Source organism: Roseivirga thermotolerans (assembly GCF_014653175.1).
GTDB lineage: Bacteria > Bacteroidota > Bacteroidia > Cytophagales > Cyclobacteriaceae > Roseivirga > Roseivirga thermotolerans.
Genome location: NZ_BNAG01000001.1, coordinates 1153432 through 1211102 on the forward strand (window position 1 = coordinate 1153432; position 57671 = coordinate 1211102).

Below are 57671 nucleotides of genomic sequence, written 5' to 3' on the forward strand. Positions count from 1 at the left end.
AACATTGTGGAAAGTGGGCCTCAGCTGATTTTTGTGATAGAAAATGAGGAAGGAGTAGAAATACTACTGCCCTATCAAAAGCAATTACTAATTCGTATAGATCGGGAGAACAAGGAAATTCACCTGACCGTACCGGAAGGACTGGTAGAGGTATACACCAACCCAACTGATGAGAATTGATATTATCACCTGCTTGCCAAGACTGTTAGACAGTCCTTTTTCGCACTCTATCTTACAGCGTGCTCAGGAAAAGGGCTTGGTAGAAGTGGTGGTTCATGACTTACGCCAATGGGCTACCAATAAGCAAAAGCAGCTCGATGACTACGCCTATGGTGGAGGTGCAGGCATGGTGATGATGATAGAGCCCATTGACCGCTGTATCTCTCAACTGAAGAGCGAAAGGGCCTACGATGAGATTATTTATATGACCCCGGATGGTGCCAGATTAAATCAAGGCATGGCCAACCAGCTTTCACTAAAAAAGAACCTTATTATACTTTGTGGGCATTATAAGGGGGTAGACGAGCGGGTTAGAGAGGCTTTTATTACGCGAGAAGTTAGTATTGGAGACTACGTGTTGTCTGGTGGTGAGTTGGCTGCTGCAGTATTGTCTGATGCCATTATTCGCCTAATACCGGGGGTGTTGTCAGATGAGACCTCCGCTTTAACGGATTCGTTTCAGGATAATCTACTGGCTCCACCTGTATATACCAGGCCGGCAGAGTATAAGGGTATGAAGGTTCCCGAGGTATTACTTAGCGGCCATCAACAAAAAATTGAAGATTGGAGGGCTCAAAAAGCCCTAGAAAGAACCCAGGCAAGAAGGCCTGATTTATTGAATGAATAAATTTTCCCGTAAAAGGCAGATTATCAAAAACTAATCTCTATATTTGCAGTCCGTTTTGCGGGAAGAGCTTTTAGACGAAGAAATCATGAGCGATCTTATCAAACTTATAGAGGAAGAAAACAACGAGAGAAGAGCTGAATTCCCTTCTTTCGATGCTGGTGATACTATCAATGTACACGTTAAAATTAAAGAAGGAAACAAGGAGAGAATCCAGCAGTTCCAAGGTACTGTTATACAAAGAAAGAATCCCGGAACCAACGGTGAGACTTTCACTGTAAGAAAGGTATCTGGAGGTGTAGGTGTTGAGCGAATCTTCCCTATCCTTTCTCCAAACATCGACAAAATCGAAGTATTGAGAAGAGGTAAAGTAAGAAGAGCGAGATTGTTCTACTTAAGAGGACGTCAGGGTAAAGCAGCAAGAATTAAAGAAAAGCTGTAAATCACCATTAAAGAATATAGAGAAGCCCCTTTTAGGGGCTTTTTTTATGCCCTTTTAAGTAGGTCTTTGCAATTGAGAGCGTCATTTTGTCACTATTCCAAAAAAGGCTCGTTAATTGCAGAATAGTGCGAAATCTTCAATAATGGCATTGATTGAATTTTATAAATACCAGGGTACAGGCAACGATTTTGTTATGATTGATAATCGGAAGCTGACCTTCGACAAGCAAAACCTTAAAACCGTAGCTAAACTGTGCGACAGGCGCTTTGGAATTGGAGCCGATGGATTGATTCTTATTGAAACATCTACATCAGCAGACTTTGAGATGGTCTATTTTAACTCCGATGGAAGTCAGTCGCTCTGTGGAAATGGGAGTCGTTGTGCGGTAATGTTTGCCAGGTTTCTGGGTATTATCAATAATGAAACCACCTTTTTAGCCATAGATGGAGAGCACTATGCCAAAATTGAAGATCAAATAGTGCACCTTAAGATGCACGATGTGTCAGACTACGAATTAATCGGAACCGATTACCTGATAGACACCGGCTCGCCACATTACATACGTTTTGTAGAAGATACAGACCGCATAGACCCTGTGGTGGAAGGTAGGAAAGTTCGTTATTCCGATCGCTTTTCAGAAAAAGGAGTGAACGTTAACTTCCTGCAACAGGTGAATAACAACACACTGAAAATACGAACCTATGAGCGGGGAGTGGAAAACGAAACCTTGAGCTGTGGGACCGGCTGTACCGCGGCTGCCTTGTCACTGGCGCTTAAACAACCGGTAAACTCAGTGAATTTGCTGGCCATGGGAGGGCAACTCAATGTTTCGTTCAACCGGCATGACAGTGGTTTTACCGATATCTTTTTAAGTGGTCCGGCACAACATGTTTTCAGAGGTCAAATTCAGGTCTAAAGAAATAAATCAGACCTTCATAATTTATGCGCAAGCAACTAACTTTAGCAGATAATTTTAAGATATGAGTATTCTTACAAAAGGGTTAGCCAAGCTTTTCGGAAGCAAGTCAGATAGGGATATAAAGGAAGTGACCCCTTATGTTGAAGAAATCAACAAAATATATACTTCACTCGCAGGTTTATCGGACGATGAGCTAAGAGGAAAAACGGAAGAACTTAAAACACGAATCGCCACCGACCTGAAGTCTATAGATGACCAGATTGCTGAGCTGCATGACAAAATTCAGAATCAACCAGATCTGGATATTCAGGAAAAGGAAGCCACCTTCGAAGCCATCGATAAACTGGAAGAAGATCGCAATGAGGCTCTGGAGAAAACCCTCATGACTATTTTGCCTGAGGCCTTTGCCATAGTTAAAGAAACAGCCAGAAGGTTCAAAGAAAACGGACAGCTACAGGTAACCGCTACTTTGTGGGACAGGCAACTTGCCGCAAAGGGTGATCATATTGTCATTGATGGTGATAAGGCCACCTGGAAGAACGAATGGATGGCAGCAGGTAGCCGTGTGAAATGGGAAATGCTTCATTATGATGTGCAGCTAATTGGAGGAATAGTATTGCATCAGGGTAAAATTGCCGAAATGGCTACAGGTGAGGGTAAAACCCTGGTAGCAACACTGCCTGCCTACCTGAATGCTTTGGCTGGTCGTGGAGTTCATGTAGTAACCGTAAACGATTACCTGGCCAAGCGAGACTCAGAGTGGATGGCTCCTCTCTTTCAGTTCCATGGCCTGAGCATAGACTGTATAGACAAACACCAGCCTAATTCACAGGAGAGAAGAGAGGCTTATCGATGCGACATTACCTACGGAACCAACAATGAATTTGGCTTCGATTACTTGCGCGATAACATGGCCAGAGAGTCTACTGAACTGGTTCAACGCAAGCATCATTTTGCTATGGTCGATGAGGTTGATTCCGTTTTGATAGATGAAGCCCGTACACCACTTATTATTTCAGGCCCCGTTCCAAGAGGTGATGAGCACGAATTTTATGATTTAAAACCTCGTATTCAGAAGCTGGTAGATGCCCAGAGAAAACTATGTAGTCAATACCTCAACGATGCCAAGAAGCTCATAGGAGAGGGTAGTGAACAAGAAGGTGGACTGGCACTATTCAGGGCCTATAGAGGACTGCCTAAATACAAGCCGCTAATCAAGTACTTGAGTGAAACCGGGGTAAAGGCCATTTTGCAGAAGACAGAAAACTTTTATCTGCAAGACAACCAGAAGAACATGCCTCAGGCCGATGAGCCTCTATTCTTTACCATCGATGAGAAGAGCAATGCAGTAAATCTCACCGAAAGAGGAACAGAATTGATTACCGGAGAAGGTGAAGATCCAAACTTCTTCATACTCACCGATATTGGTGATGTAGTGGCTCAGTTGGAGAAAAGTGAAGGTCTGACTGATGAAGAAAAGCTCAAAAAGAAAGATGAGGCCATAAAAGACTATAGTGTAAAAGCGCAGCGTATACATACTGTAAACCAGTTGCTCAAGGCCTATACCATGTTTGAACGCGATACCGAGTACATTGTGGTAGACAACAAGGTAAAAATTGTTGACGAGCAAACCGGTAGGGTAATGGAAGGCCGAAGATACTCCGATGGTCTTCACCAGGCCATAGAGGCTAAAGAGAATGTAAAGGTTGAAGATGCCACGCAAACCTACGCAACCATTACACTCCAGAACTACTTCCGTATGTACCACAAATTGGCTGGTATGACGGGTACTGCCGAAACAGAAGCCGGTGAGTTTTGGGAAATATACAAGCTCGATACGGTGGTAATTCCAACCAACCGGCCCATACAAAGAGACGATAGACAAGACAAAGTATACAAGACCGTACGCGAAAAATTCAATGCAGTAGTCGATGAAATTGTGGAGCTTACCGAACAAGGCAGGCCTGTGTTGGTCGGTACAACTTCGGTAGAAATTTCGGAGATACTGAGCCGAATGCTCAATCTCAAGAAAATTCAGCATCAGGTGCTCAATGCTAAGCAACACGCGCGCGAAGCCGATATTGTTGCCGAGGCAGGTAAACCAGGTACTGTAACAATAGCCACCAACATGGCGGGTAGAGGTACCGACATTAAGTTGCATCCAGACTCTAAGGCCGCGGGAGGTTTGGCCATTATTGGTACCGAACGCCATGAATCGCGAAGGGTAGACCGACAGCTTCGGGGTAGAGCCGGTAGACAAGGAGACCCCGGGTCTTCACAGTTCTTTGTCTCGCTCGAAGACAACCTGATGAGACTCTTTGGTTCAGACCGGGTGGCAAAGCTAATGGACCGTATGGGGCTCAAAGAGGGTGAAATGATTCAACACTCTATGATTACCAAGTCTATTGAAAGAGCTCAAAAGAAGGTTGAAGAAAACAACTTTGGTATTCGAAAAAGACTGCTGGAGTATGACGATGTAATGAATCAGCAACGCACGGTAATCTACGACAGACGTAGAAATGCCCTGCAAGGTGAGAGGCTTCAGCTCGACATCATGAACATGATGTATGATACCTGCGAGGAAATTGTAAATAACAGTAAGCCCGCCTCAGATTACGATGCCTTTAAGCTCAACTGCATTAGCATTTTGGGGCTAGACACAAAAATTTCTGAAGATCAGTTTACAACCACCGGCCAAAACAATCTGGTGAATGACCTTTATGAAGAAGCTTTTTCGGCCTATCAGGCTAAGAATAAGCTAATAGCTGAGCGAACACTGCCGTTGATGAAACACATTCAAAAGGAGCGCGGTGCAACCGTAACCAACATTCTCTTACCGTTTACTGACGGAAAGAGACAAATTGGTGTGGCTGTCAATCTGGAGAAGACCATTGAATCGAATAATGCAGAGCTCATTAGAGCCATGGAAAAATCCATTACCCTTGGTGTAATCGACCTTACCTGGAAGGAACACTTAAGGGATATGGACGACCTGAAGCAATCGGTACAAAATGCAGTGTACGAGCAAAAAGATCCACTGTTAATCTATAAGTTCGAAGCCTTTGAGATGTTCAAAGCCTTCCTGACCAAAGTGAACGAAGAGACTATATCATTCCTTACCAAGTCTTTCATTCCGAGCGAAGACCCCAATAGGGTTCAAGAGGCTCGTTCGTCCAGAAGAGAAAACTACAACGAATCCAAAGAAGAGTCGAAAAGTGCGCTGGCCGGAAGACAAGATACGCGCAACCGACCTCCCGCTGAAAAAGTGGCGCCTATAAAGTCTGAAAAGATTTATGGAAGAAACGACAGGGTTTCGGTGCAGTACGCAGACGGTACTGTAAAAAAAGACGTTAAATTCAAGGTAGTAGAGGAAGATATTAAGAACAATAAATGTGTTGTGCTCGATGAATAAGCCATTAAAGAACCTTGCGCTGTGCCTGACTTTGGGCTGGGTGTGTTGGGCTTGTAGCCCACAAACAGTACCACAACAAACCAGCGTAATTGACTATTCGTACGAAGACGACATCACCAAGTATCGGCCTTTGTTTGAGCCGGAACAAACAAAGGAGAAGGTGAGCAATGAGGTTCAGTCTAATAGCCCCATGCGTGTTTCTTTCGATGTTTCAGACAAATTGAATGCAGTTATCGACAGCATGGTGGCCAGGAATGACAGCCTTGGAGTAATTAGTGGCTATACTGTGCTGGTTTATTCAGGTAACGATGAACTACAGGCAGGTCGAATAAGAAACCGCTTGTTCGATTTGGTGCCGGAACACGAAGCCAGGTTTAGCTACAAGCTTCCCACCTACTTTGTCAAGGTAGGACAGTTCTATCAGCAAATAGAAGCTCAGGCTCTCTACAGAAAGATTAGAAGCTACTATCCTACGGCCTCTATAGTACCCGATAAATTCCCAATAAAGAATGATTGATCAGCAAAAGGTAAAAGCGCTGGCGCAAGCCTTTGCTGCCGAAACGATTGATATTAGGAGACATATTCATGCCAATCCGGAGTTGTCGTACGAAGAATTCGAAACCGCTAAGTATGTAACCTCGCGCCTTCAAGAATGGGGTATAGCCTATAAAGAAGGTGTGGCAGGTACCGGAGTAGTTGGGCTTATCTATGGTAAAAATCCGGAAAAGTGTACAGTGGCCCTTAGAGGCGATATGGATGCATTGCCAATCACAGAGACTAATGAGGTATTCTATAAATCTAAGAATGAGGGAATAATGCATGCCTGTGGGCACGATGTCCATACCGCCTGCTTACTTGGGGCTGCCAGAATACTTCAGGAGTTGCGCCATAGCTTTGAAGGTACAGTTAAGCTTGTTTTTCAGCCGGGAGAAGAGAAAAACCCTGGTGGCGCTTCTTTAATGATCAAAGAAGGAGTGTTAGAAAACCCAAACCCTCAGGCCATGTTTGGCCAGCACGTGATGCCATTTATACCTACAGGTAAAGTGGGTTTCAGAGAAGGAAAGTACATGGCCAGTGCCGATGAGATTTACCTGACCGTGAAAGGAAAAGGAGGGCACGCGGCTCTTCCGGAGCGTTCAGTAGACCCTATTGTTATTGCTGCACAGATAATTACCGCAATGCAACAAGTGGTTAGCCGAAGTGCAGACCCCAAAACACCCACAGTGCTCACTTTCGGAACCATACATGGAGGCCATGCTCAAAATATTATTCCTGATGAGGTGAAATTATCAGGCACTTTTAGAGCCCTTGATGAGGAATGGAGGTTTAAAGCGCATGAGCTTATTACCAACATTGCTCAGGGTATAGCCACTGGTCTTGGCGGAAGTTGCGATGTTCACATTGATGTAGGCTATCCGTATCTCTGCAACGATGAAGCTACCACTCAACTGGCTCGAAGAGCAGCTGAAGATTATCTGGGAGAAGAAAATGTGGTCGACCTGGATTTATGGCTTGGAGCCGAAGATTTTGCTTATTATAGTCACCAGGTACCATCTTGCTTTTACCGGCTGGGTACGGGCAATGAAGACAAAGGAACTACCAAGGGTGTTCATACCCCCAACTTTAATATCGATGAAGATGCCATTGAAGTTGGAATAGGTCTTATGGCCTGGATTGCCCTTAATCGGTTAAACACCAACGGTTAAGAATCTGAGCAAGAAAACCAAACCAACACTTACTGCCAGACCAAAGAATACTTTGCCTAGGTCTTTGCCCAAATCTTTGAGAGTATCGTTAGAAACGGCTCCATAAGCAAAATACTTGATACCTATTTCTCTACCTGCCAATAGGCCTAAGAATACCCAGGTGGTACTCATTGGAATGTTGTTCAGCTCTTTAAAAAACAGGAGTATCAGCGCATACGAAAAGTCTATGATGGTGGCCGATCTGATATCCATTGTGTTGGTTTTTGACTTCACAATGCGTTGTATGGCGCCACCTTTGGAATAGAATATATAGGCCAGTAGTACCAGAAAAATACCCAGAGAGAAAATGAGATTGGCCGAAGATACCTGCCGTGGCAGGTACACATATATATTGGCGAAGTCTTGAATAAGCCATTGCGACCACAAAAATCCGGTAGAAAGCCATTGAAGAACCGTCCAAAGTTTAATCTGCTTCTTTGAAGCCGGGTTTTCTATAAAGTGCTTTTCCAGCCTTTTAGCAATGGCCAGGTAAATAAGTATTGCCACGCCAAAAGCTACTAAATAGCCCGACATGGATTTGTATACCATGTCTTCCAGATTCTTAGGGTTAAAGAAGGTAAGAATTAGAAAAGAAGTACTAACCGGTATACCATATCGAGTAATAATGAGCAGTACAATTGGTGGCAAAAGATAAGGCCATCCGAAGTTGACAATATCGGCCGGATTTTTATATACCGGATTACTAAAACTGTGACTATCGGGATCTCCTATTAGACGGCCGTAACTCACATCGCCACCATTAATAAACCAGCCGTAGACCAAAACCACACCTAGAATGGAAGCTGCGAAAATCCATAAAACCCACCACTTTCTGTGTTCATTAGAAGAAAGAAAAGTACCGAGTGTTTGAATTACGTCATTGCCGATTACAGAGTATGCTGACAATACAAAACCAACATACATTACTATTTCGAGCTGGGACATTGTGGAGGGACTTCTGAATTAAATGTTGTTAAGCATTCAAATGAAGCACAAAGCTAAAACTTCTTTTTACATAATCGGAAAACCGAGCCATGTACTATTGGTTGACTGTCAAGGAATTATGACATAATATTTTCATAAGTTCCACAAAATCAATTAGATACACTATTAACAATTTTTTCACTATTCTGCGAATTGTTAACATAGCCTTTACATGACGGGGTCGTTAACCGAGGGCGATTGATCTATTTTTGCAGGATATTTTAGGACAGGTATACGCAGACCAGCCTCAATGAGCCAGGATTTAGAAAAAAATAGCATCAACAAACCCATAGAGTGGGCAAAAACGAGCTTGTTGTTCGTTTTGGCCATTTTATTGTTTTTGCTGGCCATCGATATGGTAGGCGAGTCTGTGACTATGCTAGGTCAGGAAACAGCAAAATCCATTCTTTTAGCAACATCCAACCCGTTTATTGGTCTCTTCATTGGCCTGTTGGCTACTGCACTCATTCAAAGTAGTTCAACAGTTACATCAATGACAGTGGCCGTAGTGGCTTCGGGCTATTTAACTCTCGGTAATGCCATACCCGTGGTTATGGGAGCCAATGTAGGTACCACCTTAACTAGTACCTTGGTTTCTCTGGGGTTCATTACCAAAAGAAATCAGTTTAGGAAGGCCATTTCGGCAGGAACTATTCACGACTTCTTCAATATCATAACCGTGCTGATAGTATTCCCCCTGGAGTACTACTATGGTACACTTAGTTATCTGGCCCAACAGTTAACTGCGTTGGTAGATGAGTCTACTATGGGCTTCGATCTGTTTCAGGGTAGCAAGGGCTTAGGTTTGTCCAGAATAAGCCAGTGGTTGGTAGAAGCACTGCCTCAAAATTTTATTACCCTATTGTTGGCGCTGGCCCTTCTTTTCGCATCCATAAAGTTTCTTTCTACCATTATTTACAAAAGGCTTATTGGTAGCTCCAAAGACCGGATGAGGAAGTACGTTTTCGCCAATCCCTATAAGTCTTTTGGTTGGGGGGTGCTCATTACAGGAGGAGTTCAGTCAAGCTCCATTACCACCTCTTTGATGGTGCCTATGGTGGCCTCGGGAAAAGTGATGCTTCACAATGCTTTTCCCTTTATAATGGGAGCAAATATTGGTACAACTATTACCGCACTTTTGGCGGCATTTAATAAATCGGATGCCGCCATTAGCCTGGCTTTCGTTCATATTTTGTTCAACCTTATAGGTGTGTTGGTGTTTTTGCCATTTCCTGCACTTAGGAATATACCCGTTATGTTGGCCAGCCGCTTTGGTGCTCTAACCCTTGATTCCAGGATTATCGGTTTCTCTTATATTCTCTTTACCTTTTTCCTAATGCCTTTTACCCTTATTTACTTAAACAAAGGGCATGTGACCGAGCGTACCTATTTGTTTGAGAACCTTACGGCCCACGGAGAAAGTAGTCTTACCACCATTAAAGTTCGAAGAGAGGTTGCCGAAAATAAGCTGGACTATTATATATATAAAGGTACCCTGCCGGATGATGGTGTTTTGCCCGATACCATATTTATGATTAGAGAGCGGCACAATAGGTTTGCCACGGTAGATCAGGTATGTACCTATAAAAATACTACCCTTCAGTTTAATAAGGATCATAAGATTATAAGCCTCAATGATACCTCCACTTATAGGACTGAGAGCCTGAAGCTTGAACATCTCAATTATATTAAAGTACAATTAGGAGATGGGCTAATCGGACATTATTGGTTCGATTTAGATCAGAAGATTGCCGTGAAATCTGAGGTGGTAAAGTCCAATGGTGAGTTGCTGAAATCGTCAAAGTTAATTTCGATACAATAATTAGCCTGCTTCTTTTTATCTTGCCATAAACAAACTAGGCTTGAAAATCTTTGATTTTAATAGACTGTCCGAAACTCTGGGGGCGTATGTTGAAACGCGCATTGAGTTGCTCAAGCTCGATATGAAGGAAGAGTTGGGCAAAGGTATAGCCAAAACTCTTACCTGGGCTTTTGTTCTGCTCTGTGTGCTGGCAGCCATATTCTTTGGCTCCTTTGGCCTTTCTGTATGGATCAACCAGCTTTTAGAAAGTAGTTACACCGGCTTCTTGTTGGTTGGCGCATTCTATACAATTTTGGCTTTAACGACTTATACATTACGGGCCAAAATTGAACATAGATTTCTAAGTAAATTCAAGGAAGTTGAAGAGATAGACTCACCAGACGAAAATGAGCAATAAACAAGAGTTAACAGCAAGAAGTAAGGAGTTGAAAGATGCTATCGATGAGCAAATTAACACCTTTAAAGATCGTGTTGAAAAATACGGTAAGGTTGGTCTGTGGATAGGCGGAGGCTTGGTGGCCGTTTATTTATTGTCTAAAATTTTCGATTCGGAAGATGAACAGGAAGAGGCAGAAGTGGAGCCTGAAAGCAGAGAGGTGCTACTGGTAGAGAAGGTACCAAAGTCCAAAGTGTTGGTACCTGAATCAAAGTCTAATTTTCTTTCTGACACCATAAAGGAACAAGCCATTATTTTTTTATTGGGCTTGGCTGCAGAACAACTTAGATCGTTTTTGAAAAACATTAATGCGAAAGATGCAGAAGAAGATTTTGAATGATATTACCCAGCGTAAAAGCAAGTCTTCTAAAGCATTGGCCGTACTCATAGATCCAGATGATGTAGTAGAGGAGTCGGCTTTGATACAATGCCTTAATCGCTGTATAGAAAACGCTGTAGACTATATATTCGTAGGAGGTAGTCTGGTAAACTCCAACGATATTCATGAGGTAGTCGGCTTTATTAAGTCTTATACCCAAATTCCATGTGTATTATTTCCGGGTAACGCCATTCAAATTGCGCCAGAGGCCGATGCAATTCTTTTTTTGTCTCTTATTTCAGGAAGAAACCCCGAGCTGCTAATAGGTCAGCATGTAGTGGCGGCACCCGTACTAAAACGCAGCAATCTCGAAATTATACCAACAGGCTATATGCTCGTTAATTCTGGCAAAGCCACCAGTGCCTCTTACATGAGTAACTCTCAGCCCCTACCGAATGATAAGCCGGGATTGGCGGCCAGTACAGCTCTGGCTGGTGAAATGCTGGGGATGAAGCTTATGTACCTCGATGCCGGAAGCGGAGCAGATGAGCCAATCGATCAAAAAATAATAAGAGCCGTTCGCAACAACGTGTCAGTTCCCGTGATTGTTGGAGGTGGTCTTAACTCAAGGCAAAAGATTAAAAGAGCTTTTGAAGCCGGGGCCGATTTGGTGGTTATAGGCAATGGAGTACAAAAAAACCTCGATCTGATGACCGAGGCTTGTGAAGTTGTTCAGATGTTTAACGAGGCCTTAAACGTTAATTAGGCTCTCTCTTCTACGCATTTTACCTGCAGGTATTCCAAACATCATTTTAAATCTTCTACAGAAATAAGCGGTGTCTTTATAACCAACTTCTTTACCAATATCTCGAATGCTCTTCTTGGTAGTCCGCAATAGATCTACGGCAGCTTCCATACGTTGGTACTCAATGTAATCTTGAGGGTTAATGCCCGTAAGCATTTTAAAGTACTGACCTACATAGTCTTCCGACACATTGGCAACACGCGCTAAAACTTTATTTGAAAGATCGCCTCCAAGGTTTTCTTTAATGTAGCTGAATATATCGATGAGCCTAGGATCTTTGAAGTACGTACTATTGGTTACCAATTGCTCAACAAATAAGCGATTGTCTAGTATGTAGCGAATAATTTCTACCACCAAGTATTCCGTATTAACCTTAATGATACGGTTTTTACCGGGTTTCACCGAGTTGTCCTCATTAATGATCAAGCGAATAAGGTCAGCGATAAGGCTTGAGTTCTTGATAGCAAAAGGAGTGATGTTCAGTGAAGAAAAGAAGTTCACCGAGTCAAAAACTTTTGCCTCAAACATCACCTGGCTAAATCCATCAACATCGTAGTCGTTGATGTCTGACTCGGAAGCATTCTGCAAATACTTCTTTTTGTTAGAAATAAATTCGTCATTGTTGATGGCGGGAGCAGTTGAAGAACCAAACGAAATGTTTAGCGATTTGCCTCCCGGAATAAATAGCATGTCTCCTTCAGACACCTTTTCCTGATCTGGTCCAAAGTAGATATCGCCATTGTTCACAACGATAATTGTGTTTTCTACATCGTAGAAATTGTTAATGGTAACAGCCTTAGCAATTTTGATGTTTCGACTTTTAATGTAACGAACACCCAGCGATTCAATAATCTTGTTGTAGTCTTCCATGGTCTCTTAGTATGAATTAAAAAGCTATAGATTGAGTCTGCTATAAAAATAGGCTGTTATTGAACAATTTCAAAAAAAAATGACCATTGGAAAGAATCGCTATTCCAATGGTCATATTAGTTGAATAATTTCAATTATTTAAGTAATTCTCTTGAGATTACGATTTTCTGAATTTCTGAAGTGCCTTCGTATATCTGTGTGATTTTCGCATCTCTCATCAAACGCTCCACATGATATTCCTTTACATAGCCATAACCACCGTGTACCTGAACAGCTTCTACTGTCACATCCATAGCTACTTTAGAAGCATATAACTTGGCCATGGCACTTGCCTTGGCAAAGTCTTTTTTCTGATCTTTGAGATGGGCTGCTTTTAAGCAAAGCAAACGTGCGGCCTCAATTTCAGTGGCCATGTCGGCCAGCTTAAACTGAATGGCCTGGTGTTGACTAATGGGTTTGCCAAAAGCTTTGCGTTCTTTCGAGTAGGCCAGGGCTAATTCATAAGCACCGGAAGCAATACCAAGGGCTTGTGAGGCAATGCCTATTCTACCTCCATTGAGTGTAGACATGGCAAACTTAAACCCAAAGCCATCTTCTCCAATTCTGTTTTCCTTGGGTACTTTTACATCTGTAAACATAAGTGAGTGCGTGTCAGACCCTCTAATGCCCAGTTTGTCCTCTTTTTTGCCGACCACGAAACCTTCCATTCCTTTTTCAACGATTAAGCAGTTGATTCCTTTGTGGCCCTTTTCTCTATCTGTTTGAGCAATTACAAGGTAGATAGAAGCAGAGTTTCCATTGGTAATCCAGTTTTTGGTACCATTCAGCAGGTAGTAATCTCCTTTATCTTCTGCGGTAGTTCTCTGAGAGGTTGCGTCTGAGCCGGCTTCGGGTTCGGAAAGACAGAAGGCACCAATCTTTTCTCCGGAAGCTAAGGGCTTCAGATACTTTTGTTTTTGTTCTTCTGTACCAAACTTTTCTAAACCCCAACAAACAAGGCTGTTGTTTACAGACATGCAAACGCTGGCAGAGGCATCTATTTTTGAAATTTCTTCCATGGCAAGCACGTAAGAAATGGTGTCCATGCCACCCCCGCCATATTTTGGGTCAACCATCATTCCCATAAAGCCGAGCTCGCCCATTTTCTTTACTTGCTCGGCTGGGAATTGTTGTTTTTCATCTCGTTCGATTACCCCAGGAAGTAACTCATTCTGAGCAAATTCTCTGGCGGCATCTCTTACTGCTAAGTGTTCTTCTGTTAATTCGAAATTCATAGGTAATGCCTTAACTAACGTTTGTTAGGCAAAGTTATATAAATGTCTAATATATGCTAGTCTCTACCCAAGAATAGGCTTACGTAGTAAAGCAACATAGCCAGGGAGCTCAGCGCGGCTACCATGTAGGTTCTGGCTGCTGCATTGAGCGCGTCTTCAGCCATGCCGTGTTCCTGGCCGGTAGTAATATTCCGCTCTTCTACCCAGGCCAAGGCCCTTTTTGTGGCATCATATTCTACAGGTAAGGTAATGAAGGCGAAAAGCGTAAAGATGGTATATGCCCCAATAATGATAGGCAAAGCAGCATCAAACGTAATAATATTAGGTAGCATGAACGAACCGAATATGAGAGCAAAGAAAAGAAAGTTTATTACCCTACCACTTGCGTTTTGAAGCGGAACAAGAGCAGATCTCATTTCTAATGGTCTGTAAGCGGTTGCATGCTGAATGGCATGACCACACTCGTGAGCTGCTACTGCTGCGGCCATAACGGAGCGGCCACTATACACTTCAGGGCTTAGGTTTACGGTTTTGTCTACCGGGTTGTAATGGTCTGTAAGCTTTCCTTGTACAGAAACTACGCTCACATCGTGAATATTATTATCTCGTAGCATCAGTTCGGCTACTTCTTTACCAGAAAGGCCAATTTGAAGACCAACCTTGGAATACTTGTTAAACTTTCGCTTAAGAGATTGCTGAACCACCAGGCTCACAATCATAATTGCAATAATCAGGATCCAATAAAGTGCCATATTATTTGTCTTTTATTTTTTCAATAATGTTAGTGGTAGAATAGCCGCTGACCAAATCGATGGTTTCAACTTTTCCACCATGCTTTAAAACGATATCTGCGCCTACAATAGTTTCAATAGAGTAGTCGCTTCCTTTCACTAATATATCTGGTATCAGTTGCTCAATCAGTTGTTTTGGTGTGTCTTCTGAGAAAACCGTTACGCCATCGACAAACGACAGGGCTGCCAACATGCGTGAGCGTGCATTTTCCGGGTTAACAGGTCTGTTTTCGCCCTTGAGTTTTCTCACTGAGTTGTCTGCATTCAGGCCTACGACCAACCGATCGCCCAATTGCCTGGCTTTTTCAAGATAGTCGATATGGCCGAGGTGCAGAATATCAAAGCAGCCATTGGTAAAAACTACCTTCAGGCCTTGGTTTTGCCATTCTAAAACCTGAGCCTTCATTGCATCCTGCGATCTAATTTTCTCAGAGGTACTCACTTTACTTGATGTTTTTTACTCCTCACATTTACCAATATAAGGCTTGCTGAACCCACCACTAGAACGGTTAGAAGCTGCGAGGTATGCATGATAGTGGCAAATATTATTCCGTCCTTCTGCTCTATGCCATAAAGTACCAATACGCCTGCCACAAACGAATGAAATGCGCCAATTCCGTTAGGAGCAGGCGATGCCATGCCAAAACTACCCATAACAAGTATGGAAAGACCTGCCAAAATGCCAAGTTCTTTGGTGAGTGGCGACCCAAAAGTAATTACATAGAGCATTAAAAAATAGAGCACCCATATTCCAATGGTGGCCAACCAAAAGTTTAGTGGATTTTTAAGGTGTTTGAGACTTAAGATACCCTCCCAAAGCCCTTTAATAAAAGCTTTAACCTTGATCATCAGAGCTAGTTTTTCGCCCCAACGGCTGTAAAAAAGTATATACAGAGAAGAAATTCCGCCTAAACACAGGAGAGCAAGTATCCACCAGTTGGCTGTCAGGCTCAGCTTCAGGCTATTCAGTCCTTCATGGAAATAGTTTTCCAGCAAGTTGTATTGAAAAAGAAAAGTAAAGAGGGTTAATATCAGTAACATGAACAGGTCTATTACCCGTTCGGTAACTACCGTGCCCAATGCGGTGGACACCGGCACGCGGTCGGTACGATGAAGAACACCACAGCGGGTAACCTCTCCGAGTCGGGGGAAAACGGAGTTGGCCAGGTAGCCAATCATAACCGCAAAATAACTGTTAATGAGACTTGTAGGGTGTTCTGTGCTATCGAGCATTCCTTTCCAGCGCCAAGCCCTTAAAAAATGACTGACAACAGATAGCAAGATACTTAGGCCAATCCACCAGAAATTGAATTCCTGAAGGGCTAGTTTAAAGTCGGTAAGGTTTATTTGGCGAAAAAGATACCAAAAGATTACCCCTGTGAGGAGTAGAATGATAACATACCTAACCAGCTCTTTTGAACTTACTTTCAACCGTATTAATTAAGGCTATTGTTTTGGTCTGGAAATATAACTGTTGGCCGGTGATTTTTGGCTTCTTCTTTATCCATTATTCCGTATGAGATAATAATGATTATATCTCCTACCTGCACTTTTCGGGCTGCGGGGCCATTTAAGCATACGGTTCCGCTGTTTCTTTCCCCTTTAATCACATAGGTTTCAAATCGCTCACCGTTATTAACATTTACAATCTGAACCTTTTCATTTTCAATAAGGTCGGCAGCTTCCATTAGGGCTTCGTCCAACGTTATGCTACCCACATAGTGCAACTCTGCCTGAGTAACTTTTGCCCGATGTATTTTAGATTTAAAAACTTCTATCTGCATTTCTTCTCCCCCAAAGCGAGCGCAAAGCTAAGAAATTAACAGTAAGTTGTCTATTAGTCTAACTCCTCCAATTTCTGCAGCAATGCACAGCGCGGTGCTTTGTTTATTTTCTACCTTTTTTAAAGGTTTAAAATCAGCGGTGCTAACCACTTCAAAATACTCGAGTTGTAAACGCCCGGAACTTGCAATTAGTTCTTTGACCTCTTTTTTGGCTTGTTCAATACTATGTTCCTGGAGTAGTAACTGTTGAGCCTTTTGCAGGGCCTGATACAACAGACAGGCTTCTTGCCGGTCTGAACTTGCAAGACGCTCGTTTCTGGATGACATGGCCAACCCTCCCGGCTCTCTTTTGGTGGGTACCATAAACAGATGAATTGGAAAATTAAATTCGCTGATCAGTTTTTGAATAACGAAGTACTGTTGGAGGTCTTTTTGACCAAAAAATGCCTTTTGAGGCTGAACAATGTTAAAAAGCTTGGAAACCACCAGTCCTACACCATCAAAGTGGCCGGGTCTGAACTTGCCTTCTAACTCATTGGCAATGCTGCCAAGCTTAAGGGTCACCTCTGAGCTTTGCGGATACATCTCGTCAGTAGAAGGTGTAAATACGTAGTCACATCCGGCTTCCTCTAACTTGCGAAGGTCGGCTTCCAGAGTTCTTGGGTAGAGGGCCAGGTCTTCGCGGTTGTTAAATTGAGTGGGGTTCACAAATATGGAGGCAACAGTGATGTCTGTTGCCGACTTTGCTTGCTCTAAGAGGCTCATGTGGCCGGCATGTAAGGCCCCCATTGTAGGTACAAATCCAATGCTGAATTTGCCTCTTAGAGGTTCAAGAGATTTTCGCAGACTTTTTACGGTAGAACAAACTTTCATGAGCGATTAACCAATATTAACGCGACTTTCAATCATGATTCAAAGCCTTTTTCGTTGATTTGAAGGAATTTTGACTAAAAATCCGTACTTTTGTGCTTCTTTTTAGCAAAGAGGTTTCATTAAATTTCCATTAAATATGTCAAAATTAAGGATTCTTTACGTAGCGAGTGAGATCAACCCTTTTCTCCAAACTTCGGCTGTTGCAGACTTTGTGCGCAAATTACCACAGGCCATGCAAGAGCGAGGTATGGAAATCAGGATTTTGGTTCCGCGCTTCGGTCTCATAAATGAGAGAAAGAACAGACTCCATGAAGTGGTTAGGTTGTCTGGCATTAACATTGCCGTTGGTGATGAGGAGAAGCCCCTGGTAATAAAGGTTGCTTCAATTCCTAATGCGAAACTTCAGGTTTACTTTATTGACAACGAAGATTATTTCCATAGAAAGTCTGTCTTCTTCGATAAGAACGACAACTTCTACAAGGATAATGACGAGAGAGCGATTTTCTTCTGTAAAGGAGTGCTTGAGACAGTAAAAAAACTGGGTTGGACCCCTGACATTGTGCATTGCAATGATTGGATGACCAGCCTAATTCCGCTGTACTTAAAAACTACTTACAAGAACGATCCGCTCTTCCAGGATACGAAAACGGTATTTACCATTTACAATAATTCTTTTGCTCATCAGTTTGACGAAGACTTGTTGGATAAGGTGAAGATGATGGACATCTCCGACAGTATGCTCGAAAACCTAAAGTCGGCCGACTTTGCAGGCTTTATTAAAACCGGGGCACAATATGCCGATGCGGTTATTAAAGCAGAAGAAGAGGTGAGCGAAAGTCTTAATCAACTGCTCGAGGAGATCGAAAAACAGAAAACAGTTAACACCATAGAGAAGGACGATAACTTCTTAGATTCGTACTACAACTTATATAATGAACTTGTTGGCTAAGATTAAAAGTTGCGGGGCTCTGCTTTTGGGCCTCGCAATTTTATATTCTTGTGAGGAGAAGGGAGATTTTGGATTAGCAACAGACGATGTTGCCCCGGTAGAATTTAATACTACCAATGTGGCTATCGAAAGTTCGCTGGTTCAGCTGGACTCAGTAATAACGGCATATCAGGGCCGTTTTTTAGTAGGTAGCCTAAACAACACCTTGTTGGGCAACTATACGGCTACAGGATTTTTGGCCATTAATGGCAGAACAGGGAATATTCCCAGTTTTGACGATGATGCCAAGTACGATTCTGTAAGAATTGAGTTCAAGATCAACTACATGCACGATACCTCATCGACCAACAGAGATCTAGATCTTGAGCTTTTCGACATTACAGAAGAGTTTGAAGACACACTTTACATAGCCTCTAATAGCTTGGAGTATAGTAACCGATTGTTGGCATTGGGTAGTTTTGTTATTGAGGACACTGACTCGGTCTATGCCATGTTGGGTGACGATGCTTGGGGTAATGAACTTTTTAATGGCTTAAAGAACGGAAGCTCAAATTTTGAGAATCAGGAGAACTTTAGCCAGTATTTGCCCGGTATAGCGTTTAGAACTGCGGCAGACCAAGGCAATGTATTTGGTTTCACGCCAGGGGTAGACTTTAGAATTAGAGTTTATTATAACGAGCCTAATGCTGACAACACAGATGTGGTGAGCAGGTACTTCGAAATGAACGGCTTTAATATGCCCTACTTTTTTAACGTGGCTTACGATAGAAGCGCTACGGAATTTGGTGTGGTGGATCAGACCAATACAGAGTACTCGGGTACAAATAGCCTTGCGGTCCATTCAGGCTCCGGACTGGTTACAAAACTTAATTTGAATCAATTGGTGTCTTTTAGCGAAACGGTTCAAGGAGCCATAATTAACTCGGCTCACATAGAAATTGGACCTATAGAAGAACCCTCCAACTTGCAAACACTGCCCAATTCGCTATTACTCTATTTAACCGATGAGCGTAATACCAGGATTAGAGACGGGTCATCCTACCGCTCTATCCAGCAAGATGGTTCGAGTCAGCTCATTAGTAATTTCCCTGTGTTGCTTCGATACAATAAGGAAACAAAAAAGTACTCTGCCTCGATTACATCGTTTGTTAAAGTCTATTATCAAGACGACTACCGAAGGGATGAATACTTCCTTTACCCTTCAGACATGAACTCTACACTGAGGGGTTTTACTTTTAACAAGGACAACCTGAGCATCAAGATTTTCTATTCTGAGTTGAGGTAAGCCCTCGATTTTTATTACTTTTCAAAAAAAAATCTCATGTGCGGAATTGTTGGATATATAGGTCATAGAGAAGCCTATCCTGTTATTATTAAGGGGCTTCAGAGATTAGAATACAGAGGATATGACAGTGCAGGGGTTGCCCTTTTAGATGGCGACCTTAATGTATATAAGAAACAAGGTAAAGTAGCTACTCTACATGATTTTGCTAAGGATAAGCCTCTTGGGGCTAAAGTAGGTATTGGGCATACACGATGGGCTACTCATGGGGCTCCGAGCGATCATAATGCACACCCACATGTTTCTAATAGTGGAAAGCTGGTGATGATTCATAACGGTATTATTGAAAACTATGCCGCAATCAAAACTGAACTTACTCAAAAAGGCTACACTTTTAAAAGTGAAACCGACTCCGAAGTTTTTGTAAACTTTATAGAAGACATCTATCAAAATACACTGGTAGATTTGGCCGAAGCGGTGAGACTCGCTTTGACTAAAGTAATTGGTGCCTACGCTATTGTAATACTTTCTACAGAAAATCCTGACTTGGTGATAGCCGCCAGAAAGGGGAGCCCGTTGGTGGTAGGTTTAGGTAAAAATGAATTCTTCCTTGCTTCTGATGCAACGCCTATAATTGAATACACAAATGAAGTAGTTTATCTGGATGATCAGGAAATAGCCATTATTGAAAACAACAACCTTACTATAAAAAACATTGAGGATGTTGAAATGAAGCCCTATATCCAAAAAATAGATATGGAGCTTGAGGCTATAGAGAAAGGCGGATATGAACACTTCATGATAAAAGAAATTTTTGAACAGCCTAGATCTATTGGTGACTGTTTAAGGGGAAGACTAAATGCCAACGAAGGTCATCTTCACCTGGGAGGTATTCAAGATTATATCAATAAAATCACTAATGCCGATCGCATTCTGATTATTGCTTGTGGTACCTCTTGGCATGCCGGTTTGGTGGCCGAGTATATTTTCGAGGAATTTTGTAGAATACCTGTGGAGGTAGAATATGCCTCAGAGTTTAGGTATAGAAATCCTGTGGTGGGTGAAAAAGATGTGGTTATTGCTATATCTCAGTCTGGTGAAACTGCCGACACTTTGGCGGCAATTGAACTGGCCAAGAGTAAAGGAGCTACCATTCTGGGAGTTTGCAATGTTGTTGGAAGTTCAATTCCAAGAGCTACACATGCCGGAAGTTATACACATGCGGGTCCGGAAATAGGTGTAGCAAGTACCAAAGCATTTACGGCCCAAATCTCTGTGCTTGCCATGATGGCTTTAATGATTGCGCACAAAAAAGGGGCTATTAAAGAAAGCGTTTACAGAAACTTATTGCTGGAGCTCGATGCTATACCTGATAAGGTAGCGAAATGCCTTGATCTTAACCCGCAGATTGAAATAATTTCAGAGAAATTTAAGAACGCCACCAACTTCTTATACTTGGGTAGAGGCTATAATTTCCCGGTGGCTCTGGAAGGGGCGTTGAAACTCAAAGAAATTTCATACATACACGCAGAAGGGTACCCGGCAGCTGAGATGAAACACGGACCTATTGCGCTTATTGATGAAAATATGCCGGTGGTGTTTATTGCGACCAAAGATGGCTCATACGAAAAAATTGTTTCTAACATTCAGGAAGTAAAAGCCAGAAAGGGGCAGGTTATTGCTGTGGTTACCGAAGGAGATACAGAGATAGGATCAATGGCCGATCACATCATTGAGGTGCCGGCTGCTCATGAAGCGCTTATGCCTCTAATTTCTGTAGTGCCACTGCAGCTGCTAAGCTATCACATAGCTGTAATGAGAGGCTGTAATGTAGACCAACCCAGAAATCTGGCCAAGTCGGTAACAGTAGAATGACTAACTTAAGAGATATTCACGTTTGAGGAGAGGGCATATTTTGTACCTCTCTTCTTTTGTGTCTTCATAAATAGCTTCCAGCACCTCATACACATGGTTTATACCCATGCGTTTCACCCATTCAAAGGGGCCATAAGGGTAGTTTGTTCCGAGCTTCATCCCTTGGTCTATATCTTCTCTAGAGGCAGTCCCTTCCTGCACGGTATAAAAAGCTTCGTTTATGATCATACAGACTACCCTTGGGGTAACCATCCCTACCCTATCTTCTACTATCTCATAGTCGGTATGTAAGGCTTCGCACAGTTCCTCTAACTTTGGACGATTATCAAGAAACGAAACCTCTAAAATCGATCGGTTAATAAAGGTTGGAAGCCCATTGAAACCAAAAAGATTGCATTTTACTTCTTCTTGAAAATAGGCCATTTCAGCAAGGCTAATCTTAGGACTATTCACAAACAAATTGAGTCCCTCCATGCCAGCATATACTTCAAAGTTCTCCGGTTCCTGATCCAGTGAAAAATCGAATATTATGTCCGAGGCACTGATTAATTCATGCGATGGTAGTGTTTCGCTCAGGGTTATTTGGTGTTCATTGCCAAACTTTTCATTGAACTCGGCAAATTCAGAGGGTTGGCCTACGACAAGAAGTTTCATAAATAACTAATTTGGCACAAAACTATTGATTCTCTAAAACTAAACGAATATGTCTAAAAAGATCATTATTAGCGATCAGGCTCCTGCACCAATTGGCCCTTATAGTCAGGCTGTAAAAGCAGGTAACATGCTTTTTGTTTCAGGTCAAATTCCTTTCGATCAGGTAACCGGAGAAATGATAAACGAAAACATTACCGAAGAAACCCATCAGGTGATGAAAAATATTGAAGCCATTCTTTCACAAGCAGGCATGACATTTAAAAACGTTGTAAAGTGCAGCATCTTCATTAAAGATATGAACCAGTTTGCGACTATAAACGAAGCTTACGGGCAGTATTTTAAGGCCGATCCTCCAGCACGCGAAACTGTAGAAGTGGCCAGGTTGCCTAAAGATGTTAATGTAGAAATCTCCTGCATTGCCGTAGACCTTTAGGCTTTAAAAGGTTGTTGGCCAAAGACTTTATATATTTGCGGCCTAATTGAAGAATAGATCATGAGTGTAAGAGTACGTTTTGCCCCTAGTCCAACCGGGGCACTACATATTGGTGGAGTAAGGACAGCTTTGTACAATTACCTTTTTGCTAAAAAGCATAAAGGAACTTTTATTCTGAGAATAGAAGATACTGACCAAACCCGCTTTGTACCGGGAGCAGAGGCCTACATCGAAGAATCGCTGAAGTGGGCCGGTATTGTGCCCGATGAAGGTGTAAACTATGGTGGTAGTTTTGGCCCCTACCGTCAGTCGGAGCGAAAAGAGACCTATCTAAGTTTTGCTCAGAGACTGGTGCAAGAAGGTAAAGCCTACTATGCCTTTGATACACCAGAGGAGTTGGATGCTATGCGCGAACGCCTAAAAGAAGCTCGCGTAGCCAACCCTCAGTACAATGCTGTAACTCGCATGCAAATGACCAATTCGCTTACACTCAGCGAAGAAGAAACGCAAGCCAGAATTGATGCAGGTGAGCCATATGTAATACGGGTAAAGCTGCCGAGAAATGAAGATGTTCGGTTCAAAGACATAGTGCGTGGTTGGGTAGTGGTTAACACAGCAACTTTAGATGATAAAGTGTTGCTGAAGTCTGATGGCATGCCAACCTATCACTTGGCTAACATTGTCGATGATCACCTAATGGAAATCTCACATGTTATCCGTGGAGAAGAGTGGCTACCTTCTGCTCCATTGCACATTATGCTCTATCGGTACTTTGGCTGGCAGGCTCCGGAATTTGCCCATTTACCGTTGTTGCTAAAGCCTGATGGGAATGGCAAGTTGAGTAAAAGAGCTGCCGATCAGTTAGGTTTCCCTATTTTTCCGCTCAACTGGCAAGACCCCGATACCGGAGAACTTTCCGTGGGCTTTAGAGAAGCGGGCTATCTTCCCGATGCGTTTATCAATTTCCTGGCCCTTTTGGGTTGGAATCCGGGCGGAGAGAAAGAATTGTTCAGCATGAATGATCTGATTGATGCCTTTAGCCTTGAGAAAATTAATAAGGCCGGGGCGAAGTTCGATATCGAAAAGGCCAAGTGGTTCAACCAACAGTACCTTAAGTTTATGGATGAGAATGATCTTACGGCCCGGTTTCTTGAACTGCTAGATCGAGAAGTTGAGCCCGACAGAGCAAAAGCAATTGCGGTATCTCTTAAAGAAAGAGTTACCTTCATTCAAGAAATGCCTGAAGCAGGTCGTTTTTACTTTGAAGCCCCTAACACTTACGATGAAAAGGTGGCCCGTAAAAAGTGGAGTAATGAAGCTGCCGAAAAGTTGACCGAGTATGTGCAAGCACTCAAGGAGCAACAGACATTAGATGCCGGGGTGGCCAAGGAAACGCTTCAGAAAATACTGGAGAAAGACGGAACACCCATTGGTAAAGTAATGCCTGCGTTGCGATTGGCTCTTACCGGACAGGCCGGAGGCCCTGATTTAATGGAAATAGTGGCATTGCTCGGAGCCGATGAGGTGTCAGAGCGTATAAAAAAGGCAGCCGATGTATTGAAATAGAACTAGAGTTATGGCTAAAAAGAAACAACAAGATAAGCCCAAAGTAGCCAAAGAGCTGGAAGGGTTAGAACTAAACATCGATTCGTTTGGCGAAATACAGAAAAGTCTGCCAATTGATAAAATCAATGAGTTTCTGAATAAGAAGGTAGACGATAAAAAATTACGAGACAGGGATGACCTGGACGAAATTAAAGGGAAAAGTGATGAAGAGGAATAGCCTGCGCTATTCCTCTTTTTATTTTAGCTCTCTAACATAAAGGGTGTCATTGTTTACTCCATGAACAATTACCTTTCTGTCGCCAATTTCCAAGAGCACAGCATTCTTAATGTCGCCTAATGCCCGGTATTCACTGTTGCTGACTAGCTCGAATTGCTTTAGGTTATCATTATATCGTATTTCAAAACCTCTACTGGCATCGTATTGCCCTACTGTTACTTCAGTGGAGTAATTGTTTCCACTCAAATAGTATCGATTATCCTTCTTGATTATTTTTTGGAGTGGAGCTATTTGAGTGGCCAAAGGAAGCTCTACGGAGCGGAAATCCTTGCCATTGCCCATAAAAGCAGTGTGCTTAAAAGTATATACATGACGCGTGTAGGCGTCAGATCGCAGATTTTCAGGTACAATCTCATTGAAATTGGCCTGAGCAAAAGGTTCATGTTTAAGGAAGCGCTTTTTAAAGGAAACCACCTGAGCCTCCAGCGTACTTTTGGAGTGCAAGAGATGCTGCTCACCGTTAATGTAGCAACTCATGATAGCGTCAATCATTCCATTGCGATCGTAGTCTTTGGCATAGACACTCAAGGGTTCGTTGGGCGATACCTGATATTTAGTGTTAAGCCCCAGATTTCCGGCTAGTATGTCAGGGTAGCCATTACCATCAACATCATCTACCCAAACGGTATTCCACCAACCGGTGGATTTTTCTAATCCGTATGTACTGGTTTTGTTGGAGAACTCTCCGTTTTCTTGCTCAAAAATAGTTATTGGCATAAACTCGCCTACCAGGACTAAATCATGCGTCCCGTTTCCGTCAATATCGGCCCATTGAGCATCTCTTACCATGCCAATGTTTCTGAGCTCGGGAGCCAGGCTATCGGTTACATCAAAAAACCTTCCTTTTTCATTTCTAAGCAGGTATGAGGTTCCGGGAAGCGGGTATTCCCTTGGGCTGAGGGCTCCACCCACAAACAGATCAAGATCTCCATCATTGTCAAAGTCCACAGCTCTGACCACAGACGAGCTCGTAAGCATAGATGGTAAATTGTCGGATAAACTAAAGTTACCTTTGCCATCATTGAGGTAGAGCCGGTCTTGGTATACAGGGCTATTTTTATTGAATTCATTGCTTCCGGAGCAAACATATAAGTCCAAATCTCCATCGCCATCGGCATCAAAAAACAGGGCGTCCGTATCTTCAGACGGTTGGCCAAGGGCAAGTTCTTTTGTTACGAATTGGCCATTGTTTTGGATGAACAAATAGTTGGGGAGATTAGACGAGCCACCAATAAACAGATCATCCAGTCCATCTCCATTTACATCGCCCACAGCCATGGCAGGCCCTTGCTGAGAGAGCCTATGGGGTAGTAGGGGTTCATAGTAAAAGTCTACATAGTCATTTTCTTTGGCTATATGTCCAAGTCCAAACTCCAAAGCCTGGTTGCCTGTTGTTAGCTGTATTGCCTTTGGGACGTCACCAGCTTTGGCTTGGGTAATATCGAACGTTGCAGTGCTGTTTGTTTCTACTTCTCGGCTTTCTTTAAGCCCATTGGGCCACGTTACTTCTATAGTAACTGGAGCTGTGTTTTTTCCAAGACCAAAATGAATGATTGGGCTTAGAGTAGAAAGGTAACCTCTTGTTTTAGACTGATAATGAGATTGTTGCACATTGCTTTGCCGAATCACTATTTTGACACCAATGCCCTCAGGGTTTTTCTCTGTGCCTTCCAGTTTTACCTTCACGTAGTTTGGTTTTTCCGGGGTATCATTTAAGGTGTTCTTATAGATGTGAGCCACGTCATCTATGTTAGATATAGCTAAGTCAAGGTCTCCATCATTGTCCAGGTCGGCATAGATCATACCATTGGACCAGGTTGGTGCGCTCAGCCCCCATGTATCGGTAGCTTTGGTAAAGGTGAGGTCTCCGTTATAAGCATAGGCATAATTGGGCAGCTTTATGTCGTTGGTTTTTTGCACAATGGCTAGAGCTACTTCGTCCGGGTCGTTGCCTTTTTCCTTGGCCAACTCCAGTTGTTCTCGAACATAGTTCCTGAAATCAAAGTCAGTTACATTTCTTCTAAAACCATTGGTTATAATCAGATCCTTCTGTCCGTTGGCATCATAGTCGGCAAACACAGGAGCCCAGCTCCAGTCGGTTTCATGAATTCCGGCAAACTGACCAATTTCGGCAAAGCCCGTTTCTGCTTTGTTAAGTTGGAGTGTATTGCGCATAAACTGAGGAGTATAGCCCTCTTTAATAGAAAGGTTAAAAAAATCGAAGGCCATAGGGCCAAGAATCTTCTTCTGCCGGTAATTGTCTTCGGGCATCATGTCCACCTGAACTATATCGGGTAGCAGGTCATTGTTAAAGTCTTGTACATCGACCCCCATTCCAAACTGGCTAGTGTGTTTCAGATAGTCTTTGGCACGGTCAGTAAAGGTGCCGTCACCATTGTTAATGTACACTATGTCATCGAACAAAAAGTCATTACTCACATAGATATCAGGGTAAAGGTCATTGTTAAAATCATTGATGGCTAATCCCAGGCCATAACCTTCAACCAGTATTCCCGCCTCCAGTGTTACGTCTGTAAACCGGCCGTTGCCATCGTTGCGAAACAACTTATCATTAGAAAGTGAGCTGCCATCAACAATTTTTTTGTTTACCAGCTTTAGATCGGTGCCTTCATTGTTGCCATAAGTGAGAAGATACATGTCCAAATCACCATCCAGGTCATAGTCGAAGAAGGCGCTGTGAGTAGAATAACCATCGTCTGCTAGCCCATATTCTTCGGCTTTTTCTACAAAGGTTAGGTCTCCCTGATTTATGTAGAGGAGGTTTTTGCGCTTGGATTTATTCGGTCCGGAGACAGCAATATACAGGTCTTGAAAGCCATCTTCGTTGATGTCTACCACCGAAACTCCATTGCACCATACATTGGTTGTCAGTCCCGCGGCTTCCGTTATATCTTCAAACTCAAAATTACCCTTATTGAGATACAACTTGCTCGAAACCATGTTGCCAGTAAAGAACAGATCTTCCAAACCGTCATTGTTGAAATCGCCAACGGCCACACCCCCTCCATTATAAATCGGGGCAAAGTTCATCAGGTTTATCTCTTTGGACTCCTGCATTACATTGTTGAAGTTGATGCCTGTTTCATTCGCGGGTAAAAGCTCAAACAATGTGGATTGCTCTTTTTCGAACTGCCGGCCACAAGAAACCAGCAATATAAGGAGCAGAATGGGTGCGTTACATTTCAAAAAATGCAGTCTCATAAATACCTATTTAGCAGTAGATTAAACAAAGGTTCTAAATTGGTTCAATATTGCCAAGAGTAATTAAATCAGTGGTTGGCCAAGGGTTAAACCTATTGGTCTTTTTCGTTCATTTCAGTAACCACTCGCCAAATTGTGCCTAAAAGCATTAGGGAAAAGCCAACGATAAACATGCCCGACCTGTAATTGGAAGCCACCGGTGAGAGGTGCCTGCTTACTATTCCTAAAAGAACAATGAAGAGGCCGCTGAAGGCTACGTACGTAAATAGTTTTTGCTTCAAAATGGATTGATTATACGAGGAAAGAGGGCCGGAACCTTTTCCTTGTATTGTTCATATTGGTGGCCATAAGCTTCGGTCAGTTTTTTTTCTTCCCACCGAATTCCGAAAGGAAGGTAAATAATAAGTGCCACCAGAACAACCAAACTACTGAACAAAGGATTGAACAAGACATAGCCAATAGCTATTAGGAGGCTCCCCAGATAGAGTGGGTGGCGTACTTTGCTTTGTATGCCTTTTGTTACCAGCTGCGAATACTCACTTTTTTTAAGGCCAATAAATTCACGAAAACTATATGCTCTAAAAGCTCTTTTTATAATAAAGAGTCCGGTTGCTGCGAGCATCAGACCCAAGTAGTTGCTTACTGCACCGGGGGCAAACATGAGCATTGTATAAATCATGGCACTTATGAACAACAGTATGATAAAAAGAACCGTACTGATAAAAGTGTAAAGAAGCCGGTAGGTTCTGTTGCCTAATTTTGTAAGCTGCTTTACCCGCTTAGAGGCCAGGGCACTGTGCATTCCATAATACCCAAGCCAAAGTAGCAATAATGTCAGGTGCTCCATCCACATGGGGCAATGATAAGTATATTTTTTATGTTTATGCGGAATGAATAGGATTGACAGACTAACGGCTATTCTCATCCAGTTGCAGAGCAAGAAGCTCATTACGGCACAAGAAATAGCCAATAGGTTCGATATTAGCCTGCGCACGGTTTACAGAGATGTGCGGGCCTTAGAAGAGGCCGGTGTGCCTATTGGGGCAGAGGCAGGCAAAGGCTATTTTATTATGGATGGCTATCACTTGCCTCCCGTTATGTTTTCTACAGAAGAAGCCAATGCTCTGGTTTTGGGAGCAAAATTAATCGAAGGTCAAACCGATTTGTCTATAAAGCAGCACTTTTCAGAAGCCATGCTCAAAATAAAATCGGTGTTGAAAAGTGGTCAGAAGGAAGAACTTACCCGACTGGAAGAACAGATTAGGGTCAACCAGAGTCCTTCCATAACCGATGAATCGTTTCCTAACAACTTCATGGCTACAATTCAGAAAGCCCTCACCAGAAAACAGTTGCTCAGATTTAAGTACTATTCCAATTACAATGGAGCCATGAGCGAACGCGAGGTAGAGCCTATGGGGCTTGTGTTTTACGGTAACAGCTGGCACCTTTTGGCCTATTGCAGAATGAGAGAAGCCCCCAGAGATTTTCGGGTCGATCGGTTGGTGAAGCTTGAAGTCCTGCCCGATAGTTTTGAACCGAGAGCTCCACTCAGCGAGTTTCTCAATCAACTCATGCATGGTACAGAGTTGGATGAAGTAGTCATTCAGGTTCAGAGAAAGATAGCCAGGTACATTGTCAACCAAAAATTCTATCAAGGCTTTGTGAGCGAAGAGGACAAAGGAGACTGGCTTGAAATGAAATTTTTGGTACCATCTCTCGATTTCTTTTCCCGGTGGTTGGTCTCGTTGGGCGATGCCGTGCGTATCATTAGCCCAAATAAGCTATTGCTCATTATGCAAGAAAGAGCAAGAGAGCTACAGGCCAACTACTCTGCCTAAACCGAAGTAAATTCTTTCTGATTTTATATTTTTCTTAACCCTACTGACATAAGGCTGTCACTGGTGCGGACTTACTTGCTCAAAAAACACAAAATGAGCAAAGAACACATCAAGGAGATAGTCATCTATCGCATTAAGCCCCAAAGATCAAAAGATTTTATGGAGAAAGGCCTGCCCGAGCTTAGGCAAATAGCCAAGGGCTTTACGGGAATGGTTAGCCACACAACCCACCAATGTGTTGGACAACCCGAGTTGTTCATCGATGTGGTGGAGTGGGAGTCTTTACACTATGCAGAAGAAGCCGCCAAACAAATGGATGCAAAAATGAAGGCGGGAGAGGCTCCGAACATGATCGATACCTACGAGAAAACCGAATTTTTCAATCACTTTAAAATCATCCATTAATGTTAGTTTCAGAGAAAATCAATTTGGCCAAAACCTATCCTGAGTATTATACGGCCAATCAAAAGCCCAAAATTGTCAACTTAGAACCATACCATTATCTCAGTATTCAGGGGCAATCGGCCCCCGAGTCCCCAATATTTTTAGATGCAATGGGACAGTTATACAGCCTAGCCTATCGGGTCAAGTCAATCTGCAAAGAACAAGATCTGGATTTTGTGGTGCCCAAATTGGAGGGGTTTTGGTGGGTAGAAGGCCACTCCTCCTATGAAAATACACCAAGGAGCCAATGGCATTGGAAGTTGTTGCTGCGTATGCCCGATTTTGTAGGTGGTTCGGATGTAAAAGAGGCCATGACCATACTAATCAACGATCAGAAGATTCCGGAAAATCATCGATTGCTGTGGGAGGAAATACACGAAGGGCTCTGTGTACAGATGCTGCATACAGGCTCTTATGAAAACGAAAAGGCAACGGTAGAGAAGCTGATACAGTTTGTTAAAAGGGAGGGGTTCGATGTGGTTGGAAAACACCATGAGATATACCTCTCAGACCCCAGAAAGACAGAGGAGAGTAAATTGAGAACCATTATTAGATACGCAATACAATGAGAAAAATAGTTGCTTACATAGCCATTAGCCTGGATGGTAAAATTGCCGACTCAGACTTTGGGGTAGAGTGGCTTGATCAGGTACCCAACCCCGAGCATACAGACTATGGATATGCTGATTTTTTTGCAGGCATTGAAACCACCATCATGGGAAATAGCACATACAGACAGGTGTTGGGGTTTGGGCAGCCATTTCCCTATGCCAGCAAGACCAACTATGTACTAACCAGAGATCGCTCTCAAGAGAAAGATGAAAACGTAACCTTTATTTATGAAGATCCGGTAGCAGCTATAGGTCAAATAAAGGCGCAACCGGGGAACAACATTTGGTTAATTGGAGGAGGGCAGGTAAATAGCTTGTGCCTGGAGTCTGGGTTGTTAGATGAGCTTATTGTATTTGTTATGCCTGTTGTGGTTGGAAAAGGTGTGTCGTTGTTTTCCGATGAGCGCCATATGCGCCTGTTGGAACTTAAGGAAACGAAAAGTTATCAGTCGGGTGTAGTAGAGTTGCGCTATACCGTGAGCTCACAATTAGCCCCGGAATCTTAAAGTTCATATAGGTTTTGCCTGCCCGCTTCAGTAGATTGAGCATTCAGAAAACTGAAGATGAAGGTAATTCTCTGTCCCGATAAGTTCAAAAGCTCCCTCACTGCTGAAGAGGTTTGCTCGGCCATGGCAAAGGGCGTTCGCACCGTTGTTCCCCAGGCAGAAATAGTGCGTATGCCTTTGGCCGATGGTGGAGAGGGAACGTTAAGTGTCTTGGAGTCCAACCTCAACGCTGAGCGAATCTGTGTTGAAGTGTCGGGCCCGCTGTTTAGACCTGTATTAGCCCACTACCTGCTAAAAGGCAACAGAGCCTATATAGAAATGGCCGAAGCCTCCGGCCTGCCACTGCTCAAAACTTTCGAGCGCTCCGCCATGAACACTTCTACCTATGGCACGGGCGAACTTATTGCCCATGCCATTGGCCGAGGAGCCAAGGAGGTGTATGTGCTCATTGGCGGTAGTGCTACCAACGATGGTGGCTGCGGGATGGCTGAGGCTCTCGGAGTGCGTTTTTTGAGCCATGGAGGAAGGAATCTGACGGCCATCAGGGGGAAAGATCTTGCACGCATTAAACAAATAGATACCACGGCATTAAGTGCTTATAAGGACATTACCTTTGTTGTGCTTTCAGATGTGCGCAATCCATTAACAGGGCCAAATGGGGCTACACATGTGTTTGCTCCACAAAAAGGAGCCGGTGTGGCTGAGATGGAGCATCTGGAGAAAGGACTCCTAAACCTGACCGCCTGTCTTGGCAATGGCCTGGAAGATCAGCCGGGGGCTGGAGCGGCCGGTGGCCTGGGCTATGGCCTGATGAGTTTTCTTGGGGCCGAGATTCGATCAGGAGTAAATACACTTCTGCATATGCTCAATTTTTCGGAGCAACTCGATTCTGCAAACCTCATATTGACGGGTGAGGGAAAGTTAGATCACCAGACCATGTCGGGGAAGGTGGTTGCAGGAGTGATAGAGGCAGTAGGAAATAGAAATATACCAATTGGTATAATATGTGGAATGTGCGAAAACTTGCCGGAAATTAAGAGAGAATTGAGAGCAGACTGGGTGGTTCAACTAAGAGATCAAGCCAGCGGTTTTCGGGATTCTATGACCAACGCGGCCAGATATGTGCAACAAGCAGCCGCTCAAATTGCTAAAGAATGGCGCTCCGGAGCTGATAATTAATGTTTTGCCGAATGGTTGGGGAGGGCTCCCGACCATTGTACCGGAGTTATGGTTATGGGCTGCAACTCAGCCTTACCTTCAATAATTTTCACGAACTGATTAACTCCCACATTCTTAAATAACTGTTGTTCTCCTGTGGCAGGCCATGTCACTTTCAGCTCGCTAATACTTGTAGCAGTACCAAGCCCCACTTCCAGTCTGTAACTGTTGGCTCCAAAGCTGGCTCCGCTAGATACCACCCTAAAAATCTGCTGGCCTGTTGAGGTGGTAATTTGCACCCTGGTACCTATAGCTACTTTATTAGAAGTTTTTCCTTCCAGACTAATGTTTATCCAATTTGTGTTTTTTAGAGGATTAATGAGCAACTGATTTTGATACACATCGCCCTCATGTGCACCGCCCATGGTTATATACACATCCTCATCGCCATCGTTATCAATGTCTCCCCAGCTTACCCCATGTCCTTTTTGAATATTTGAGAATCCGCCCTCGTAGGTTACCTCTTCAAAGTACTTTCCGCCCATATTCAGAAACATGCGGTTGGGAATAATGCTTTCAAAGTTGGGGTCTCCTGTTCCAAAATAGATGTCCAGATAGCCATCATTGTTTAGGTCGCCATAGTTAAATCCCATGCCGTAAATGGTGTGCTTCATTTTTCGCAGAGCCGTCACATCAGTAAAAGTACCGTCACCATTGTTTTCGTAGAGCCGAGGCAAGGCGGCAACGGGTTCATTGCCCAACATTTCTGTCAGAAACTCATGAGGAAGGGGCTTGCCGGTAGAGGTATATCCACAAACCAGTAAATCTTCAAACCCATCATTGTTGTAGTCAAAAGCGGCTACAGGAAAACTCTCAATGGGCTCTAACATGCCCAGAGGTTTGGCCACATTTTCAAACTTTAAGTTCCCTCGGTTCATCAGAAATATGTTTTCTCCCTGGTTTACCGAAAGGTACAAGTCAGTCAATTGATCGTTGTTGGCATCAAAAGCCACAACACCCTTAATCATTTCTATAAAGTCCAGCCCCAGGTCGGCCGCAACGTTTTTGAAAGTTCCATCGCCCTGATTCAGATAGAACTCAGCTCTGTGTACCCTTTTGGGGTCGGCTGTTTTAGGCATGCCCGGAGGAATAAACGATTCGTTGCCAATAAATACATCGAGCCAGCCGTCTTTGTTGAAATCGGCCCAGGCCGCGGTTTGCGTAGGGTTGAAAGAAAGCAGCCCTGCCTCCCGGGTTACATCGGTAAAGGTGCCGTCTCCGTTGTTTCTGAGCAAGGAATTGGGGTGTTTTCCCCAGGGGCCAAACCAGCCGCCTCGCAGCACAAATATGTCTATTAAGCCATCGTTGTTATAGTCGGTTTGTTGGCAGTTTAGCCCACCTACCAGTCCTGTAAGTCCTGCTTCTTTGGTTCTGTCTATAAAACCACCCTTGCCATCGTTCACAAAAAAGCGCATTTGATCTTCCGGAGTAAACCCGCTTGAGGTTACTACCAAATCCAGATAGCCATCGCCCGTGAAGTCTTCCATTATTGAGCCTCCGGCTATGCCCGATACAGCTACATTCAATTGTGGTGCATAATCCTCAAAGCGATCAATGAGTGATTTAGAAGCAAATGCTTTTTCAGGAATCAAATAAGACTTAGGTACTTCATGAGGGTAGGCTCCTATGGTTTGATAACACAAATTGAGTAGCCACACAAGCTCAAGGTCTTCGGGATAATCTTTTAACAGGGGCTCTATAATTTCTATGGCCCGTTGAGAGCCGGAAGGGTCGATATGAACGCCATCACCGGCTACGGGCAGAATACAAGAGGCAGCCGTATGGTTAATCAGGCAATTGGTTTGTTCACCCAACCGAATATAGGCCACTGCCTCGAGCCGTTTGAAGAAATAATCCCACTGAGGAGTTAGTGCTTTACTTTCTGAAGCCAGCTCGTTCCTAAACTTTTCAATTTCCAGAATGGCTTTTTCCGTATTGCCACTGTTCATTGTCTCACGCACATACCAATAGCTGTAAGAGACATAATCATCGAAACTTCTTTTAAAACGTTGTCTTAGCGAATCATAGGCTGCTGCCCGCTTGGCATTGTAGTAGTAGGTAATATCGAGTGCCCTCACATCGGCATGGCGTTCTTCCAGCAAGTCCAGCATGTACTGGTTTTCTGTGGCTGTTTCCGTAGGGGTGGAATCACAGGCCAAGAGCAACCAAAACGAAAAAGAAAATAATAAGGTCAGACTCCTCATAGTCTTAAAGATAGAGAAATATTAATTTGGCAAACAGAATAATCGAAGCACAAAACTGAGCAACACGTATGGCGAAGCAATCATTGCAACTGGGCATTATTAAAGAGGGTAAAATTCCAATTGATAGGAGGGTTCCACTTATTCCACAACAAGTTAAGACCTTGTTGGAAACTTATCCGGAAGTTGTTGTCAAATGTCAAAGAAGCGATATTCGGTGCTTCTCCGATGAGGAATATGAGCAGGCGGGTGCTCTTTTGGTCGATGATGTTTCGGACTGCGATATTATTTTGGGAGTAAAAGAAGTGCCTTTGTCTATGCTGGCAAATGGTAAAACCCATTTCTTTTTTTCGCATACCATTAAAAAGCAGGAGTATAACCGAAAGTTGCTCCAGACCATTCTTGAAAAACAAATCAGATTGATCGACTGGGAATGTCTTACGAATAAAAATGGCAAACGTCTAATTGCCTTTGGCCACTATGCGGGAATCGTAGGGGCTTACAACGGCATTCTTACCTATGGAAAGCGGTTCAACCTCTTTCACCTAAGGCCCGCCCATACCTGTTTCGATCTTGAAGACCTGAAGACTGAGTTCAGGAAAGTAGATTTACCTAAGATCAAGATTATTTTAACCGGAGGAGGAAGGGTTTCTAAAGGAGCGATGGAGGTGCTCGATGGCATGAAAATAAGAAAAGTAAGTCCGGCTGAATTTCTGGAAGAGCATTTTAACGAACCGGTTTATACTCAACTCAACTCCCGCGACTACAATGAGAGAATTGCCGGAGGAATCTTCGACCGAGATGAATTCTATGCTCACCCCGATCGTTACAGGTCCTCTTTTTTACCCTATGCTAAAAAGGCCGATTTGTTGATAGCCGGAGCATACTGGGACCCGAGAGCCCCGGTGCTATTCAACAAAGAAGATATTTCTGCCAAGGATTTTAAGGTGAAAGTAATAGCCGATATTACCTGTGATATTGAGGGGTCTATACCTTCTACCAAAAGGCCAAGTACCATTGAAGACCCGGTGTATGACTATAATCCAAGCAACGACAGGGTGGAAGAGGCCTTTACAGATGAGGGTAATATTACCGTGATGGCCGTGGATAACCTGCCGTGCGAGTTGCCAAGAAATGCTTCAGAAGACTTCGGAAAGGAATTTCTTGCTCATATAATGCCCAATTTGGTGGGAGAAGACGTAGATGGTATCATTGAACGGGCAACCATTGCCAATGAGGGATCGTTAACTGATCGGTTTAGCTATTTACAAGACTATGTCGATGGAAATTAACCGGTACATAGAACATACTTTGTTAAGCCCCGAACTGACCGCCCTACAGGTGGATGGCTTGATCGAAGAGGCCCTTGAACATAATTTTGCAGGGGTTTGTGTGCCGCCTTTCTGGGTGAAAAAAGTAGCCCGAGAGCTTCGGGAAACCTCCATTGGTTTAGTCACCGTTGTTGGGTTTCCGCTAGGATACCAGCAAACAGAAACTAAGCTGAGAGAAATGGAGGTGGCTCTGGAACAAGGGGCCAACGAGCTGGATGTGGTGATGAATATTTCGGCTTTTAAAACAGGAATGCCCTGGACAAAGATAGAGTTGGCCAAATGTGCCCATCAGGCCCACCAGGCCGGGGCAGTTTTAAAGGTCATACTGGAAACGGCCTTACTTTCTGACGATGAAATTATAAAAGCAACTAAACTCTGTGCCGATGCCGGGACCGATTATGTAAAAACTTCTACGGGCTTTGCTTCGGCCGGGGCAAAGGTAGCCCATGTAAGCCTTATGCGTAAAACAGCTCCGGCACATGTAGGGGTTAAAGCTTCAGGGGGCATTAGAAGCTATGCTGATGCCCTTCGTATGATAGAGGCCGGTGCAGATAGAATAGGAACTTCTTCGGGTGTAAAAATCATGAAGGAATATGGAAATGGCGATTAGTATAACTGTAAAAGGGAAGGTGCAGGGAGTTTTTTACAGAGCCTCCTGTCAGAAAAAAGCTCAGGCCTTGGGTGTAACGGGCTGGTGCAGAAATTTGCCCAATGGCGATGTTGAAATTCATGCAGAAGGAAGTGACCAGGCATTAAACCAATTTGTAGACTGGTGTAAGAATGGGCCGGAACAAGCACGGGTGGAGGCCACTTTTACCCATAAAGTAGAAGCAGAGGGTTTTTCTACTTTTGAAATAAGAAGGGCTTAAGCGCTTTTGCTCTTGTAGGCCTGAATTCCTTTGTGCTTGTATACCTTGAGTTCGAAATGCTCAAAAATGGCCACCTTCATTCTGTTCTGAGCGAGTTCAATTCGTTTTTCAGGACTCCTGAAAACGGTAAGCTCAAGGGCGGCTAATATAAAGTTCTTTTTGGTACACAGCTCCTGAGTATAAGCGCAAAAAGCTTCTGTCCAGTCGGTTACGTATTTGTCGTAGTGGCTGCTGCCATCAAAAAGTAATTCCAGTTGGTTATCGCCAATCTGATAACGGTAAATACCGGCCAGAATATCATATAACTCGTCAAACACGTCTAGTTCTGTGGTCTGGAACAGTCTAACTTGCTCACTGGTGGTATCGGGTAAGCGCAGCGGATTGTACACCAGAAAATAGCCTTCTTTAACGATCTCCATAAGGCGGAGCTGCAAAGAGGCTCGCTGGTCTTTTTGCGCTTGCTTTAAAATGTAATTCTTATCTAGTAAAAATAGTCGGTTGCTCACCGTAAAGTCGTTTAGACAAAAGTAGGTAAAAAACTTTTTTACCGGGTTAAATAACTCAATTACCTGGCTGCGTAGCCATCAACAATTCGTCCAAAGAATATGGCATTCATCATTAATTTGTTGGTGCCATACCAGAAAGCTCTGAAGTTAGGATTGTCTACCAGCGAAACTACCCGGCCTCTGCCCAGTGCAGAAACTCGTATGGTAGAAGTACCTTTTAGGGCTTCCAGATTAGCCTGGCTGATCCACCCGGAAACAAGCGGTTCTTCCGTATACCTGCCAGCGTTGGCATATAGACTTTCAGAAGGCTCAATAAGAATGGTGCCTCGTTTAAAGGTGGGCAACATTTTTCGGTAATAGCCAAAGGTCATAGGGTGCGACAATTCAAGTTCGGACATGTATACTCCACCAGGGATATAGAGGGATCTGCTGTAGTTATCTATCTTATCGTAAGGTACCTTATCCGTTTTGGGGTACTCTACCTCAACGGTTTTCAGGTTGGTCAACTTGTTTCGTGCCATCCAGGTAACGGCCGAGCCCATACCAACGAGTGTTCCCCCTTTGCTTACCCAGCTTCTCAGGTTTTGCAGCTCGCCTTCCGACAAGTTCAGTCCACCAGTAAGTATTATAGTGTTGTAGCGGTCAATGGCCGAAGAGCCTACTCTGTCGGCTGGTAATTTGGTAACAAGCATGTTCATTCGTGTGTCCAGCAGGTGCCATACCTCTCCTGCATCGTAAGAACTACCAGCCTCTACAACCAGAGCTACTTCTGGTTTTTCCAGAGCTACAAAGCTATTGCTACCCAGGGCTACTCCATCGGTCAACCCCGATTTCATGGCATGCACATCGAGCCCGTCTTCACGTGCTATGCGCTGCATTTCATAAAAGAGATCGCTTTCTGAAAGCCTCTGCCCTTCCACAGGCACAAGTATTGTCCCCCTGTCGAACAGCTTTTCTCCGGGGCCTGTAAACTGGCTGGTAGCCACTTTTATCCGCACTCCTTTTTCCAAAAGCCTGTTGGCAGCTCTTGGGGCATAATATCCGTGCCATTCAAAAAGGTAGGCATAAGCACTTTGTCCGCCTAAAACTTTACCCTCAGGAAAACTAAGCTTATCTATTTTTTCTCCCAGTTGATTACGGCTGTAGTCTCGGCTGCTCATCTCGTGGTATTCCAGGTTAAAGGCCATGGGGTAGGTCCAGCCAGAAATATCGTAGAACAGGCTGTCTTTAAATGTTGTGCGCTGTTCGAACATGGCTTTTACCAGTTTATAGTTTCTTTGTTTTAGTGGTATGATGTAGCTGTTTTCAGAGGTATAGGTTTCTTCACCCATTTTTATGTTGCGCGAAGGGCGATAAAAATCTACTTCCTGAGCATTCAGTATCTCGGCCAAATGGTAGGCTCTCACAGGGTCTTTTTCTGCCTTAAACACATAAGCCTTGGTGTTGTCATTGTCAGCATCTTTAAGCACTTGCTTATAAAAATCGCGTTGGTAGGCCAAAAGCTCCTCGCGCATAGCCACTGAGGCTTTCCAGGTAGAAAGAGCAGTGTTGAACTGGTTTTTTATCGTAAACGGGAAGCGCAAAATACCATTGGCGCTTTCCTGAGCATGGCCTCTGGAGCTGGCTTGCTCAAAAAGAATTCCTATGCCTCCATTAATATCAGGAAAAGTAGAGCCTTTGCCATAATAGAAGTCATCGTAGCCTTCTTCAGTGAAGTACAGCGAACCCAAGCTGTCTAAGGCAGCAGCATGAAACTCACTAATCTTTGCGGTTAGCTCCTGATTAAGTTCGGGGGTAAGAGGGTGGGTGCGTTCGGGTACGCCCGGTTGAAAGAAGAAAGTAGAGTTGGTGCCCATTTCATGATGATCGGTGAGCACGTTGGGTTTCCATAAATGATACTTAGCTATGCGGTTTTTAGACTCGGGTTGTTGTACCGGCAGCCAATCCCTGTTCAGGTCGAACCAGTAATGATTGGTTCTTCCCCCCGGCCAGGCTTCACTATATTCCCTGTCGGCAGGGTCGGGGTTGATTTTTTTGCTTTTGTGCATGTTGGCCCATGTAGCAAATCGGTTTAGGCCATCCGGATTAAAGCTTGGGTCTAGTAAGACCACGGAGTTCCTGAGCATTTGCTCTATTTCTGATCCCTGTGCTGCTGCCAGATAGTATGCCACTAGCATAGAGGCGTTGGAGCCGCTCGGCTCATTGCCATGAATACTAAAACCCATATAGGTAACAACCGGCATTTTTTTGATATCGAACTTGTCGGCCTCGTTGGGGTAAGTAAGCCATACATGGTCACTTCTAATCTTATCGATCCCTGCATGGTTAGAAGGGTGTGTAATGGTAAGCAATAGCTGTGGTCTGCCTTCGTGAGTCTTGCCAATTTCTTCAATCGTTACGCGGTCTGAAGACCGGGCCAATTCTTTCATATAGTACACCAGCTTGTCGTGGGTTACGTGCCACTCGCCCACCTCATGGCCGATGACCGATGCGGGAGTTGGTATATTGGGGTTAAACGACACATTTTGAGGCAGATAGTAATCTAATGTTTGCGAAAAAGCAGTGCAGATTGTCAGGTAAAAAAGGGTCAGGAACAGCCCCCTTACAAAGAATTTTCCCATGGTATAGTTGTTCTCAAAAGCAATATACTGATAACCTTTACTTAATGAAAGATTCTTAGGTTTCTTCAGGTAAAGTATGGTTTACATACAGAATTGACGTAATTTACTAATGGTTTGGTAGGACATATTTTTTGAGAGCCGGTGTGCAAGCCGGATTAGTGTAAATCAACCGAAAGAAAAAGTTCTGATATACAGCAAAATAGAAATGTTGAGTCTAAAAAATTTCGAATGTTAAGAATAGGTTAAAGGAGGGGCTGATTCGTAGCGAAATCATAACATTTGTCAACCAACCATGACTGCATACCTTTTTAATTTTGCGCCAACTGAATGTAGAAATACTATCTAAATTAACAACTATGAAGCAATTTTTACTTTGTCTGATGTTCTTAGCAGCATCTCAAGTATCACTGGCTCAGATTACCGGAAAGGTAATTGACGCAGAAACAAAAGATCCCCTTCCTGGGGCTACTGTTGTTCTGAAAGGAACTCAAACAGGAGAAATTACAGGATTCGATGGTTCTTTCCGTCTCAATGCAACGGAAGGTCAAACTCTTCAGGTTTCATTCATTGGTTTTGAAACTGTAGAAGTAGCAGCTAAAGCAGGAATGGTAGTTGAACTAGTTCCTAAAACCAATTTGCTTGGTGAGATTGTGATTTCTTCAAGTGTGATTGATGTTGCCAAGGAGCGAGAGACTCCGGTAGCCATTTCTACGATTACCCCGGCTGAAATCTCTTTGAAAGTAGGTAACATGGAGTTTCCTGAAATTATGAACAGAACTCCTGGTGTGTATGCTACTAAACAAGGTGGTGGATACGGTGATTCAAGAATCTCGCTTAGAGGTTTCGATCAGAGAAACACCTCATTCCTAATCAACGGACAGCCTGTAAACGATATGGAAAATGGCTGGGTATATTGGAGTAACTGGCAAGGTCTTACCGATGTTGCTTCAGGTATTCAGATTCAGAGAGGTCTTGGTGCCTCACGTTTGGCTGTTCCATCAGTAGGTGGTACAGTTTCTATTTTCACTAAAGCTGCCGAAATAGAAAGAGGCGGTACTTTTACTCAGGGAATTGGTAACGATGGTTACGTGAAAACAGGATTCTCTTACAACACTGGTAAAAACGACAAAGGATGGGCTTTCTCTGCCTTGTTGAGCAGATGGTCTGGAAACGGATATGTGAATGGTACCAGCGGTGAAGGCTGGACATACTTTGCAGCTTTGGGTTATGCTCCTGAAGGTTCTGCCCACAACTTTAACCTTACCCTATTGGGCGCAGGTCAGTGGCATCACCAAAGAAGCACATGGGTTTCTATCCGTGACTACATCAACTTTGGTGAGTCTGGTGTGGACAGAAGATGGAACACTGATGCCGGTGAACTTGGTGGAGAAGAATTCAATATGAGAAGAAACTTCTACAATAAGCCATTGGCTACATTCAACTGGGATTGGAAAATTAACGAGAGTGTGAAATTGGCTACTTCTCTTTACGGTTCTGCCGGTAGAGGTGGAGGAACAGGCCCAAGAGGTAACAACTTCCGTAACTCTGATATTGATCTTTATCCGTTCAGAAGAGACCTTACCGAGCACTTGCTAGAGAGAAACCTTGGTGCTGCTTCAAGAAATGCAGATGGTTCAATCAACTTCGATAATGTAGTAGCAGTAAACAGAGCTACAACATCTCCTTACACCGGTTCTATTTCAGGCTTCCAAGGTCAATTGATCGGTTCTAACGGCTTTAGAAATGACGGTGTAAACAGAGCAGTATTGGTGAGAAGAGCTTCAATGAACTCTCACAACTGGGTAGGTGCTATTTCTACTCTTGATTTTGACAAAGGAGATTGGAGATACTCTATTGGTATCGACTTGAGAAGCTACACTGGTTTCCACTACAGATCTTTGGAAAACCTTATGGGTCTTGACGGTTACTACTCTACTGGTAACAGCAACTCTGCCGGTCAAATCCAGAACACAACCATCAATGCTTCTCCATTCAGAAATACTGGTCTTGAAAGAGAAAAGATCGATTACTTCAACACAGGTATTGTAGGCTGGCAAGGACTTAACGGTCTTGTTGAGTACAACAACGAGACTAGCTTCACAGCTGTTCTTCAGGCAGGTATTTCAAACCAGTCGTTCAAAAGAGAAGACTTCTTCGATCAGCCTAATAACCCTATCTCTGAGAAGAAGAGCATTACTGGTGGATATTTAAAAGGTGGTGCTAACTACAATCTTGATGCTCGTTCAAACGTGTTCTTCAACGCTGGTTACATTTCAAGACAACCACTTTTCGATGCGGTGTTCCCTGGCTTTGCCAACGACATCAACGAAAATCTTCAAAACGAAGAGATTGTTTCAGTTGAGTTGGGTTATGGTTTCGTAAGCAACAACCTGAAAGTAAATATTAACGCTTACAACACCGTTTGGGGTAACAGATTCCAGACCAGAAGCGTGCCTTTGACAGGTGGTGCAACAGGTACCGCACAGTTCGATGATATCGATGTTCGTCACATGGGAGTTGAACTTGAAGTAGACTACCGTTACAACAGCAAGTTCAGAGTAAGAGGTATGGTTTCTGCCGGTGACTGGAGATACACTGACAACTTTGAAGGTGCAGTATTTGATGATAACAACCAGCCTGTACCGGGTAGAGCCAACGAAATTCTTTATGTTAAAGATGCTAAGGTTGGTGATGCCGCTCAGTTTACATCATTCATTGAGGGTGAGTACAAAATTGGTAAGTTCGTGTTCGATCTTGGTTACAGATTCGTAGATGGTTTGTATGCTGATTACTCAATCGAAGATTCAGACTTCTTCCAGGAAGACAACCAAGGTGCTTTGAAACTACCTTCTTACGGTCTTGTAGATCTTGGTGGTACAGTACGTTTCGATTTGATGGGTAACACTTCTTCTTTCAGAGTGAACGTGAACAACCTGTTCAACACCATTTACATTGCTGAGTCTGAAACTAACATCCACAGAGTTGATGAGTCTGCTCCTGCCTGGAAAGGTATCGACTACAGAAACTCAGTTTGGTTTGGTTTCGGAACTACTTGGAATGCTACTTTGAGAATTAACTTCTAATTCATTAGCTATAGAATTAAAAGCCCGGCCTCAAGCCGGGTTTTTTTTTGCCATCAAATTAAACCAAGTGTTCTTTGAACGGTCGAACTAAATCTTAGACCAGACGTTAAGTTTGCATCTAGCGGCTATGTTATATTACAAAACATACGAACATTCTACCTCGGCAGAGTGGGTCACCTTTGTGCACGGTGCCGGAGGCAGCTCCTCTATCTGGTTCAAACAGATAAAATCATTTAAGAAACACTACAACGTGTTGCTACTCGATTTAAGAGGGCATGGAAAATCGCAGGAAATATTCAGGCGCTACTTTACCAACGAGTATAATTTTGAAAACATAGCCAAAGACATACTTGAGGTACTCGACCATCTTAAAATTAAAAAGTCCCACTTTGTAGGTATATCGCTGGGAACAATTCTTATGCGCACGCTTTGCGAAATTGCCCCCCAACGAGTAAGCTCCCTGGTTATGGGAGGAGCTGTTACCCGCCTAAATATTCGCTCCAAAGTGTTGGTAGGTGTGGGCAATGCTACCAAAAGAATTATACCCTACATGTGGCTCTACAAGCTTTTCGCCTGGATTATTATGCCTCGCAAACGAAATCAGGAGTCGCGCATACTCTTTGCCAATCAAGCCAAAAAGCTTTGTCAGAAAGAATTTATTCGCTGGTTCAAACTCACCTATAAACTGAACCCGCTACTCAAATACTTCAACGAGAACGATACCCGATTACCAACCCTTTACTTAATGGGCAATGAAGACTATATGTTTTTGCCCCAGGTAATGGACTTGGTAACAAAACATTCCAACGCCTACCTGCGCGTAATCCCCGACTGTGGACATGTGTGCAACGTAGAACAGCCAGACGTATTTAATCGGATGGCGATGGAGTTTATCGATTCAAATTCTTTTAAAACGACCTTAAACTAATGAGTAAAGTATCGAGAATCGCTGTCATACTAGTGATTATTCTGGCGGTGGCTGCCTGGGCCGTATATCCGCGATTGGATGAGATAACCGGTTCTGAAAGTCAAGCCGCTCCGGTAGCCGCTCGTGGTGGTGGCGCACTACCCGTAAATATTAGTGTGGCCAAACCAAAGTACATCGAAAATAAAATAAAGATTACCGGAAGTATTTTACCGAATGAATCCATTGAACTGAAGAGTGAAGTTTCCGGATTGGTAATGAAAATTCATTTTCAGGAAGGGCAACGAGTAAAGAAAGGAGATCTGCTCATAAGCCTGAAAGACGATGAACTGAGAGCCCAACTGGAAAAGCTGCGTTACAGCAACCAGTTGGCGCGCGAAACAGAAGCTCGCCAGCAAAAGCTCCTCCAGAAAGAGGCCATAAGTCAAGAAGAGTATGATATTGCATTAACCAACCTGAACACAACCTCTGCAGATATTAAGCTGGTAGAAGCCCAGCTGGAAAAACTATCCATTCGCGCACCTTTTGATGGTGTGCTGGGGCTTCGTCAGATAAGCGAAGGAGCTTATATAACCAACGGTACGGTAATAACCAACCTCTACAACCTTAATCCAATGAAGGTGGACTTTGCTATTCCCGGTAAATATGCCGGTAAGGTTCAGAAAGGTGATAAAATCAACTTTACAACCGATGCCTCCAACAAGATTTTCGAAGGTGAAGTATACGCCATAGAACCACGAATAGACGAAACTACACGAACGCTCAAGTTGAGAGCTCTTGCCGATAACAAAGACAACCAGCTAATGCCTGGCCAGTTTGCCAAAATAGAGTTGGTGATGGAAAGCATAGACAATGCACTCATGGTGCCTGCGGTCTCAGTAATTCCTGAGCTTAATGGCCATCGAATTTACCTGGCCAAAGGCGGAAAGGCAGTGATCAACAATGTAGAGATAGGTATCCGAACTGATGAAGAAGTTCAGATCATAAGCGGTATTGAACCCCGAGACTCTGTCATTACTTCAGGACTGTTGCAAATAAGACCCGGAGCAGCTATTCAAATCAATTCAGTGAAAAACTAGTATGGCCAGTTTATCTACTATAAGCATCAAGAGGCCAGTGTTAGCACTGGTAATGAACATTGTTATCGTTATCTTCGGTATCATTGGGTTTCTCTTTTTGGGCGTAAGAGAATTCCCTAGCGTAGACCCTCCGGTTATATCGGTTTCTACCTCCTACACCGGGGCTAATGCCGAAATTATTGAGTCTCAGATTACAGAACCTCTGGAAGAAGCCCTTAACAGCATAGCCGGTATAAAAACCCTCACCTCCATAAGTAGAGATGGTGGGAGCAGTATAAGTGCCGAGTTCGATTTGGGAGTAGACCTGGAGGCCGCGGCAAATGACGTGCGCGATAAGGTTGCCGGTGTGGTACGCAGACTGCCTCCCGATGTGGAGCCTCCGAATGTTTCGAAGGCTGATGCGGATTCAGGACCAATTATTTTTCTCAACATTTTTAGTAGTGAGAGAGACCTGCTGGAGCTTACTCTTCTGGCAGAAAATATATTCAAAGAGCGTGTGCAAACCATCCAAGGAGTAAGCTCGGTGCAGGTTTGGGGATCAAAACGTTATTCTATGCGTTTGTGGATGGATCCTGATAAACTTGCCGCTTACGAGCTTACTCCGCTGGATGTTCTTAATGCTGTAAACCGAGACAATGTAGAACTACCTTCGGGCAGAGTAGAAGGGGCCGAAACGGAGCTTACCGTGAGAACCATCGGGCGAATTAATACTCCCGAAGAGTACAACAACCTCATTGTGAAGGAGCAGGGAGATGTCATTGTGAGGTTTAGAGACATTGGAAGGGCTGTGTTGGCGCCTGAAAATGAGAGAACCATTCTAAAACGTAATGGAGTACCCATGGTGGGTATAGCTGTTGTTACTCAGCCCGGGTCGAACAACATAGAAATTGCCGATGCTTTTTACGAGCGAATAGAGCAAATAAAAAAGGATCTTCCGGCCGACATTGAGGTGGGTATTGGATTCGATAATACAACCTATATCCGAGAGTCCATTACAGAGGTTCAGCAAACCATTATTGTAGCTTTTGCGCTAGTGGTTGTCATTATTTTTCTCTTTCTGAGAGACTGGCGCACGACCGTTATTCCTATAGCCACCATCCCTATTTCGCTAATCGGAGCATTCTTTATCATGTATGTGTCCGGTTTTTCCATCAATGTACTTACCCTGCTGGGTATAGTGTTAGCCATTGGTTTGGTGGTTGACGATACCATTGTAGTATTGGAAAACATATACTCAAAAATAGAAGATGGGCTAGAGCCGCAAGAGGCGGGAGTGAAAGGGGCCAGCGAAATATTCTTTGCTGTAATTTCCACTACAGTGGCGTTGGTAGCTGTGTTTATGCCCGTAATCTTTTTACAAGGCCTTACCGGTAGGCTTTTCCGCGAATTCGGAGTGGTGGTGGCTGGAGCAGTAGTTATTTCATCGTTCGTGGCCCTTACGCTCACACCTATGATGAGTACCCGAATTCTTAAGAAAAGAGAAACACACAACTGGTTCTACAATGTTACCGAGCCATTCTTCGTAAGTCTCAATAAGCTATATGCCAACTCGTTGGAGTCTTTTATGAAAGTGCGCTGGATGGCCTTTGTAGTTGTGCTTCTATCAGGAGGAATGATTGCCCTCTTTTTGACAGGCAACAGAATTCCTGAAGAGATAGCCCCTTTGGAAGATCGTTCCAGTATCAGGGGTTTTGCTACCGGCCCTGAAGGAGCCACTTTCGAATACATGGATCGCTATGTTGACAGTGTGATTACGGCCATAGAAAAGGAAGTTCCGGAAAAGAGCGCCATCATCACTGTGACCTCTCCCGGCTTTGGAAACAGTGCCGTAAACTCTGCCCGTTTCTTCATAATTCTTAAAGACCCGGATGAAAGAGAGCGATCGCAACAGGAAATAGTAGACGATTTTACCCCTAAAATCAATAAGTATACAGAAGCACGGGCTTTTCTTTCGCAGCCTGCTACCATTGGTGACCGGAGAGGTTCGGGCTTTCCTGTACAATACGTTATTCAGGCACCCAATCTGGAAAAGCTAAAAGAAGTGTTGCCGGAGTTTATGCTAAAGGCTCAGCAAGCTCCTGAGTTCACTTTTGTAAACCTCGACCTCAAATTCAACAAGCCTGAGATAAAAATAGAAATCGATCGGGAGAAAGCGCGATCGCTTGGACTCTCGGTGCGCGATATTGCACAAACACTACAACTGGGTCTTTCCGGCCAGCGTTTTGGCTTCTTCATTTTAGACGGAAAGCAATACCAGATTATTGGTCAGGTAGATAGAGAAAACAGAAACGATCCGCTAGACCTTAAAACGCTATATGTGAGAAATAGCCAGGGTAATCTTATTCAGTTAGATAACCTTGTTACGCTCACAGAGAGTAGCTCTCCCCCACAACTTTACCGGTTCAATCGTTTTGCTTCAGCTACCGTTTCGGCTAGTTTGGCCCCAAAAGTAACTACAGGTCAGGGTATAGAGGCTATGGATCGTGTGGCCGAAGAGGTGCTCGATGAGTCTTTCCAGACTGACCTGGCCGGCCAGTCTCGTGAGTTTAGAGAAAGTACCAACAGCTTATATTTTGCTTTTGGCTTTGCTCTCGTACTTATCTACCTCGTGCTCTCTGCTCAGTTCGAAAGTTTTGTCGACCCGCTCATCATTATGTTCACCGTTCCCCTGGCTTTGGCAGGAGCCCTGCTGGTGCTGTGGAGGTACGAAGAGTCACTCAACATTTTTAGCCAAATAGGTATTATAATGCTGGTTGGCTTGGTTTCCAAAAACGGGATACTGATAGTAGAGTTTGCCAATCAGCGAAAGGCCCAGGGGCTCAGTGTAACTGAGGCAATTCTCGATGCTTCAAAATCTCGCTTCCGCCCAATTCTTATGACCTCTTTTTCGACCATCCTTGGCATTTTGCCCATAGCCCTGGCTTTGGGTGCGGGGGCAGAAAGCAGGGTGTCTATGGGAGTGGCCATCATAGGTGGGTTGGTGTTTTCTACCATTCTTACACTTTATGTGATCCCGGCCATGTATTCTTATTTCACCAGCAAGAAAAGTAGATTGGCCAGAACTACCGTTTAGTTATGAAGAAAGTTATTAGCTATATCCTCTTAGTTTTAGTTTCTACCATGCTACATGCACAGGAAAAGCTGAGTCTGCAGCAGGCAGTGAGCATTGGACTAGAAAAGAATCTTAACATTAAAATTTCGGAGAAGGCTGTGGAACAAACCACAAACGACTACGAGAAAAGTGTTGGTGCCTTTTTGCCACAAGTGAGCATTACTGCCGGCAAAAGCTTTTCGAACACCAATGTGAGACAGCAGTTTGTGAATGATGACTCCCCGAGAGAAATCAATGGGGCCAAATCGAATACACTAGATGTGAGTCCCAATTTGAGGTGGACTATTTTCAATGGCCTGGGGATGTTTCATACCCGAGACCGTATAGCCGAAACCATGGGCCTGGCCGAAGATGATCTGAAGATTCAGATTGAAAATACCATAGCGCAAATTTCTACGGCCTACTACCGCCTGGTACTAGAAAAAGAGAGACTTCGGGTATTGGAAGAGGCTTTAAAGCTTTCGGCCGACCGGGTAGAACTGGCCAAAACCCGATATGAAGTAGGAAAAACCTCTAAGCTGGACTATCTGCAGGCACAGGTAGACTATAATGCCGATCAGTCTAACGTACTCAACCAGAAAGAAGTGGTCTTTAATGCGCAGGTAGATCTGAATAGGCTAATGGGCACCGGACTGGATGCACAATACGAAACAGATGCTAACTTTTCAGCCAATGAAAGCCTGCAAATTGAGAGCCTGTTGGCAAGCGCACAACTCAATAACCCCGGTCTTTTGAGAGCTCAACGCAACCGGGAAATTGCCTATTTGCAGAGCAAAGAAATTGGAGCAGAAAGATTTCCTCAGTTATCCCTCAATTTCGGTTACAACTTTAACGACCGTAACTCCGATGCCGGTTTCCTCATTAGCAATACCTCAAAAGGGATTAATTATGGGATAACTGCCTCATGGAATATTCTGAACGGTTTCGATGTGAAGAGACGTATGCAGAATGCTCAAATTCAAATTGAAACCCGTGAGTTGGAAATTGAAAACATGAAGCTCCAATTAGAGTCGGATTTAAGAAAGGCCTTCATTAATTACCAAAACAGCATAGCCCTTAGGGCATTGGAAGAGCAGAACTTTTCCATTGCTGAGGAGAACTATGATATTGCTTTGGAACGATACAAACTGGGCAATGCTACACCGCTTGAAATTCGTGAAGCCCAGATTAACTTCGTTCAGGCCGAGTTGCGCAAAATCCAGGCTTCTTTTAGTGTAAAAGTACAGGAAATAGAACTTAACAGGCTGGCTGGTAACAACCTTCAATAGGGTATTCGTTTGAATTTCTGAGCCGTTCTCATTATCTTCTTTCAACCTGAAAATAAACCAATTGCGGTTTTTCGGGTTTTATTGAAGGACATGACGCTTTTCAGAATCAAGAATAGTTCATTGATATTCAGCTTGTTAGTTTCCTCTTTTTTGTTGGCCTGCTCGAATGGTCAAGGTGGCAAAGGGGGCCAGCAAGTGGCTAAAGAAGAGCCCGTTTTCTTTGATCTGGAGCAGATCAAACAGCGGGGTAGCCTCATTGCGGTAGTAGACAACAGCACAACCAGCTACTTTATATACAGGGGCCGCCCAATGGGCTATGAATATGAGCTACTAACACGTTTTGCTAAATCGCTTAAGGTAGAGCTTCAGATTGTACTTACTCCCAACCTGGAGAAGGCTTTTGAAATGTTGAACAATGGTGAAGCCGACCTGATGGCCTATCACCTGGCCATTACTCGTGAACGAGCAGAGCGAGTGGCCTTTACAGAGCCGCACAATACGGTAAGGCAAGTGTTGGTGCAAAAGAAACCGGACAACTGGCGCCAGTTAAAACAACATCAGATTGATGCCTCGCTTATTCGTAACCCCTTAGACTTGGCTGGAGAAACTGTGCATGTGAGAAAAGGGTCCTCATTTGCCGAGCGCCTTGAGAACCTTTCAGACGAAATAGGAGCAGATATTCATATAGTGGAAATTGAAGGCGATGTAGACACCGAGTCACTCATTAAGCAGGTGGCTACCGGAGAAATAGACTATACGGTGGCCGATGAGGATGTGGCTCTCATTAATGTGAGTTATAACCCGATTCTGGACGTTTCCACCGAACTGAGTTTTCCCCAACAGATTGCCTGGGCCTTGCGCAAAAACAGCCTGCAACTCAAAGAGGCTGCAGACCAATGGCTTCAGGCCATGAAGCGAGAGCCCGATTTTTACGTGATTTACGACAAGTATTTTAGAAGTAGCAAAAACCAGAGAATACGGGCTACCAGCGATTACTCTTCTATCAGCCAGGGTAAAATATCTCCTTACGATGAAATAATTATGGATGCCGCCAGCGGTTTAGGTATAGATTGGTTGCTTTTGGCCTCGGTAATATATCAGGAATCCAAGTTCAATCCCAGGGTAGAATCATGGGCTGGGGCTAAGGGGTTAATGCAACTTACCTCTCAGGTAATTGATGAGTATGAGGTTGAAGATGTGTACAATCCGGAAGAAAACATTGAAGCCGGAGTAAACCATTTGAAGTGGCTTATGACGTATTGGGAAAATGAGATCGAAGACGAAGAAGAGCGACTGCGCTTTAGCTTGGGAGCCTATAATGTAGGGCAGGGACACGTAAGAGATGCCATGAAGCTGGCCGAGAAATTTGGTGAAGACCCAACCAGTTGGGAGGTTGTAGCTAAGTATTTAATTAAGAAATCAACGTCTGAATATTATACCGACCCTGTGGTTCAGTTTGGCTATTGTCGTGGTTCGGAGCCTGTAAACTATGTAAAGCAAATTATGCATCGGTACACTCAGTACAGAGCCTTCTACTCTAACCAAGAGGCCGATAGTACACAGATAGTAGAGGCATCACTGATTCATTAGTTCATCCACCAGTTTTGCTGACGAAAGACAAAGAGGTATCCCCCCACCAGGGTGTACACTGCCTCCGCAAAAATAGAGATGCCTGATTTTGGAAGAAAAATTGGGGTGCCTTAGAAAAGCAGCAAACTTGTTGTTAGAGCTATTTCCGTAGAGAGCACCAGCTACGCTACTTGTTTTTAACTCAATAAGCCTGGGGTCTAACACCGACTCCTCTTCAATAAAAGATTCTATGTTGGTGCCGAGGTTTTCAGAAAGCTTATTAATGATAGCCTTTCGGGCATATTGTATCAGGTAGTCCCAATCTTGCCCCTGGTTGTTGGGTACATTAATCATGGTAAACCAATTCTGGCAACCGCTTGGAGCATCGGAAGGATTCATAACGGAAGTTATGTTCACATAAACAGTTGGGTCTTTAAAAAGGCTGCCTTTATCGAATATATGTTCGAATTCGCGCTTGTAGTCAGAAGTAAAGAAGATGTTGTGTAAGCCTAATTGAGGAAAGCTTTTTTTTATGCCCCAGTAGAAAATAAGGGCAGAGCTGGACTTGGGTTGGTTCAATAACTTTTTAGGTTGATGTTGATCTTTCAGCAATGTTCTATAAGCCGCAACCATATCCATATTACACACAATTCTGTCGGCCTTATGAAAGCCCATGTGGGTGTCTATTCCCTTAGCCGTGCCGTTGTGCACCACAATTTTTTGTACGGTTGTATTGAAGTAAAACCGAACGCCAACCTTTTCTGCTAATTCATACAAAGTCTGGGTAATGCTGTGCATACCCCCCTTGGGGAAATAGGCACCAATACCAAATTCCAGATGAGGAATGATGTTAAGTGTGGCTGGTGTTTGGTATGGGTCAGAACCATTGTATGTGGCATATCGGTTGAAAAGTTGTGTGGTTTTTTCGTTTTCGAACCGCTTGGAATTGGCTTCGTGCATGGTTCGGTTAAAATCGAACTTATGTAACCGGGAGTAGGCCGCAAAGGCCTTTGTACTCAACCATGTACCGGGCTTGTGAAGGCTTTTTTCTATAAAGAGTGGAGCCAATTGACTGTATAACCACTGGCTTTGGTTTAAGGCGGCTTCTACATTTTCTTTGGGCTCGGTAAGTTTTTCAAGAAACTCTTGTTTTAGCTTTTCTCTGTCGGCCCAGGCTGTAAGCTTGGTGCCATCCGGGAAGAAGTAGCGGCAAGTTTCATCCAGTTGCTCATAAACAAATGAGTCGGCCGGATTCATGCCACAAAGTTCAAAAAGCTCATCTACCAAAGCAGGAAGGGTAAACAGAGAGGGGCCGGCATCAAAGCGATAAGCTCCAAGCCGGATTTCGGAAAGCTTACCTCCCGGGTAGTTGTTGGCTTCGAATACAGAAACCGTATAACCTCTTTTGGCCAGGCGAATAGCAGCGGCAATACCGGCTATCCCTGAACCAATAACAATAGCAGTTTTGGCCATGGATTAGTAGTCTGAAAATTGGAGGTTGAGGCTTCCTAAAATCCGAACGAATTCAATTGAATCCAAAGGATAAAAACCAAAGAAGGGTTTTTTTGTTTACCAGAGGACTAATTCGCTCTTTAATTGAGGGCAAAATACTAAAATATTTTAAGCATAGCGGTCTACCCCAATTAGGGGAGATTGAATAGACATCTTTTTCTCTGTTATTTGTTCGGCCAAAAGGTGTCCGGTTACTGGGCCGAGGGTCCAGCCCAGCATGGCGTGGCCGGTGCCAATGTACAGGTTATTGGCTTTTTTGGTGCCTCCTATGTATGGCAATCCGTCAGGGGTGCAAGGGCGCAGCCCCGCCCAGGGTTTAACGGTGCTAAAGTCTACATCGCGGAAGTCGGGCATAAACTCTTTAATGCTCTTTACAATGCCGTTGATACGGTTTTGTCGAATGTCATGATTGTGACCGGAAAGTTCCATGGTTCCTGCAAAACGTAAGCCGTCCTGCATGGGCGTAGTAGCTAACCTGCCTTCTACTAAAATGGCCGGCAACGAAGTCATTTTGGGTGGATTGTTGAGCATAAAGCTATAGCCTTTTCCCGGCTGGAGAGGAATGTTCAACCCCACTTGCTTGGCCAGAAGGGGAGACCAGGAGCCGGCTGTTATCACCACATGATCGGCTTCAAAGCTGTTGTCTTGTGTAGTTACGCGGGTTATTCTTCCGTTGTCGCGCACCAACTTTGTTAGTGTTTGCCCATAATGAATTTTGACGCCTAGTGCTGCTACCTTTTGCTGAAACAACTTCATAAACTGATGTGGGGTCATCCAGGCATCGCAGGCAAAATAGACAGACCCATGCATGTCGTATTTCACGGCAGGTTCCAGGCGTTCCGTTTCCTCGCGTGTGAGTACTTCTGCTTCCAGTCCCATCTTCTGGGCCATTTCTACCAGTTCTACTTCATGCTTTAAGGTTTGCTCCGTTTTACAGATCATCAGCAAGCCGGGCTTTTTGTAGCCTGCATCAATTTGCTCTTCATGAATGATTTGCTCATAAAGCTGCTGTGATTTTACCATCAGGTCGCGCAGTACCGGAGCTGCCGCCTGAACTTTGCCATGGGTAGCTGCTTTCTTAAACAACCAGCCCCAGCGCAGCAGATCACTGTTAAGCCTGGGTTTAATATAAAATGGACTTTCCGGATTCAGCATCCAGCGCAGCCCCTGGCTAATGATACCGGGTGAAGCCAAAGGAATAAGATGGCTCGGAGAAACGTAGCCCGCGTTGCCAAATGAACAGTTATTATTGCCATCTCCGGCATCAATAATTTCTACCTGTAGCCCTCGCTTTTGTAGATAATACGCGGTGCTAAGCCCTACAATGCCTGCGCCTACTACTAAAACCCGTTGTGTACTCATTTATATTACGCTAAACCCATAAGCATAAGGGTCGGAGTCGTCAATCAATATGGTGTTGTAGCCGGTTATTTTGGCCCAGCCTTCAATACTTGGAATAATGGCTGGCCGATCGCCACACTGGGTTTGTTCTTCTACCCTACCCACAAACTGACTCCCGATTATGCTTTCATGAACGAATTTATCACCTTTTTTGAGTTTTCCATGGGCAGCTAGCTGCGCCATACGTGCAGAAGTGCCTGTGCCACAAGGCGAACGGTCTATGGCTTTTTCGCCATAGAAGACAGCATTGCGGGCGTCAGACCCGGGCTGCGTGGGTTGGCCGGTCCACATTACATGAGAAAGACCCTGAATTTTTTCATCGATGGGATGAATAAATTTGTGCTGTTCATTGAGTCTGGCTCGAATGGCTCGACTCCAACGCACAAGTTCGAGAGCCGAATAGTCAGCCAAATCGCTATAGTTTTCTTGTGTTTCTACAATGGCATAGAAGTTACCACCATAGGCCACGTCTACCTGTAGCCGACCCAACTGGGGGCAGTCAACCTCTATTTTGCTTTGGTGTAAATAGGAGGCAATGTTGGTGATTTTTACAGACTTAACTTCATAACCCTCCTGAACATATTCGGCCACTACCAGCCCCGCAGGTGTCTCTAAGCGCAATATGCCGGGTGTCTTTGGACTAACCAGCCCTTCTTCCAGCATTATGGTAACGGTGCCGATGGTACCATGCCCGCACATGGGTAGGCAACCACTGGTTTCGATATACAGCACACCGATATCGTTTTGTGGGTCGGAAGGTGGGTAAAGTATGGATCCGGACATCATGTCGTGCCCGCGAGGTTCAAACATGAGTCCTCTGCGAATCCAGTCATACTTCTCCATGAAGTGCAATCTTTTTTCGCGCATGGTTGCGCCTTCCAAGGGAGGCCCCCCACCGGCAACGAGTCTCACGGGGTTGCCACAGGTATGGGCATCGATACAAAAGAACCTCTTTTTCAAGGGCGTATGGTTAGTTTAAGTTATACTTTTTTGTCCGTCAGGTTCGATTTCAAAGTTTAGGATTGTCCCTTCAGAATGGTGGAGGTCAAAAGATAAAACTTTGATTTACCTCTGTTCTAACCCGATGTCATTCCGAACGGGTCTGCCCACAAGCAGGTTTGTTTCAGAATCGTAAGGAAATTGTAACCTAATACTGAGAAGACCCTGATCCCGAAGTTTCGGGACAAGGTGACGATCCTTACTTAGCTTCTCTTCTAAATATTGAGGTAATCTGGCAGAACCGGTCGGTTTTTCAAACCCTCATCAATAATTTGAAGCACTTTTTTTCTTTCCTCTCCATGTAGAGGGAGTCTGGGTGCTCTCACATTTTCTGTGCCTATGCCGGTCGCCACTTCGGCCAGTTTAATGTTTTGAACAAGTTTGGAATTAATGTCCAGTTCAAGAAGCGGTAAAAACCAGCGATATATGTCTCTGGCTTCCTTGATTTTCCCCGCTTTTTGCAATCGATATATGGCAACGGTTTCGGCAGGAAAGGCACATACCAGCCCCGCAACCCATCCATCGGCACCCATGAGCATGCTCTCCAAAGCCAGAGTGTCTACTCCTGAAAGTATTTTGAACCGGTCGCCAAAGCGGTTTCTCATTCGGGTAACGTTAGAGATGTCTCGGGTTGACTCTTTAACGGCCTGTATATTTTCACACTCCATTAGCGACTCGAACATATCCAGGGTTACCTCAATCTTATAGTCTACCGGATTGTTGTAGATCATTATGGGCAAGTCGGTGGATTGGGCCACTGCTTTAAAGTAAGTTACCGTTTCGTGATCATCGGCTTTGTAGCGCATAGGAGGCAACATCATCAAGCCATTGGCTCCATTGGCTTTGGCCTTTTCTGCTGCTTTTATGGCTCCTTTGGTAGTTTGCTCGGCAATATTCATTACTACCGGCACCTTACCTTTAGCCAGCTCTGCAGTGTACTTTACAAGTTCATCTTTCTCGTCTTCCATCAATGAGCTGGCCTCTCCAAGAGTGCCTCCAAGTATTATTCCGTCAACTCCTGCGCTTAGCTGGGCTTCGATGTTTTTAGCAAACATTTCATGATCAAGGTGGTCGTCTGCCGTAAATTTGGTGGTAACAGCCGGGTACACCCCTTCCCAATTCACTTTCATAGCTTAAATTTTTCTCAAAGCTAAGGTAGCTAATAGAGCTCTGCTTCTTAGAAATTGATCAATAATGATGAAATATTTGCATAATCATTGCTGCTTCGCTTCGCTCACTCGTTGTGGGATGAGTAAATCGAACTTAATTACTCCCTCATTCTCCATGTAATGCTCAAAATCGGCAATGTATATTCCTTCCTTAGAGGTAAAGAAGACCGAAGTGGTATACTGCTTGGGTACTTTATACTCACCAATCTTTTGTAGGTGCCTGTCGGCAATGATAAATGTTTTTCTTAAGTGGGATGCTCCCGATTGAATTTCCTCCTTACTCCTTGGAAGAAAAGTTTCGCGGATAAAGTACTCTTCCTTAGCATTTGGAAAGTAGAGTATTTTATAATACTTGGGGTTCATTTGGCTGATGTTACTCCTTTCTTCATAAGTAGACATGTCCATATAGTCGGAGAGGTTAGAAGAGTAGGGCTTAATGTTGTTGAAGTATTCTGAACCTAGAGTGAGCTTTTTATTCAACTGTCCATCTTGGGAGTAAGTGTATATATGAGGTTCTATTCCATAACTGATAATGAATTCCTTTCTTTTTTCAGCGTAGCAGCTGAAGGTATTGGTGGAGTAATTAATGCCCCAGCAGTGTGTTGCGTATGATTGAGGAGGGAAAATGAGGCCTGTTAAATTTTCAGTGGCCAGGTTGAACTCAAGTAGAACGGGTTTGTTGCCAAAGTTGGTGTCGGGTAATCCCTGAGCGTTTATGTAAATATTTTTCCCATGTCTATATAATCGGTTGTCGTTGGTTATCGCAATATTGAATGGACCATTGGAGCGGAAAAGGTCAGATTCACCAAAGTTGTAAGTTCTCAGTTTTTCACCCCTTCCATTAAATAGAAAGGCCCTGAGTTCCCAGCCGTTGTAGATAAATACCGAGTCCATGCCAATGGGTAGATGGGCAATAAGGTCTTTGCGATTCCCGATACCATCAGGTCCCTCACTTTGAAATGATACAACCTTAAACGACTTGCCGCTGTCAGCGTCATAGTAGTGTAGGTTACCAGTTAGTTGATTAAAAAAGGTGAAGAATGTTTTTCCTTTATACTCGAACTGGTTGAGGTTATTGTTAAATAGTCCTTGAGTGGAGTCAAGTCTTAAAAGGAGAGATTTCTCAACTACTAATGTGTCTCTATATTTTCGGGTAGAGTTGTTGGTCTCATGGTGACATGAATAGACAAGTGTAATCAAACAAATTAAAGAGTATGCTTGTGATTTCATTTTGCTAGAACGTGACCCTTATTCTATTTATGAGATATTTATATAAAATTTTCAGATTAGGCTGTAAGAAGTATAGATTTCGCCAATGAAAGTTCTTCCTTTCAAAATTCCGAAGGTTGAAAACAGCTCATTCCATTTGCAAATTGATGATGAGCCTTATTTCTACGACAAGCTCCATCAGCACCCGGAGTTGCAGCTAACATGGATTGTGAAGGGTGAAGGAACGCTTATTTATGGAGACTACCTGGGAGAATTCATGCCCAATGAGGTTTACTTAATTGGCAGTAATGTGCCCCATGTTTTCAGAAGCAAAGCGGAATATTACCAGCAAGCAGACAAACGGGTTTTGGCCAAAACTATCTTCTTTAAACCAGACCTTGTAAAGAAGGGACAGTCTGTTTTTCCTGAGTTGAGTCAGTTAGAGGGCTTGCTGTTGGCCGCGGATCGTGGCTTAAAGATAAACCCTACTGCCAGCCCAAAGCTGATTCACCAGATGAATGCAGTATTTGAGACCAACCCGCTTTCCAGACTTGGCCAAATTCTCTGCTTGGTTGATGAATTCGGAAGAACAGAGTCTCAGGTATTAAGCCAGTGGCCTCAA

At 43.8% G+C, this 57671-nt stretch carries 52 protein-coding genes (2 of these 52 only partly in view); 32 read left to right on the top strand and 20 right to left on the bottom strand.

Translation table 11 applies throughout. From position 1 onward, the window contains the following. The 7 genes from rimM to IE164_RS04985 form a co-directional block, all read left to right on the top strand. Positions 1 to 180, top strand: partial view of a ribosome maturation factor RimM gene (gene rimM, locus IE164_RS04955; protein ID WP_189629066.1) — the 3' portion only. Its footprint begins 363 nt before the window's first position; 180 of the gene's 543 nt are visible here — the last part of the coding sequence; its start codon lies beyond the left edge, outside the window; it ends in the stop codon at positions 178 to 180. Beyond that, on the top strand, positions 170 to 847 hold the full coding sequence (gene trmD, locus IE164_RS04960) for a tRNA (guanosine(37)-N1)-methyltransferase TrmD (protein ID WP_189629067.1): 678 nt from the start codon (positions 170 to 172) through the stop codon (positions 845 to 847). Before rimM ends, trmD begins: the two co-directional genes overlap by 11 nt. An 85-nt stretch (positions 848 to 932) precedes the next feature. Further along, positions 933 to 1286 carry a 50S ribosomal protein L19 gene (gene rplS / locus IE164_RS04965; protein WP_189629068.1) on the top strand — a complete coding sequence of 118 codons (354 nt, stop codon included), beginning with the start codon at positions 933 to 935 and terminating at the stop codon, positions 1284 to 1286. A 142-nt stretch (positions 1287 to 1428) separates the two neighbouring features. Further along, on the top strand, positions 1429 to 2202 hold the full coding sequence (gene dapF / locus IE164_RS04970; RefSeq protein WP_189629069.1) for a diaminopimelate epimerase: 774 nt from the start codon (positions 1429 to 1431) through the stop codon (positions 2200 to 2202). A 64-nt stretch (positions 2203 to 2266) separates the two neighbouring features. After that, a complete protein-coding gene (secA, locus tag IE164_RS04975) occupies positions 2267 to 5617 on the top strand; it encodes a preprotein translocase subunit SecA (protein ID WP_189629070.1) in 3351 nt (1116 codons plus the stop codon). Beyond that, positions 5610 to 6134 carry a hypothetical protein gene (locus IE164_RS04980; protein ID WP_189629071.1) on the top strand — a complete coding sequence of 175 codons (525 nt, stop codon included), beginning with the start codon at positions 5610 to 5612 and terminating at the stop codon, positions 6132 to 6134. Before secA ends, IE164_RS04980 begins: the two co-directional genes overlap by 8 nt. Continuing rightward, the gene (locus IE164_RS04985; RefSeq protein WP_189629072.1) at positions 6127 to 7323 is read left to right on the top strand and encodes a M20 metallopeptidase family protein; all 1197 of its coding nucleotides are present in this window, start codon (positions 6127 to 6129) and stop codon (positions 7321 to 7323) included. Before IE164_RS04980 ends, IE164_RS04985 begins: the two co-directional genes overlap by 8 nt. On the opposite strand, the gene IE164_RS04990 is transcribed toward IE164_RS04985, so the two are convergent. Then, a complete protein-coding gene (locus IE164_RS04990; RefSeq protein WP_189629073.1) occupies positions 7306 to 8307 on the bottom strand; it encodes a hypothetical protein in 1002 nt (333 codons plus the stop codon). The genes IE164_RS04985 and IE164_RS04990 overlap by 18 nt on opposite strands. 289 nt (positions 8308 to 8596) lie before the next feature. On the opposite strand from IE164_RS04990, the gene IE164_RS04995 reads away from it, so the two are divergent. From IE164_RS04995 to IE164_RS05010, 4 genes are read left to right on the top strand one after another with little or no spacing between them, the layout of a single operon-like run. Then, positions 8597 to 10168 carry a Na/Pi symporter gene (locus IE164_RS04995; RefSeq protein WP_189629074.1) on the top strand — a complete coding sequence of 524 codons (1572 nt, stop codon included), beginning with the start codon at positions 8597 to 8599 and terminating at the stop codon, positions 10166 to 10168. 40 nt (positions 10169 to 10208) lie between these two features. Next, positions 10209 to 10565 carry a phage holin family protein gene (locus tag IE164_RS05000; protein ID WP_189629075.1) on the top strand — a complete coding sequence of 119 codons (357 nt, stop codon included), beginning with the start codon at positions 10209 to 10211 and terminating at the stop codon, positions 10563 to 10565. Next, positions 10555 to 10944: a hypothetical protein gene (locus tag IE164_RS05005; protein ID WP_189629076.1), complete on the top strand. Its 390-nt coding sequence runs from the start codon at positions 10555 to 10557 to the stop codon at positions 10942 to 10944. The genes IE164_RS05000 and IE164_RS05005 overlap by 11 nt, the downstream gene beginning before the upstream one ends. Continuing rightward, positions 10922 to 11689 (top strand): phosphoglycerol geranylgeranyltransferase, encoded by a 768-nt coding sequence (locus tag IE164_RS05010; protein WP_308440958.1) that lies wholly within the window; start codon positions 10922 to 10924, stop codon positions 11687 to 11689. The genes IE164_RS05005 and IE164_RS05010 overlap by 23 nt, the downstream gene beginning before the upstream one ends. Here IE164_RS05010 and IE164_RS05015 read toward each other — a convergent pair. The 7 genes from IE164_RS05015 to panC all read right to left on the bottom strand — a co-directional run bounded on the left by IE164_RS05015 (position 11675) and on the right by panC (position 17320). After that, positions 11675 to 12598, bottom strand: a complete 924-nt coding sequence (locus IE164_RS05015) for a helix-turn-helix domain-containing protein (RefSeq protein WP_189629078.1) — start codon at positions 12596 to 12598, stop codon at positions 11675 to 11677. The two genes, IE164_RS05010 and IE164_RS05015, sit on opposite strands and share 15 nt — an antisense overlap. A 134-nt stretch (positions 12599 to 12732) precedes the next feature. Next, complete coding sequence (locus IE164_RS05020; RefSeq protein WP_189629079.1) at positions 12733 to 13872, bottom strand: acyl-CoA dehydrogenase; 1140 nt, start codon at positions 13870 to 13872, stop codon at positions 12733 to 12735. A gap of 56 nt (positions 13873 to 13928) precedes the next feature. Beyond that, complete coding sequence (locus IE164_RS05025; protein WP_189629080.1) at positions 13929 to 14624, bottom strand: zinc metallopeptidase; 696 nt, start codon at positions 14622 to 14624, stop codon at positions 13929 to 13931. Between the two features lies 1 nt (position 14625). Further along, positions 14626 to 15069: a D-glycero-beta-D-manno-heptose 1-phosphate adenylyltransferase gene (gene rfaE2 / locus IE164_RS05030; protein ID WP_189629081.1), complete on the bottom strand. Its 444-nt coding sequence runs from the start codon at positions 15067 to 15069 to the stop codon at positions 14626 to 14628. Positions 15070 to 15101: 32 nt separating this feature from the next. Further along, on the bottom strand, positions 15102 to 16094 hold the full coding sequence (locus tag IE164_RS05035; protein WP_189629082.1) for a lysylphosphatidylglycerol synthase transmembrane domain-containing protein: 993 nt from the start codon (positions 16092 to 16094) through the stop codon (positions 15102 to 15104). Positions 16095 to 16099: 5 nt separating this feature from the next. Further along, on the bottom strand, positions 16100 to 16447 hold the full coding sequence (gene panD / locus IE164_RS05040; RefSeq protein WP_189629083.1) for an aspartate 1-decarboxylase: 348 nt from the start codon (positions 16445 to 16447) through the stop codon (positions 16100 to 16102). Between the two features lie 27 nt (positions 16448 to 16474). Further along, entirely contained in the window at positions 16475 to 17320 is an 846-nt protein-coding gene (gene panC, locus IE164_RS05045; protein WP_189629084.1) for a pantoate--beta-alanine ligase, read from the bottom strand. Positions 17321 to 17456: 136 nt separating this feature from the next. Between panC and IE164_RS05050 the strand changes: the two genes are divergently transcribed. The 3 genes from IE164_RS05050 to glmS are packed head-to-tail and all read left to right on the top strand — an operon-like array spanning position 17457 to position 21426. Further along, positions 17457 to 18269 carry a glycogen/starch synthase gene (locus IE164_RS05050; protein ID WP_189629085.1) on the top strand — a complete coding sequence of 271 codons (813 nt, stop codon included), beginning with the start codon at positions 17457 to 17459 and terminating at the stop codon, positions 18267 to 18269. Continuing rightward, complete coding sequence (locus IE164_RS05055; protein WP_189629086.1) at positions 18262 to 19554, top strand: DUF4270 family protein; 1293 nt, start codon at positions 18262 to 18264, stop codon at positions 19552 to 19554. Before IE164_RS05050 ends, IE164_RS05055 begins: the two co-directional genes overlap by 8 nt. Positions 19555 to 19590: 36 nt before the next feature. Further along, a complete protein-coding gene (gene glmS, locus IE164_RS05060) occupies positions 19591 to 21426 on the top strand; it encodes a glutamine--fructose-6-phosphate transaminase (isomerizing) (protein ID WP_189629087.1) in 1836 nt (611 codons plus the stop codon). Here glmS and IE164_RS05065 read toward each other — a convergent pair whose 3' ends face one another. After that, positions 21427 to 22080, bottom strand: coding sequence for a 3-hydroxyacyl-CoA dehydrogenase family protein (locus tag IE164_RS05065; protein WP_189629088.1), 654 nt, complete (start codon positions 22078 to 22080; stop codon positions 21427 to 21429). Between the two features lie 49 nt (positions 22081 to 22129). Here IE164_RS05065 and IE164_RS05070 point away from each other — a divergent pair, with 49 nt between their 5' ends. From IE164_RS05070 to IE164_RS05080, 3 genes are read left to right on the top strand one after another with little or no spacing between them, the layout of a single operon-like run. Continuing rightward, positions 22130 to 22513: a RidA family protein gene (locus tag IE164_RS05070; protein WP_189629089.1), complete on the top strand. Its 384-nt coding sequence runs from the start codon at positions 22130 to 22132 to the stop codon at positions 22511 to 22513. Positions 22514 to 22573: 60 nt separating this feature from the next. Beyond that, the gene (gltX, locus tag IE164_RS05075) at positions 22574 to 24079 is read left to right on the top strand and encodes a glutamate--tRNA ligase (RefSeq protein WP_189629090.1); all 1506 of its coding nucleotides are present in this window, start codon (positions 22574 to 22576) and stop codon (positions 24077 to 24079) included. Between the two features lie 10 nt (positions 24080 to 24089). Continuing rightward, the gene (locus IE164_RS05080) at positions 24090 to 24296 is read left to right on the top strand and encodes a hypothetical protein (protein WP_189629091.1); all 207 of its coding nucleotides are present in this window, start codon (positions 24090 to 24092) and stop codon (positions 24294 to 24296) included. A gap of 18 nt (positions 24297 to 24314) precedes the next feature. Here IE164_RS05080 and IE164_RS05085 read toward each other — a convergent pair whose 3' ends face one another. The 3 genes from IE164_RS05085 to IE164_RS05095 form a co-directional block, all read right to left on the bottom strand. Further along, a complete protein-coding gene (locus IE164_RS05085; RefSeq protein WP_189629092.1) occupies positions 24315 to 27578 on the bottom strand; it encodes a CRTAC1 family protein in 3264 nt (1087 codons plus the stop codon). Positions 27579 to 27670: 92 nt separating this feature from the next. Further along, positions 27671 to 27859 carry a hypothetical protein gene (locus IE164_RS05090; protein ID WP_189629093.1) on the bottom strand — a complete coding sequence of 63 codons (189 nt, stop codon included), beginning with the start codon at positions 27857 to 27859 and terminating at the stop codon, positions 27671 to 27673. Continuing rightward, complete coding sequence (locus IE164_RS05095) at positions 27856 to 28527, bottom strand: methyltransferase family protein (protein ID WP_308440959.1); 672 nt, start codon at positions 28525 to 28527, stop codon at positions 27856 to 27858. The genes IE164_RS05090 and IE164_RS05095 overlap by 4 nt, the downstream gene beginning before the upstream one ends. On the opposite strand from IE164_RS05095, the gene IE164_RS05100 reads away from it, so the two are divergent. The 5 genes from IE164_RS05100 to IE164_RS05120 all read left to right on the top strand — a co-directional run bounded on the left by IE164_RS05100 (position 28469) and on the right by IE164_RS05120 (position 32156). Further along, positions 28469 to 29416, top strand: coding sequence for a helix-turn-helix transcriptional regulator (locus tag IE164_RS05100; RefSeq protein ID WP_189629095.1), 948 nt, complete (start codon positions 28469 to 28471; stop codon positions 29414 to 29416). The two genes, IE164_RS05095 and IE164_RS05100, sit on opposite strands and share 59 nt — an antisense overlap. Before the next feature lie 93 nt (positions 29417 to 29509). After that, complete coding sequence (locus tag IE164_RS05105; RefSeq protein WP_189629096.1) at positions 29510 to 29821, top strand: antibiotic biosynthesis monooxygenase family protein; 312 nt, start codon at positions 29510 to 29512, stop codon at positions 29819 to 29821. Further along, positions 29821 to 30429 (top strand): GyrI-like domain-containing protein, encoded by a 609-nt coding sequence (locus tag IE164_RS05110; RefSeq protein ID WP_189629097.1) that lies wholly within the window; start codon positions 29821 to 29823, stop codon positions 30427 to 30429. Before IE164_RS05105 ends, IE164_RS05110 begins: the two co-directional genes overlap by 1 nt. Then, the gene (locus tag IE164_RS05115; protein WP_189629098.1) at positions 30426 to 30977 is read left to right on the top strand and encodes a dihydrofolate reductase family protein; all 552 of its coding nucleotides are present in this window, start codon (positions 30426 to 30428) and stop codon (positions 30975 to 30977) included. The genes IE164_RS05110 and IE164_RS05115 overlap by 4 nt, the downstream gene beginning before the upstream one ends. Before the next feature lie 57 nt (positions 30978 to 31034). Beyond that, on the top strand, positions 31035 to 32156 hold the full coding sequence (locus tag IE164_RS05120) for a glycerate kinase (protein ID WP_189629099.1): 1122 nt from the start codon (positions 31035 to 31037) through the stop codon (positions 32154 to 32156). Here the strand turns inward: IE164_RS05120 and IE164_RS05125 are convergent. Next, positions 32153 to 34399, bottom strand: coding sequence for a CRTAC1 family protein (locus tag IE164_RS05125; protein ID WP_189629100.1), 2247 nt, complete (start codon positions 34397 to 34399; stop codon positions 32153 to 32155). The two genes, IE164_RS05120 and IE164_RS05125, sit on opposite strands and share 4 nt — an antisense overlap. Before the next feature lie 68 nt (positions 34400 to 34467). Between IE164_RS05125 and IE164_RS05130 the strand changes: the two genes are divergently transcribed. The 3 genes from IE164_RS05130 to IE164_RS05140 are packed head-to-tail and all read left to right on the top strand — an operon-like array spanning position 34468 to position 36596. After that, positions 34468 to 35688 (top strand): NAD(P)-dependent oxidoreductase, encoded by a 1221-nt coding sequence (locus IE164_RS05130; RefSeq protein ID WP_189629101.1) that lies wholly within the window; start codon positions 34468 to 34470, stop codon positions 35686 to 35688. Continuing rightward, positions 35678 to 36337 carry a deoxyribose-phosphate aldolase gene (deoC, locus tag IE164_RS05135; RefSeq protein WP_229838526.1) on the top strand — a complete coding sequence of 220 codons (660 nt, stop codon included), beginning with the start codon at positions 35678 to 35680 and terminating at the stop codon, positions 36335 to 36337. The genes IE164_RS05130 and deoC overlap by 11 nt, the downstream gene beginning before the upstream one ends. After that, a complete protein-coding gene (locus tag IE164_RS05140) occupies positions 36327 to 36596 on the top strand; it encodes an acylphosphatase (protein WP_229838527.1) in 270 nt (89 codons plus the stop codon). Before deoC ends, IE164_RS05140 begins: the two co-directional genes overlap by 11 nt. Here the strand turns inward: IE164_RS05140 and IE164_RS05145 are convergent. Then, a complete protein-coding gene (locus IE164_RS05145; protein WP_189629104.1) occupies positions 36593 to 37102 on the bottom strand; it encodes a hypothetical protein in 510 nt (169 codons plus the stop codon). The two genes, IE164_RS05140 and IE164_RS05145, sit on opposite strands and share 4 nt — an antisense overlap. A 59-nt stretch (positions 37103 to 37161) precedes the next feature. Next, positions 37162 to 39723 carry a M14 metallopeptidase family protein gene (locus tag IE164_RS05150; protein WP_189629105.1) on the bottom strand — a complete coding sequence of 854 codons (2562 nt, stop codon included), beginning with the start codon at positions 39721 to 39723 and terminating at the stop codon, positions 37162 to 37164. A 356-nt stretch (positions 39724 to 40079) separates the two neighbouring features. Here IE164_RS05150 and IE164_RS05155 point away from each other — a divergent pair, with 356 nt between their 5' ends. The 6 genes from IE164_RS05155 to IE164_RS05180 all read left to right on the top strand — a co-directional run bounded on the left by IE164_RS05155 (position 40080) and on the right by IE164_RS05180 (position 50780). After that, on the top strand, positions 40080 to 42806 hold the full coding sequence (locus IE164_RS05155; protein WP_189629106.1) for a TonB-dependent receptor: 2727 nt from the start codon (positions 40080 to 40082) through the stop codon (positions 42804 to 42806). Between the two features lie 127 nt (positions 42807 to 42933). Next, a complete protein-coding gene (locus tag IE164_RS05160) occupies positions 42934 to 43734 on the top strand; it encodes an alpha/beta fold hydrolase (protein WP_189629107.1) in 801 nt (266 codons plus the stop codon). Further along, positions 43734 to 44810: an efflux RND transporter periplasmic adaptor subunit gene (locus IE164_RS05165; protein ID WP_189629108.1), complete on the top strand. Its 1077-nt coding sequence runs from the start codon at positions 43734 to 43736 to the stop codon at positions 44808 to 44810. The genes IE164_RS05160 and IE164_RS05165 overlap by 1 nt, the downstream gene beginning before the upstream one ends. Position 44811: 1 nt before the next feature. Next, positions 44812 to 47883, top strand: a complete 3072-nt coding sequence (locus tag IE164_RS05170) for an efflux RND transporter permease subunit (RefSeq protein ID WP_189629109.1) — start codon at positions 44812 to 44814, stop codon at positions 47881 to 47883. Positions 47884 to 47885: 2 nt separating this feature from the next. After that, positions 47886 to 49190, top strand: coding sequence for a TolC family protein (locus IE164_RS05175; protein WP_189629110.1), 1305 nt, complete (start codon positions 47886 to 47888; stop codon positions 49188 to 49190). Positions 49191 to 49385: 195 nt separating this feature from the next. Further along, complete coding sequence (locus IE164_RS05180; protein WP_189629111.1) at positions 49386 to 50780, top strand: MltF family protein; 1395 nt, start codon at positions 49386 to 49388, stop codon at positions 50778 to 50780. Here the strand turns inward: IE164_RS05180 and crtD are convergent. The 5 genes from crtD to IE164_RS05205 all read right to left on the bottom strand — a co-directional run bounded on the left by crtD (position 50766) and on the right by IE164_RS05205 (position 57040). Next, positions 50766 to 52232 (bottom strand): 1-hydroxycarotenoid 3,4-desaturase CrtD, encoded by a 1467-nt coding sequence (gene crtD / locus IE164_RS05185; protein ID WP_189629112.1) that lies wholly within the window; start codon positions 52230 to 52232, stop codon positions 50766 to 50768. The two genes, IE164_RS05180 and crtD, sit on opposite strands and share 15 nt — an antisense overlap. 147 nt (positions 52233 to 52379) lie before the next feature. After that, positions 52380 to 53633 carry an NAD(P)/FAD-dependent oxidoreductase gene (locus IE164_RS05190; protein WP_189629113.1) on the bottom strand — a complete coding sequence of 418 codons (1254 nt, stop codon included), beginning with the start codon at positions 53631 to 53633 and terminating at the stop codon, positions 52380 to 52382. Further along, entirely contained in the window at positions 53634 to 54632 is a 999-nt protein-coding gene (locus IE164_RS05195) for a 4-hydroxyproline epimerase (protein ID WP_189629114.1), read from the bottom strand. 254 nt (positions 54633 to 54886) lie between these two features. Further along, positions 54887 to 55801 (bottom strand): dihydrodipicolinate synthase family protein, encoded by a 915-nt coding sequence (locus IE164_RS05200; RefSeq protein ID WP_189629115.1) that lies wholly within the window; start codon positions 55799 to 55801, stop codon positions 54887 to 54889. 84 nt (positions 55802 to 55885) lie between these two features. Then, complete coding sequence (locus IE164_RS05205; protein ID WP_189629116.1) at positions 55886 to 57040, bottom strand: DUF4221 family protein; 1155 nt, start codon at positions 57038 to 57040, stop codon at positions 55886 to 55888. Positions 57041 to 57155: 115 nt separating this feature from the next. Between IE164_RS05205 and IE164_RS05210 the strand changes: the two genes are divergently transcribed. Next, a protein-coding gene (locus tag IE164_RS05210; RefSeq protein WP_189629117.1) for an AraC family transcriptional regulator crosses the window boundary here: on the top strand, positions 57156 to 57671 show its 5' portion. The gene runs 345 nt beyond the window's last position; only the first 516 of its 861 coding nucleotides appear in the window; the start codon lies at positions 57156 to 57158; its stop codon lies beyond the right edge, outside the window.

Coding starts and splice junctions, on each gene's coding strand:
- trmD (WP_189629067.1), top strand. CDS start 170: ATGAGAATTGATATTATCACCTGCTTGCCAAGACTGTTAGACAGTCCT.
- rplS (WP_189629068.1), top strand. CDS start 933: ATGAGCGATCTTATCAAACTTATAGAGGAAGAAAACAACGAGAGAAGA.
- dapF (WP_189629069.1), top strand. CDS start 1,429: ATGGCATTGATTGAATTTTATAAATACCAGGGTACAGGCAACGATTTT.
- secA (WP_189629070.1), top strand. CDS start 2,267: ATGAGTATTCTTACAAAAGGGTTAGCCAAGCTTTTCGGAAGCAAGTCA.
- IE164_RS04980 (WP_189629071.1), top strand. CDS start 5,610: ATGAATAAGCCATTAAAGAACCTTGCGCTGTGCCTGACTTTGGGCTGG.
- IE164_RS04985 (WP_189629072.1), top strand. CDS start 6,127: ATGATTGATCAGCAAAAGGTAAAAGCGCTGGCGCAAGCCTTTGCTGCC.
- IE164_RS04990 (WP_189629073.1), bottom strand. CDS start 8,307: ATGTCCCAGCTCGAAATAGTAATGTATGTTGGTTTTGTATTGTCAGCA.
- IE164_RS04995 (WP_189629074.1), top strand. CDS start 8,597: ATGAGCCAGGATTTAGAAAAAAATAGCATCAACAAACCCATAGAGTGG.
- IE164_RS05005 (WP_189629076.1), top strand. CDS start 10,555: ATGAGCAATAAACAAGAGTTAACAGCAAGAAGTAAGGAGTTGAAAGAT.
- IE164_RS05010 (WP_308440958.1), top strand. CDS start 10,922: ATGCAGAAGAAGATTTTGAATGATATTACCCAGCGTAAAAGCAAGTCT.
- IE164_RS05015 (WP_189629078.1), bottom strand. CDS start 12,598: ATGGAAGACTACAACAAGATTATTGAATCGCTGGGTGTTCGTTACATT.
- IE164_RS05020 (WP_189629079.1), bottom strand. CDS start 13,872: ATGAATTTCGAATTAACAGAAGAACACTTAGCAGTAAGAGATGCCGCC.
- IE164_RS05025 (WP_189629080.1), bottom strand. CDS start 14,624: ATGGCACTTTATTGGATCCTGATTATTGCAATTATGATTGTGAGCCTG.
- rfaE2 (WP_189629081.1), bottom strand. CDS start 15,069: ATGAAGGCTCAGGTTTTAGAATGGCAAAACCAAGGCCTGAAGGTAGTT.
- panD (WP_189629083.1), bottom strand. CDS start 16,447: ATGCAGATAGAAGTTTTTAAATCTAAAATACATCGGGCAAAAGTTACT.
- panC (WP_189629084.1), bottom strand. CDS start 17,320: ATGAAAGTTTGTTCTACCGTAAAAAGTCTGCGAAAATCTCTTGAACCT.
- IE164_RS05050 (WP_189629085.1), top strand. CDS start 17,457: ATGTCAAAATTAAGGATTCTTTACGTAGCGAGTGAGATCAACCCTTTT.
- glmS (WP_189629087.1), top strand. CDS start 19,591: ATGTGCGGAATTGTTGGATATATAGGTCATAGAGAAGCCTATCCTGTT.
- IE164_RS05065 (WP_189629088.1), bottom strand. CDS start 22,080: ATGAAACTTCTTGTCGTAGGCCAACCCTCTGAATTTGCCGAGTTCAAT.
- IE164_RS05070 (WP_189629089.1), top strand. CDS start 22,130: ATGTCTAAAAAGATCATTATTAGCGATCAGGCTCCTGCACCAATTGGC.
- gltX (WP_189629090.1), top strand. CDS start 22,574: ATGAGTGTAAGAGTACGTTTTGCCCCTAGTCCAACCGGGGCACTACAT.
- IE164_RS05080 (WP_189629091.1), top strand. CDS start 24,090: ATGGCTAAAAAGAAACAACAAGATAAGCCCAAAGTAGCCAAAGAGCTG.
- IE164_RS05085 (WP_189629092.1), bottom strand. CDS start 27,578: ATGAGACTGCATTTTTTGAAATGTAACGCACCCATTCTGCTCCTTATA.
- IE164_RS05100 (WP_189629095.1), top strand. CDS start 28,469: ATGAATAGGATTGACAGACTAACGGCTATTCTCATCCAGTTGCAGAGC.
- IE164_RS05095 (WP_308440959.1), bottom strand. CDS start 28,527: ATGAGCTTCTTGCTCTGCAACTGGATGAGAATAGCCGTTAGTCTGTCA.
- IE164_RS05105 (WP_189629096.1), top strand. CDS start 29,510: ATGAGCAAAGAACACATCAAGGAGATAGTCATCTATCGCATTAAGCCC.
- IE164_RS05110 (WP_189629097.1), top strand. CDS start 29,821: ATGTTAGTTTCAGAGAAAATCAATTTGGCCAAAACCTATCCTGAGTAT.
- IE164_RS05115 (WP_189629098.1), top strand. CDS start 30,426: ATGAGAAAAATAGTTGCTTACATAGCCATTAGCCTGGATGGTAAAATT.
- IE164_RS05120 (WP_189629099.1), top strand. CDS start 31,035: ATGAAGGTAATTCTCTGTCCCGATAAGTTCAAAAGCTCCCTCACTGCT.
- IE164_RS05125 (WP_189629100.1), bottom strand. CDS start 34,399: ATGAGGAGTCTGACCTTATTATTTTCTTTTTCGTTTTGGTTGCTCTTG.
- IE164_RS05130 (WP_189629101.1), top strand. CDS start 34,468: ATGGCGAAGCAATCATTGCAACTGGGCATTATTAAAGAGGGTAAAATT.
- deoC (WP_229838526.1), top strand. CDS start 35,678: ATGGAAATTAACCGGTACATAGAACATACTTTGTTAAGCCCCGAACTG.
- IE164_RS05140 (WP_229838527.1), top strand. CDS start 36,327: ATGGCGATTAGTATAACTGTAAAAGGGAAGGTGCAGGGAGTTTTTTAC.
- IE164_RS05150 (WP_189629105.1), bottom strand. CDS start 39,723: ATGGGAAAATTCTTTGTAAGGGGGCTGTTCCTGACCCTTTTTTACCTG.
- IE164_RS05155 (WP_189629106.1), top strand. CDS start 40,080: ATGAAGCAATTTTTACTTTGTCTGATGTTCTTAGCAGCATCTCAAGTA.
- IE164_RS05160 (WP_189629107.1), top strand. CDS start 42,934: ATGTTATATTACAAAACATACGAACATTCTACCTCGGCAGAGTGGGTC.
- IE164_RS05165 (WP_189629108.1), top strand. CDS start 43,734: ATGAGTAAAGTATCGAGAATCGCTGTCATACTAGTGATTATTCTGGCG.
- IE164_RS05170 (WP_189629109.1), top strand. CDS start 44,812: ATGGCCAGTTTATCTACTATAAGCATCAAGAGGCCAGTGTTAGCACTG.
- IE164_RS05175 (WP_189629110.1), top strand. CDS start 47,886: ATGAAGAAAGTTATTAGCTATATCCTCTTAGTTTTAGTTTCTACCATG.
- crtD (WP_189629112.1), bottom strand. CDS start 52,232: ATGGCCAAAACTGCTATTGTTATTGGTTCAGGGATAGCCGGTATTGCC.
- IE164_RS05190 (WP_189629113.1), bottom strand. CDS start 53,633: ATGAGTACACAACGGGTTTTAGTAGTAGGCGCAGGCATTGTAGGGCTT.
- IE164_RS05200 (WP_189629115.1), bottom strand. CDS start 55,801: ATGAAAGTGAATTGGGAAGGGGTGTACCCGGCTGTTACCACCAAATTT.